Genomic DNA, 41935 nt, shown 5'->3' on the forward strand with positions numbered 1-41935 from the left:
CGACTGGTATGTTAATAAAGAAAATCCAGTGCCAAGACAGGTTATCACTAATCAGACCACCCAAAATTGGCCCTAAAATTGGCCCAACGACGGTAGTCATGGCCCATAGACCCATCGCCTGTGCATGCTTTTCTTGAGGGAAAATACGCATCAGCAAGGTTTGACTGAGTGGCATAAGTGGGCCACCGCATAGACCTTGGCCAATACGGAAAAACACCAGCATGCCTAATGAGTTTGCTAGGCCGCACAAAAAAGAAAAAATGGTAAAACCAATCAGGCCAAAAATAAAAACCCGAACAGTTCCAAAGCGACCTGCAAGCCAACCTGTTAAAGGTACACAAATCGCTTCTGCAACGGCGTACGACGTAACAACCCATGTGCCTTGTGTACTTGAAACGGCAAGGTTACCGGTAATATGCGGTACAGATACGTTAGCAATGGTCGTATCGAGCACGACCATAAAGTTCGACAAGGCAATAACAAACGCTGCCAGTATTAAACGGCCACCGCTTAGTTCGGCAAAAGGTGTTTGCGTTTTCATAAGCGTTTACTTCGCAGATAAGTCGACTTTTGCTTCCATCGACAAGCCAACACGCAGTGGGTGTTCAGCAAGTTCTTTTGGGTCAAGTGCAATACGAACCGGTAAGCGTTGAACCACTTTAATCCAGTTACCTGTTGCGTTTTGAGCCGGAATTAAGGCAAAGGCAGAGCCAGTACCACCAGAGAAGCCCATCACTTTGCCGTGATATTCAACGTCATCGCCATATAAATCTGAAGTAAGCGTGACCGCCTGACCCGGACGGACTTTTTTCAACTGACTTTCTTTAAAGTTCGCATCTACATATAAATCATTGAGCGGCACAATCATCATCATGCTGGTGCCCGGTGCAACGCGTTGACCGACTTGAATATTACGACGCGTAACCACACCATCGACTGGCGCACGAATCACGGTACGTTCCAAATCAAGCTGAGCTTGTTCAACATGTGCTTGTGCAACTTGTACATCAGGTGTTGAAGTCTCGCTTACACCCTGAATTAACGCTTCATTTGCAGCTAAGGTACTTTCAGCAGCTTTACGGCTCGAAGAAGCTTGCGCTAAACCAGCTTTAGCAAGTTCTAGTCCTGCTTTAGCTGTTTCGACTGCACTTTGTGCTTTAGTGAGCTCTTCTTTAGACACTGCACCAGAGGCAGCAAGCTGCGCACGGCGGTTCAGTTCTAAAGTTGCTTTGTCGTAGTCTGCCTGTGCTTGTGCAACTTGTGCTTTAGCACTGTTAATTTCATCAGCACGAACCACCACTTGAGAGTTTAAAGAACTACTGTTTGCCGCGGTTTGTTTGTATTGGCGTTTTGCTTTGGCAAGCTCTGCCTCGGCTTGTGCCAATGCAATTTTGGCATCACGATCATCAATACGAACCAGCACGTCACCACGATGTACCGTTTGGGTATCTTTTACGACAACCTGAGCGACCTGTCCGCTTACCATTGAAGTAATTTGCGCGGTTTCTGCACCGACATAGGCATTATCCGTACTCACGGAATTATTTAAAAATAATGCCCAGATTGCATACAAAATAGCGGCGATCAATAAAATCAGCGCAAAAAAACCAAGAAATTTTTTGCGCTTGTTTTGATTGTTTTCATCCGAGGCAGATGTTGTTGGCACTGTTTCTTGTACATTGCTTTGTGCATCAGTCATGGTATGTTCCTAAAGATGAGTTGGCTTTGCCATCAATCTCGCACTACACCTTGTTATAGAGTTTTTATTTTTCTATAAACAAGACATACCGCATTGTCAAAGGAGCTAATTTTAACGCTAAAACCTCATAATATGAGAATAAAAATTTATAACTCATGCGTTCGTTCTAATTAAATTAATGTTTATCTCAAAGTTTTTATGAAAATTTTAGCTTTTCAAACACTAAAAAAAGCGCACTTGGCGCTTTTAAATGATTCAATTCATTGCTTAATAGGCATATGAAGCAATGCCGGCAGCAATGGCTTTCTCTTCATCATTGACCATGGTCATACGCATGGTGCAGCCCTTACGACCTAAACGTAGTACTTCGGCACGTGCAATAAAATATTTACCACGCCCCGGTGCTAAATAATCTACACGCATGTCGACGGTTGCCAAACGCGACACTTGCTTGATGGTTTCAGTTAAAGTTTCGGGAGTTGAACGGCGGTATAGGTGTTCCATTGCTACAATTCCGCCAATACTATCGAGCAAAGTTGCAGCAACACCGCCATGTAAAATCTGAAATGCCAAATTGCCAATCAGGTTGGGTTGCATCTCGATATAGCCTTCAATGTGCCCGTCCACCACACGCATAATCATTCCACTATGCTTAAAAAAAGGAGAGCTATTAAACGCCTTACATAATTGGTTGAGAACCACAGTTAGGTCAGTTTTTGCACCTAAGTGGATGTTCCCAGTCCAATTTTTCTTTTCTTCACTCATATGTTGCCTAAATTTAAAAGCATGATAAACACCCATAATTTTGTACAAATCCAGCATTATGGGGCTACAATACAGCAGTCGGTTGACAGTAATGGAATATCCGCCAACCTATCCTAGTGTAATACCGAACATCGAGATTGTTATGACTTATACGTTCAATCGTCCTGCATTTCCAGCCACTCGCATGCGCCGTATCCGTAAAAATGACCAGTTGCGTGCGATGGTCAGCGAAACACAGCTCACTACCAATCACTTGATTTATCCAGTATTTGTATTACCGGGACAAAATCAGACCCAAGATATTCCAAGTATGCCAAACATTCAGCGTTTGTCGGCAGATTTGTTACTGAAAAAAGCTGAAAGACTTCTGGAATTGGGCGTATCAAAACTGGCTCTTTTTCCAGTTACCCCGCAAGAAGATAAAAGCCTGACCGCAGAAGCTGCATGGCGTGAAGATGGTTTAGTACAAACCACCTGCCGTCTGCTTAAAAAAGAATTACCAGAAATGGTGTTAATTACCGATGGTGCCCTCGACCCTTACACGACTCATGGTCAAGACGGCATTATTGATGAAACAGGCTATGTGCTGAATGATGAGACTGTAGAGTGCTTGATTAAACAAGCCTTAAGTCACGCAGAAGCAGGTGCCGAAGTGATTGCTCCAAGTGACATGATGGATGGCCGTATTGGCGCAATTCGTCAGGCTTTAGAAGCCAATGGCCATATCTACACCAACATCATGGCCTACTCTGCGAAATATGCATCAAGCTTCTATGGTCCATTCCGTGATGCTGTTGGCTCTGCATCCAACCTAAAAGGTGGTAATAAATATAACTACCAGATGGACTTTGCCAACCGTGCCGAAGCATTACATGAAATCGCGCTTGATATTCAAGAAGGCGCCGACATGGTGATTGTAAAACCGGGCATGCCATATCTGGATGTGGTACGTGAAGTGAAAGATACCTTTGGTGTTCCGACATTCATTTACCAAGTGAGTGGCGAATACGCAATGTTAGCTGGCGCAATTCAAAATGGTTGGTTATCAGATTCAGTCATTTTAGAATCACTGATGTGCTGCCGCCGCGCTGGTGCAGACGGAATCTGGACTTACTTTGCAGAAACCGCTGCTGAAAAACTCAAGGAAATGAACTAAGTTCGCAGAGAAAGGATAACACTGCATGCATATTGCAATCATTGGCGCGGGCATAAGTGGATTAATGTCTGCGCTGGAGTTGGTTGAACAAGGCTGTAAAGTCAGCATTTTTGATCAACAACAAGCGGGACAAGCAGCCTCTTGGGCTGGCGGAGGCATTCTCTCTCCGATGTACCCGTGGCGCTATGTGCATGCAGTGAACCAACTTGCTCAATTTGGCAAAGCCTCTTATCAAGCATGGAACCAAAAGCTCTACCCTGTTACAGGGATTGATTTTGAAATACATGACACAGGCATGCTGATTTTTGATGAAGAAGATTTTGACGTTGGACTTTCCTACGCCGAGCAGCATCAAGAGCCGATGCAACGCTGTGAATATTTACAGCGAGATGCGCTAGAACAAGTAAACCCGCATATTTCCGATCAGTTTCAAGAAGCCATTTATTTCCCTGAACTGTCTAATATTCGCAACCCACGCGTATTACAGTCCCTGATTAGCTATTTAAAACAACATCCAAATGTTGAGTTTTTTGAACACGCTGCTGTTAAAAAACTGATTCAAAATGGCGATATTATACAAGCGCTACAAACCGAAGACGGTCGCAAACATACAGCAGACCATTTTGTAATAACTTCGGGTGCTTGGAGCCATTACTGGAACTCACAATTACAACTCGAAATTCCAGTCGAACCTGTTCAAGGTCAAATGCTGTTATTTAAAACCCCTGCTCACTGGCTACCGACCATGTGTATGAATCGAGTCATGTATTTGATTCCACGTATGGACGGTCATATCGTGTGCGGGTCAAGCATGGCACATCGTGGTTTTGACAACTCTACCGACGAAACCACTCAGCACAATATTTTAGAAGCATGTTTAGAAATGGTGCCTGAACTGGCCGATTTCCCGATTGTACATCGCTGGGCAGGCCTCAGACCAAGTTCACCAAATGGCGTTCCATACATTGGCAAAATGCCTGAAATGGATAACCTCTGGGCAAACTTTGGTCACTTTAGAAATGGATTGTGTATGGGCGCAGGTTCTGCGCAATTGCTCCGTCAGCTTATGCTGGATCAACCGACATTAGTTGATGCCAAAGCATATTCCCCAGAGCGTTTGCAAAATAAAATCTTAGCCTGATGCCAATATATTCTCTAAAGCCATTTTTAATTGAGGATAAGTAAACTCAAATCCTTCTGCTTGCAAGGCAGCGGGTTTAACGTATTGCCCATTCAAAATCAATTGCGACTGTTCCCCTAACAAACAACGGAAAACCGTGCTCGGTGCTGACAACAGTGGTTTCTTATTGAGTACCGCAGCAGTTTGTTCAACAAATACCTTTTGAGTCACATTTTCTGGCGCCACGACATTGTGAATTTGAGCAGATTGAGGATGCTGAAATATAAACTCAATTGCGTTTAATACGTCTTCAATATGTACCCACACTACAGGCTGACGACCATGACCAATTTGACCCACTAAATTGAGTCGAATAGGAAATAACATTTTAGGCAAGATGCCGCCACCCTGCCCAAACACAACGCCTAAACGAATAATTTTAGTATTTTGCTGAGTATCTGCTAACGCTGCTCGTTCCCATTCTTGGCAAAGCTCGGACATAAAAATAGGCTGTGGCGGGCTTTGTTCAGTGCACACTTCTGCCCACTTTTCTTGATCATCTATTCCGTAATAACCAATCGCAGAACCAGACACAATTACTTCCGGAAAAATTTGAGATTGCTTGAGCCATGCATACAATTTTCGGGTCGTATTTACTCGGCTTTCAATGAGTTGTTTTTTACGTGACTCGGTCCAGCGTTTCTCGCCAATATTTGCGCCTGCCAAATTCACCACATAGTCAATTTGACGTGTCGAAATATCTTCAAACTTTTGCACCCATTGCAAGGCAGGATGGTCAGATTCCTTTCCAGCCTGCCGTGTCACCGCAATCACGTTATAATTTTTCTGTAAGAGGAACTTAATTAAATGCGTTCCGATAAAACCACTTGCACCTGTAATTAATACATTCTTATTCATATTTCCTCCTAAGCTGAGGATTCAAGTTTTATTTAATTGTATAAGACTCATTTATATTTAAACGTATGAGTTTTCATAGTGATCTATTGCACGTTAAACATTTTGTCAGCCATGCGCTGTGCTTGTTTACCATAAAACCAGTAGGTAATTAAATAAAGTGGAATAGCTAACATTAAAAGCATAATCACCATAATACTTAAGAACTGAGGTTGTTTGAGGTAAAGCATAAAGTTCTGCAAAATCTCAGGGTCTTTTCTGGCAAATAAAAACAGGCCAAATAAAACACCACACAAGTTATAGCCCCAAAAAATCAGACTAAAACCTAAAGTAAATTTCTTTTTTTCTTGTACAGTCGGTGCACGGCGTTCTTTCTTTAAAAATTTAAATAAGACAAAAATCATTGCGCCTAAATATGGAACGGCTGTTAAAATACCACCTACACTCGCTGGTAATAGTGCTGCAACCACACCTACAATTAAGGTAAGTACGATGCATAAACCAAAAAACCAGAGAAAGTAAGAACGTAATTTGGTCATATTTTTGCCTAATTTATGGGTTCAAAAAATAATTATAAATTTTTTTCGATTTTTTTTCATTTTTCTGTCAACCAATCCTGATCTCTTGACGTTATATAGGGTAATAAGGTCGCAGCAACCGAATACTTCCTTTGCACGGCATCCGCAAAATTGTTTCGGTGACCTTTCATTACGACTCTTTCCTTCCTTCGGATTAGGTTTTGTTAGCAGCCGAAACCCTTGATGAAGTTTTTGACCGACGATTCTCTCATCACTCGAATCGTCGGTTTTTATTTTCTAGCACTTTCATTTATTTTACGCTCAGCATACACAATAGTCCTTTCGTGGCTATAAAGGCTATGCGTATACTTTTTACACCATAAAAATATGATTTAAATAATATGAACACTATTGCCTATTTTGAAATCCAGTCTTCAAACCCTGCCCGCGATGCGCAGTTTTATCAAGCTGTGTTCGGCTGGCAATTTAAACTCGATGAAAACTTACCAATTGAATATTACCGCATAGAGACACCTTCAATTATTGGAGGGCTATTAAAGCGCCCTGCTCAAACACCTCCAATGGAATATGGCACCAATGCATTTACCTGTTCGGTTCAGGTCGAAAACTTCGATGAGGTAGCTGCAAAAATTTTAGCGCAAGGTGGTATTGTCGCAATGGATAAATTTGCTATTCCAGGCCGCGCTTGGCATGGCTATTTTGTCGATTTAGACCACAACGTTTTTGGTATTTTTCAAGTCGATGAAAACGCAGCTTAAAGATTTTATTTAACGACTCTATTTATTTTTTTAATGTATAGCCACCGCCTTTTTAACGGTGGCTATTTCATATAGTTTACTCAGCAAAGCTAAAGCTGGCTTCACATGTAATTGGGAAATTCACCGAATTGGCAATCATACATTCGTGATGTGCTTTTTCATGCAGTTTTGCAGCAAGCTCTTGATCGGCACCTTTTTCTAAAATAACTTCTGGTCTTAAAATAATTTGGGTAAAGTGACCACGTTTGACCGGATCTGTATCTTCCATAAAACCAAGTGCATGATCGAGATAACTCACAACGTGAATATGGTTGACTGCACAAAGGTGTAAATACCAAAGTTTATGACAAGCAGAAGCTGACGCGACCAATAAATCTTCAGGGTTCCACCTGGTCACATCGCCCAAATAAGCAGGGTCTGATGAACCTTGAATAGTGGTCTTTTGCGGATGCTGAATACTAAAATCGCGTTTATAAGAACGATAAGATGAAGTGCCTGTACCCGTATTGCCTTCCCACTGTATTTTTACTTCGTATTCGTGAATGGTCATTTTGTTCTCAAAGTTCATGGTTTGCCCTGATAGTAACAAAGCAGCGTTTAAAGTGAAAAATTTAATTCAAGTTTCACTATGGGCTTAAATAACGAGCACTTTAAAATGTCTTGATAAAATCTCCTGCCAATTTATGCTAACGTATCTGTGTTTATTTTGGCTTGATGTCTGTTTCTATGTCCGTACATTTTCTACATACTTCTGACTGGCATTTGGGACAGTTTTTTTATAATCATTCACGCCACTACGAACACCAACAATTTTTAAGCTGGTTACTCACTCAAATTCAAGAAAAACAGCCACACGCCCTACTCATCGCTGGCGATATTTTTGATGTTATTAACCCAGGATCTCAAGCACAAAAACAACTCTACCAATTTTTAGCAGATGCTCATCGGCTTGCGCCGCACATGCAAACACTCATGATTGCGGGTAACCATGACTCAGGCTATCGTATTGAACAGGTCGAACCACTTTTAGAAAAATACAATGCAAAAACCGTGGGCGTGGTTCGCTGGAATGAAGATAAAACTCTAGATCTCGATCGACTACTTTTGCCTATTTATAATCAAAATCAGGATATTGTGGCGTGGTGCCTTGCCCTGCCTTTTTTACGTTCGGCCGAAATTACGGGTTTTAACGAACATACCACCAATAGCAAAAACGCAATTGCCTATTTGCACCAGCAACTCATAGCAGAAGCCAAACGTCGCAAGACACCAGACCAAGCACTTATTTTGATGTCGCATGCGCATATGCAAGGTGGGGAAACATCCGACTCTGAACGCCCAATTATTATTGGTAATGAAGAGGCACTTTCAACAACTTTATTTGAAGATGCTGTCGACTATGTGGCTTTAGGGCATTTGCATAAACCACAAAAAGTAGGTCAGCCACACATTCGTTATAGTGGTTCGCCCATTCCACTTTCTTTTAGTGAAATTAATTATAAGCATCAAGTGGTTGAGGTCAAAGTTGATCCGACTCAAGATACAGACAGCCGTTTGCAATTTGACGCTGTAGAAATTCCACGTTGCATACAATTGCACCGCATTCGTGGTGAGCTAAACGAGGTGCTGCAACAACTCAAAGCCTTGCCTCACGGCGTGATTGAAAATATTGACCACCGTGAATATGTCGATATTGAATATTATAGTTTAACGCCGCCACAGCCGAATTTACGTCAGCAGTTTGAAGCAGCCCTACCACCTGACCGCTATCGTTTAGTACGTATTTCACGTCAATATGTAAATAAAGACACCACCGATTCAAATACTACTCAGCAAATCGCACTTGAACCACCAACACCAGAAAAACTCTTTCAAAATATCTGGGAAAAACAAGGTTACAACGCAGATGATGCCGTCTTAAAAGATTTTCTAAGCCTAGTACAAGAAGCACAAAAACATCTTGAAAATGATGCAACACCTTAAGGATATGTCATGAAAATTTTATCCATTCGAATAAAAAATCTGGCATCTCTTTCTGATGAACACTTTATTGATTTTGAAAGTGCACCTCTCGCCCATGCAGGTCTCATTGCGATTGTGGGAAAAACTGGTGCAGGTAAGTCGACCATTTTAGATGCCATGTGCCTGGCTTTGTTTAATCGGGTTCCACGTCTAAAAGACAGTGATGGTAAATTAAAAGATGTTGATGGTTCAGAGTTACTGACCAATTCACCTTTAACTGTCTTACGCCGTGGTACAGGACATGGGTTTGCTGAGCTTTGCTTTATTGCGCAAGATCAAAAGCGCTATTCGGCACGCTGGGAAATTAAGCGGGCACGTGAAAACCCAAATGGTAAATTACAAAGCGTACAACGGCATTTAAAATGCCTGACCGATGGCGTGGTACTTGCAGACAAAGCCAAAGCGGTTGATGAAAAAGTTAAACAAATTACCCAGCTTTCTTTTGAACAGTTTACTCGTGCTGTACTACTTGCTCAGTCAGAAGTGACCGCGTTTTTAAAAGCACGAGACAGCGAACGTGGAGAGTTACTCGAGTACCTGACCAACTCCAGCATTTTCGCCAAAATTGGTGAGCTGGCTTTTCGTAAAACCGCAGATATAGCAAAGCAGCGTAAACAGCTTGAAGAGTTCTTAGGCCACATTGAAATTTTGTCTGATGAAGATATTGCTGGATTTACCGAACAATACCAGCAAGCCGAACAAAATCATCAACAGTTAGAACAACAAAAAAATATCTTAGACAAACAACAACAATGGTTTGAGCGTAAAGCGAAACTTGAGCAAGAAGTTCAAGCTAAACAGCAACAGTTTCAAGCACAGCAAAATCATCATCAACAATTGGCTGGTGAGCGTGAGCAATTAAAACGACTCGAAGTTTTCTCTGAAATACGCCCACAAGTTTTTCAGAAATCTCAAATTTTACAAACATTGCAACAGCTTGAGCCGCAAATTCAGCAAGCGCAAACCAAGTTTAATGAGTTGGTGCAAATTTTTGAAAAAGGACAAAAACAATATCAACTTGCAGAACAAGAGCTCAAACAGACCCTCGATTTTGAGCAACAGCATCAACAAGCCTTAAATCAAGTTCGACAGTCCATTCAAGAACGCGCTTTTATTGCCGATGAATATAAAAAGTGCAAAGAAAAAAGAAGCGTACTCGAGCAGAAACTCAGTCCACTGCACCAACAGCAAAACACTGTGCAACAGCACATTGCACAGCTTGAGCAGAATCAAATTTATCTGCAACAACAGCTTACCCATACTCAGCAATATGCTGTATTGGACAAAGGCCTTTCAGCGCATCTGCATCAGCTCGGGCAATTTATTCAAAATTACCAAACAATTGAACAACAGCTTGGCAATCCTACCCTTGCCCGCCAAAAGCTATCGGAAGCTAAAAGTGAAGTTGAACAACTCGCAGCTTCACTAGGTACAGTTGAACAAATTGAGTTAAAACTTGAGCAACAGCGTAAAGATAAAGATCAGAAACTTGCTCAAATCACTCAGTTAGATCTGATTCAGCAAAAAATAAAAATTTATCATGAGCTATATGCTGAGCTTCAACAATTCAACGAAAAACATACTCAAGCCTCCGCGCAAGAAGAACAGCTTAAAACCGTTTGCCAGTTAGCTGAACAAGACTACCAAACAACAAAAGCTGAACGTGAAAAGTTACAGCACATCCTGCAACAGCAGCGTTTATTACACACCGAAAATATTGAGCAGTTACGTGCCAATCTTAAAGAAGGTGAAGCGTGTTTAGTCTGTGGAAGTACCCACCACCCTTACCGTATTGATGATAGTGCAGTTTCCAAAGCTTTATTCGATTTGCAGCAACAACAAGAGCAGCAAGCTGTTGCACTCGAGCAAACTAAATTTAATGCATGGCAAACCCAGCAACATGCACTTACCCAGTGTCGTGCCGAGCTTGAGCAAGTTCAGAAATATCTAGCCCAACTTCAAACAAAACAATCAAGCTTGCAACAAGAACTTGAGCAACAATTTAGCCTCAATCACTTACATATTGAGCTTAATCAAGCTCCTGAACAAATCTTGCTAATGCTGAACGAACTCAGACAAGCGGCACAAACTGCCATAAATTCATTTGACTCAGAAAACGTGCGTTTAGCCCAAGCCATTAAACAACACAATCAGCTTGTTCAAACGATTCAGCGTAATGAAAGTTTGCTTAATACAGCACAGCAATGGCAACAACAAGTTCAACATATTGTTGAGTGTTTATCTGAAGCCGAACAGCATGCATGGCAGCAAGCAAGTAGCCAAACAGCTAAGCAGACTTGGTCAATTTTAGACGTACGTGCTAAGCAACTTGAGCAACAAGAACAGCTTTCACAGCGTTTTGAACAGCAGCAACAGGAACTTAAAATGTTGACTGCTAACTTTGAACAAATGGCCAAGCAAATTGATGAGATCGATCAAAATCTCAAAGAGATTACGCTTAAAGGTCAGCAAAATAATGAAAAAGCGGTGTCGCTCATTCAGCAAATGACGGGCCTCTCTGATATTAAACCGCACGAATGGCTAATTGAGCATGACGTTAAACGTCAGCAACAACAAACCGCTTATCACGAGGCTAAACAGCGTTTCGAGCAAACCAGACAGCACTTTGAGCAGCAAAAACAAGCGCTCGATCAGCTCAAGCATCAACATCAACACACTGCGGGGCATCAGCAGCAGATTGATGGGCAAATTCAAAACTGGTTAAAAGCCCATGCTGATTTTCAGGCATCTGATCTTACGGCGCTCATGCAAATCAATTCCGCCCAAGAGCAAGACATTCGTAACCGTCTTAATCATGCCGAGCGTTTATTAAGTGAAGCCTCTTCTGCCCTTAAGACCATGCAAGAGCAATTGAGCGAGCACTTACAAACTCAGCCAGATATTGAATATGAAAAGCTTGTTAGCCTTATTCAAGACAATATTGCAGAGCTCAAAGCCCAGCTTGAAGTACGTGATCGGCTTAAACTTAAACTTGAAGTCCATCAGCAAAATCTGGCTAAGCAGCAACAATACGCTGAGCAAATTCAAAATATTCAGCAAGAAGAACATCGCTGGAGCAAAATTTCAGGCTTGATTGGTGATGCAAAAGGTAAAGAGTTCCGCGACTACGCTCAGCAATATCACCTAGATATTTTAGTGGAACATGCCAACCAGCAACTGGCAATGCTGTCTCAACGTTATACGTTAAAACGCCTAGATCAGTCTCTAAGTCTTGCGATTATTGACCATGACATGGATGGAGAAACCCGTTCTGTTGCATCTTTGTCTGGCGGTGAGTCGTTCTTAACTGCCCTTGCCTTGTCTTTAGCGATTGCCAATATGGCCTCGGGCTCAATGAAAATTGAATCGCTGTTTATTGATGAAGGCTTTGGTACTTTAGACGCCTCATCTTTGCACATGGTGATGAATGCTTTAGACCAATTGCAAAATCAGGGTCGTCAGGTCATTCTCATCTCACACATTCAAGAAATGCATGAGCGTATTCCTGTACAAATTCAGGTAAAACCACTCGGCGCAGGTGCAAGTACCATAGAAGTAGTAGGTTAAAACTAAAAAGCCCCGACATCCTGTCGGGGCTTTTTTAGATTCTGCGTTGGTATAACTCCTGTCGTACCTGTATGCATCCATTCATCACTGTTTATTGTTATTTTTAGAAACATCCTGTTTCCTGATGAGTTCATAGTACGAAAAAAACGTTGTCTGCCATAGCCGCAAAAGGCCGCAGTTTCTGTAAGATAAAGCTTACATCAGCCTTTTTGCGAATAGTCTCTAGCACCAAATAAGGCTGTTCCTACACGAACCATGGTTGAACCAGCAGCAATTGCAGCTTCTAAATCACTCGACATTCCCATACTTAAAGTATCCCAATCTTGTGGGTGGGCATGTTGGTCTTTCACAGCATCAAACAAGGCTTTAGCATCTGCAAATGCAGCAGTATTGTCAGGTGCTGGAATGACCATTAAGCCACGTAACTTGATTTTTGGTAATTGACTAATTTGAGCAACCAGCTCGGCAACGTCTTCTGGTGCACAACCATCTTTACTGTCTTGCCCATCAATATTGACTTGCAAACAAATATTAAGGGCTGATTGATCATCACCCCGTTGATTAGATAATCGCTCGGCAATAATTAAACGATCTACACCATGTACCCAATCAAATTTCTCGGCCACATGCTTCGTCTTGTTGCGTTGAACATGACCAATGAAATGCCATTCAATGTCTAAATCGTGCAAAGCTTCGATTTTTTCTAAAGCTTCTTGCAAATAGTTTTCGCCAAATGCTCTTTGCCCTGCTGCATACATTTCACGCAAACTTTCACTTGGATGTGTTTTCGATACGGCTAAAAGTTGTACGGTTTCAGGCACACGTTGAGCATGTTCACAAGCAGTTTGGATTTGCTGTAATACGTGCTGCCGCGCATCTTGCAGGTAATTCATTGACAAGGTTCTCATTTTCAAAAAACTTTTTTGCTTTTCACTTAAAGCGAGGTGTTGGTAAGCCTCGGTGAAAGCCGTATATTATTCTACAAAATAATGACATATTTTGATTTACTTGGGGAAATTATGGATATTACAGAGCTACTCGCCTTCTCTGTGAAAAATGGCGCGTCCGATTTACACCTATCTGCTGGCATGCCACCAATGATTCGCGTGGATGGCGAAGTCCGTCGCATTAACTTACCTGCTCTAGATCATAAAGATGTTCATCGTCTGGTCTACGACATCATGAATGATAAACAGCGTCGTGACTACGAAGAAAAACTCGAAACCGACTTTTCTTTTGAAGTACCCAACGTTGCTCGTTTCCGTGTTAACGCATTTAATCAAAACCGTGGTGCAGGTGCAGTGTTTCGTACCATTCCGTCCAAAGTACTCACCATGGAAGATTTAGGCTTAGGTCAAATCTTTAAAGATATTTGTGACTATCCACGCGGCATTGTACTGGTGACAGGCCCAACAGGTTCGGGTAAATCCACCACACTTGCAGCGATGATGGACTACATTAATGAAAACCGTTATGACCATATTTTAACGGTTGAAGACCCTATCGAATTTGTACATCAGTCAAAGAAATGCCTGATTAACCAACGTGAAGTGCATCGTGATACACACGGCTTTAATGAGGCACTACGTTCAGCACTGCGTGAAGACCCAGATATTATTTTGGTCGGTGAGATGCGTGACCTTGAGACTATTCGTTTAGCACTTACTGCTGCCGAAACAGGTCATTTGGTGTTTGGCACACTGCATACCACTTCTGCTGCGAAAACCATCGACCGTGTGATTGACGTATTCCCTGCCGAAGAAAAAGACATGGTTCGTGCCATGCTCTCTGAATCTTTACAGGCTGTTATTTCACAAACCCTGCTTAAAAAGAATGGCGGTGGCCGTGTCGCAGCTCATGAAATCATGATTGGTATTCCTGCTATTCGTAACTTAATTCGTGAAAATAAAGTCGCGCAAATGTACTCAGCTATTCAGACTGGCGCAAATCATGGCATGACCACCCTCGACCAAAGCTTAAAAAATTTGGTGTCTCGCGGTGTGATCAGCCCGCAAACGGCTCGTACTGCTGCTAAACAGCCTGAATCCTTTCTATAAAAATAATTAGAGAATAAATATGGATTTTAATGACCTGCTCAACCTGATGGTTGAAAAAAAATCATCCGACCTCTTTATTACAGATGGCGTTGCACCATCGATGAAGATTAACGGGCAAATTGTTCCCATTTCAAAAAATAGTCTTTCAGGCGAAATTATCGGGCAACTATTACACTCCATCATGAGTGAAAAACAACGCAAAGAATTTGCAGAGACTCGTGAATGTAACTTTGCGATTATGAACCGCGATAAAAGTGCGCGCTTTCGTGTAAGTGCTTTTCAGCAACGCGACATGCCAGGCATGGTACTACGTCGAATTGAAACCAAAATTCCTTCAATTGACGACTTACAATTACCGCCAGTGCTTAAAGATTTATCGATGACCAAACGTGGCATCATTATTTTTGTAGGGGCAACAGGTACAGGTAAATCGACATCATTGGCTTCAATGATTAGCTATCGTAACCATAACTCTAAAGGTCATATCATTACCATTGAAGACCCTATCGAGTTTATTCATGAACACGCTGGCTGCATCATTACCCAACGTGAAGTCGGGATCGATACAGACTCATTTGAAATTGCTTTAAAGAATACGTTGCGACAAGCACCCGATGTAATCTTGATTGGTGAGATTCGCTCTCGTGAAGTTATGGACTACGCGATTGGCTTCGCCGAAACAGGTCACCTTGTATTAGCCACAATGCATGCGAACAATGCCAACCAAGCACTTGACCGTATTATTCACTTCTTTGAAAGTGACCGTCATAGCCAGCTCTACATGGATTTATCACTTAACTTAAAGGCCATGATTGCACAGCAACTTATTCCGACTCCAGATGGTAATTCGCGCCGTGCAGCGATTGAGATTCTCATTAACTCACCATTAATTTCAGACTATATTCGTAAAGGCGAAATTCATGAAATTAAAGATTTAATGAAACGCTCACGTGAACTCGGTATGCAAACTTTTGACCAAGCACTGTTTGATCTTTATAAGTCAGGCCAAATTACCTACAAAGATGCATTAAAACATGCCGACTCACCAAACGATTTGCGTTTAACAATTAAGCTTGCCGAAGAAGGTCCAGATCAAATTGCAGGCACAAATCAGCATTTAACCTTCGACCGACAGTAATTTCTTCATAAAAAAAGGAAGGTTAAACGTAACCTTCCTTTTTTATTTGTTTTCTTTGTGTGAAAACGATTATTTCTTGCGCAGTACTTCCTGACATTCAGGTTCGTTACAGTAACCGTAGAGGTTTAATGAGTGACCCGTTAAGGTAAACCCATGTTGCTCAGCTACAGCATGCTGTTCTTTCTCGATAACATCATTAGTAAATTCAATAACTTTGTTGCAATTATGGCAAACCAAATGATCGTGATGATCTTCTTGCATAATTTCGAAAACAGAATGATTATTTTCGAAATGGTGGCGCTGAATGATACCTGCAGCTTCAAATTGTGTTAACACACGGTAAACTGTCGCAAGACCGACATCTTCCCCTTGTTCTAACAAAGTCTTGTAAATATCTTCAGCACTAAGATGATGTTGTTTTGAATTTTCTAATAATTCCAAAATCTTAATTCGAGGAAGGGTAACTTTAAGTCCAGCTTTGCGCAAATCTTGATTGGAAATAGGCATGAAAAAAGGTCTCTCAACAAATCTCAAGTTGGAATAGGCAATAGAATTTAGATGAAGTATGATCTATCCTTTGATCAAATGCATCATAATTTATTGGGATAGTGTAGCAAAATGCAAAAACTCGTGCTGACGTTATTAGTCACTTCACTCCTTGCTGGTTGTTCAATCTTTGGTGTATATAAGGTTGATATTCCTCAAGGGACTCCATTGACCAAAGCTCAAGCCTCTCAAGTACAAGTCGGCATGAATTTCCAGCAAGTGCGTTTTTTGCTTGGTAGTCCAACTGTGACTGATCCCCTCAATCCTCTACGTTGGGACTACATTTACAACTATATCCCGGGAACTTATGCTAAAAAAGCAAAAATCCCCGCAGCACATGGTCAGCATTTAAAAATTTACTTTGATGGCACTGGCACAGTAACTAAAATTGAAGGTTTAGAAACTATTCCAGAATCGCAACCAGGTTTACCTGCTTCTAAAGAAGCGATTTTAACTGCACCACCACTATAATCGTTTTTTCTAATAAAAATAAACCCCTCAAGTGAAATACTTTGAGGGGTTTTGTTTATGGGGCTTATTGCTTAAAGCGATTACTTTTAATATATCGCCCCACAGGGTTTTTCTCGGCGCGTTTACGACGTATATCTTTAGGGTTAATCGTTAAAGGTCGATAAATCTCAACTCGATCACCAGCTTGCAAAATCGCATGTGCTTCAACTTTTGCGCCAAAGATGCCAAGTTGTAATGGCTCAGGCAAACTGACCTGTGTCTGCAAGCCACTCGCCTCAACTGCTTGTAATGCAGTCATACCAGCTTCAAATGGAATAGCAACTAAAAACTGTTGCTCTGGGGCTGCATAAGCAACCCACACTTGCTGAGCTTTTTCCATCAGATAATTTGTCCAATCACCGCAATCATGGCAATGACAATTGAAAGCGGCAATACAATACGTACCGCAATGCGCCATAAGTTATAAAACAACTCATTGCTAAAATTCATAGATTTACGCAAATGGCTAATTTTCATAATCCAGCCAGCAAAAATGGCATAGATCAAGCAAATGAGTAATCCCCAAAGCATCAAAATCAGCGTAAAGATGTTATGAAGCTCAGGCACAGCCCAAACAGCAATCGCTACAACAATAATCACCCACTGTAAAATAGGCATAAGCTGACGCTGAGCAAGCTGCTCTCTAGCCAATTGCACAAATAACGCTGTTGTCATTACTGCGGTAAAGATCCAAGTAAAAACAGGAAGCTGTGCTTGTAAAGAAAAGAAACCAAAGGCGATCACAGCAATTAACTGAGCTAACCAAATTGGAAGAACTGTTTTCGTTGCACCTTCTTGCGACTGAACCGCACCTACACTATTTTGCCAATAAAGCCCTAAGCCCAATCCACTCGCAACAAGTGCAAGTACAGTCGCATTCCCCCATTCTTTAAACTCAACATTGGTCCAATGCCAAGGCTGTAAAGTCGTTCCCATCGTGTTAGCTAAAACAAGAGAAACAATTACACCAACCGTCATCAGTAAAATTAAAATTTGACGTGGAATAAAGGATAAAATGAGGGCCACAACAGCAAGGCCAGCAAAAACAAGTTGTCCTGAAACACTATTATTAAGTTGTGTATTCAGTAAATTACCAGCGGTACTTAATACATTACCTGCTAAAAATGGAATAAAAATAACTGCAAGCCAGCCAACCAAACGCCATTTTGGGGAACTATCTGCTTCACGAGTTAAACTTGATAAAGCATTTAAGGCTGTAGTCTTCGACCGTTTTGCTAAAGCAATTTCCAAATAACAAACTGGTAGTGCCAATAACAACATTGTGCCTAACCACAATAACCAGAAATCGAGTTGACGATCAATCTGGATTCCCATTGTGGGTGCCAATGTCGCCATAATGATGAAAGATAAGCAAAACGCCATCAGGGGCGATAACCATCGTGACATAGGTATGTCCTGCATTATGCATTCCTTGAAAAAGACTAGAGATATTTTGCCCGTGTCATGCTTGAAAATCAAAGTTTGCTCAATAAAAAAAGCAAACTACCGAATCGATAGTTTGCCGCGCTAACTGAAATTATGAGTTCTTTTTATTTCAGGTTATGAGAAAAACCGAGCAAACCAGTTTTTCCCTTTTTTCTTTTCTTTTTCTCTAATAATTCCCATCATATTTTCTTTTACTGCTCCTACATAATCGGCATCATCATGTTGAATATGGTTAATTAACCATTTAGCCAAAATTTCTTGTAATTCTGCTTCAATCGTGTGCCCCATTTCAAAACGTTCACGATATAACTCTATTTTTTTAATAAATAAATCATGTACACGTTTATGAGGTACACGATATTTATAATCAGCTTCCTCTTGCAAACTTTCTTCGAAAGTAAAATGTGATTGCGTATAATCGATAATATTGTCTAGAACATCTTTAATACGACGTCTATCCTCTTCATCTTTTACATCATCAATCTCATTAATATAATCAAGTATTCGTTTATGTTGCTCATCAATAACATCAATACCCGTATTATATTCTGAAGCCCATTTCATTTTCATACATCTCCCCAATGATGATTAATGATCGTTGCATAAACTCCATGATATATTTAAAGAATATAAATAAAAACAAACCTATTTTGTCGGCTTTAGCATATAAAAATTATATTCAACCCAAGTTATTGTTTTTAAAATATTTAATTAAAATTAACCAACTAAAATAATAAAGTATTTTTTAAACAAACTATTTAATTATTAAATGATAAAAATATATAAATACCCTTATTCATATATTTTAAATGTATTTTATATTAATACTGATCTGCACGCGTAATACGTTTAAGTTCAGGATTTTCCTGTTCGCGCTTTAATCTTTCTACAAAGGTAATCGCCTTTTTAATTGGTTGACCATGTTGAAATAAAATCATTTCACCAGGTTGGTACGCTGTCCAATTTTCATTATGTGTTAAAGGTTCAGTGGTTATTACTGCCACACGATCGTCAGGTGTTGTTACCTGGCTAAAATCAACTGCGACATCTAAGTCAATTAAATGAGCATGATTAAATGGATATTCGCGAACGAGCCAATGTAATTTAGTAATGGCATAACTAAATAATGCTTTGCCATTAGATAGGCAATAATTAAATGTGCCATATTCTGCAATTTGCGGAGAAATCTTTTCTAATACTTCAAAGATTTGTTCAAGACTTGGCTCTTCATAACCAAATACTTCAACGAGTTGATCGAGCAAATAACAAAATGCCCGCTCACTATCGGTATTACCTACTGGTGTGAAACGTCCACTTAACGGCGGATTAAAGTCATGTAAATCGCCATTATGAGCAAAAATCCAGTGTCTCCCCCACAACTCACGAATAAAGGGATGAGAGTTTTCTAAAGTGATTTTGCCTTGAGTAGCTTTGCGGATATGAGCGATCACGTTGCGTGATTTAATAGGATAATTACGAATAAGATCGGCAATTGGAGACTCAACTGCTGATTGGTTATCAACGAATAAACGGCACGCCTTATCTTCGAAAAATGCAATACCAAATCCATCACTATGGTCTGAGGTAATTCCTGCACGCTGTGAAAAACCACGGAAGGAAAAAGTGATATCCGTTGGTGTTGCACAATTCATTCCTAATAGCTGGCACATATCGCTTTTTAAACTACTTCTAATTACCCCATCTGCTCTATTGTGCATGAGAGTAAAAGTGCTTGCAAATCTCAATATGTGCTGGCTATTACAAAATAGGAAATATGATTAACGCTGCACCATTTTATTCATGACAAACGAGGTCGCGACTTTATTCACCTCAAGAAATACAAAATAATCCAAACAGTTAAACTCTTCATCAAAAAAAGCCTGTTTCGATAGTTTTGATTGCATGCTCAGATACATTTGGAATAGCTTTGGCATACGTTCATCTTGTGGGAAGCTAAACTCAGGATATTCAGGTTCATAGATTTTTTTCGAACGGATATCAATCGTTTTGCTTTCTGGTAACTGCTGAATCTGACGATGTGTGTAGTACGCTCTAGCCAAATTATCTTGCAAATGAATACTGACACAGCCCATTAAATATTTAGCGCGCATTGACCAGAGTACTTTCGGTGCAAGGTTTAACCATAACATTGATAATGCTTTACCATTACGAAAGCGAGGATGTACACAAGTACGGCCTATTTCTAACACATTTGGAAGATGGGATAATTGAGGAACAATATCAAACTCATGTGCACTATAACTCTGTGCTATTTCATGGCCTTGAAATAGTTTTAGACGCGTATACGCTACAATTTCTCCAGTCCACTTTTCACGCAAGACCGCATGTTCACAACCAAAATCGTAAATATCTTGGTCTAAGTTATCTTCAAACTTGATTCCGAATTGTTGACTAAATTGTTGTGCACGAAACCGTTGTACATCTTGTAATTCTTTTAAATTATCAACCCACTCAAAACGAAATTGCGTCTGATTTATTGCTTTATGACGATTTAAAGGTAAAGTCCAGGTTTGGCGATATTGATTAAATTTTTCCAGCATAATGAACGCTCCTAGTGACACCCCCTACACTAGTCAAAGCTCATGACAAAAAAATGACCAAATCAAAATGGTATAAAAAAGACCACCTAGGGTGATCTTTTTATTGAGAATAACGGATTTCTTAAGCTGTTTTAGTGCGGTTAGAAATCAGCGTTCCAACACCATGATCAGTGAAGATTTCAAGTAATGTTGCATGTGGCACGCGACCATCAACAATATGTGCACTCACAACGCCGCCTTTAACAGCATCAAGCGCACAGCCTACTTTAGGAATCATACCGCCATAGATCACACCTGTTTCAATGAGGCGATCAACTTCTTGTGTCGTAAGGCCAGTTAACAGATTTTTATTTTCATCAAGCACACCGCTAATATTAGTGAGCAAAATTAATTTTTCAGCGCCTAACGCTTCTGCAACCTTGCCTGCAACTAAATCAGCATTAATATTATAAGTATTGCCTTCTTCATCTACACCTAATGGCGCAATAACTGGAATAAAGTCACTTTGGGTGAACATTTCCAATACATCTGTTTTAACGCCTGTCACTTCACCAACCATACCCAAGTCGATATGTTTGATAGAACCATCTTCTTCTTGCTTTTCCATAAGCAATTTGCGGGCACGAAGTAAATTACCATCTTTACCCGTTAAACCAATCGCACGTCCACCGTGTTTATTAATCAGGTTAACGATTGATTTATTTACACTGCCGCCCAACACCATTTCAACCACTTCCATGGTTGCAGCATCAGTTACACGCATACCGTCAATACGGTCAGATTCACGGCCTAACTGCTTTAAGAATGAATCCACTTGCGGCCCACCACCGTGAACAACAATCGGATTTAATCCTACAGTTTTAAGTAAAACGATGTCTCGGGCAAATGAACTTTCAAGCTCCGGATCAGTCATTGCGTTGCCACCGTATTTCACCACCAGCGTTTTACCAGTAAAGCGTTGAATATACGGCAAAGCTTCAATCAAGATTTTTGCTTTGTCGACACCGATATGCTGATGTTGTGGCATTACGCCTCTCCTTACTTAGGCCTCTGAAAGTTCTTGTGCAATTTGCGGATAGTGTTCTTGCAACATATCTACAAATTTTTGCTGGATTTCCTTTAATCGTAAAGGATTATCCGCATCAAATCGTACTGTAAAGTATTCACCAGTATTTGATGCTCGAATAATGCCAAAACCATCATCAAAATCAAGACGTACGCCATCAATTTTACTAATACGTGCCCCTAAGCGATGACTTAAAATCTCAATATCTTGTAATACATACTTTGGATCAGACTGATAAGTACCAATATAGGTATCTTCTGTACAACATCTTTCTGGATATGGAGCAAATAATTCAGAAATTGTAGCGGCATCAGATTGGGTAAAATACTCCATTACTCGTAATGCAGCATATAAACCATCGTCGTAGCCAAAACCACGGCCATCATTAAACACATAATGACCTGCATATTCTCCACCAAAAATGGCACGTCCATTCGATTGAGATAAATAAGCCCTTAGGAAACTACTTCCCGTGCGGATCATTTTTGCTTTTCCGCCGAGTTTCTCGACGGTCTCTTGAACCATACGTGAACATTTCACATCAAAAACAATTTCTTGCTCTGGATGCTGCTCAAGGCACATTTGCGCAAAAAGCGACAATAAGCGGTCCGCTGTCAATATCTGTGCTTTTTCATCGACTAAAACAACACGGTCTCCATCGCCATCAAGAGCGATGCCGATATCCGCCTGCTGCTCGACCACGGCTTTACGCAAGCTAATTAAATGAGCTGCATGTGATGGATCTGGTGCGTGATCTGGAAACTCTCCATTTGGATTAGTGCGTAAAGCAATGACTTCACAACCCATTTTTTCTAAGATTAGTTTTGAACAATGCCCAGCTGAACCATGCAAACCATCTAAAACAACTTTTAAAGGATGTTTTAACTGAATATCTTTAAAAATGGCTTGTTGGTATTGCTGGCAAAATTCAGCTTTAAATTGCGGTAAGGTTAACTCAAGTACAGAAATTGAATGGCTTGGTACATAAGTTTGGGCTTCTTCACCCACCTGCTGAATCATTTCCGGAGACGGCGGTTCGCCTTTTAAAATCCACTTAATACCATTATCAGATTTTGGGTTATGGCTTGCTGTCACCATAATGCCATTGCCACCAAAATCTCGTGCAATGTAGTACATCATTGGTGATGAACAGCAACCAATATTGGTCACTTTTAAACCTTGTTCTATTAAAATTTCTTCAATTAAGTGTGCATAGGCTGGGCTTGTGAGCCGGGCATCATAGCCAATTACTAATTGAGTTTGTTTTGCTTGTTTGTATTGTTGTGCCAATCCGTAGGCAATTGAACGGACAACGTCCGTGGTTAAGAAAGAAAGTTTGCCTCTAATATCGTAAGCACGAAAAATACTTTTTGGAAATGAGTGTCTTACATTCATAGCGTATCTTCTATTTAAAGATCAATTCGATCTATCGCAAAAACATAGATTATTCAAAATTTTTGAAAGGTTTGTTTGCTAAAAAAGTTAAAAGAATATGAGTAAAGCGTGTTGTAATATAATCCTTTGTAACATTCAAGATGTAAAAAGAAACGCCTGTTCAACAGGCGTTTGATTTTCGTTAATATTTAAAAAAACTTATTGTTTACCTGTATGGCCAAAGCCACCAGCGCCACGTAAAGTTTCTTCAAACTCTTCTACTTGCTCAAATTCAGCTTGTACGACTGGCACTAAAACATATTGTGCCAAACGCTCACCTGGTTCTAAACGGAATGTGGTTTGACCACGGTTCCAAACTGAAACCATCAATTCACCTTGATAATCCGAATCAATCAAACCAACTAAGTTGCCAAGCACGATACCGTGTTTATGACCTAAACCTGAACGCGGTAAAATTAAACCAGCAAAATTTACATCATGAATATAAATTGCCATACCTGTTTTAACTAAAACAGTTTGTCCTGGTTCAATATCAATTGCTTCATCTAAACAGGCACGTAAATCTAAACCCGCTGAACCTGCTGTTGCATATGAAGGTAAAGGCCATTCTTTACCTAAACGCGGATCGAGCAATTTCACTTGAACTTTCATGGGATTTCCTAAAAATTAAAAAAATTAACGCTTTAATAAAGCTTTTAAATTTGCCAGATATTGTTGAGCCTGTTCTTTAGGGTCAACATTAGCCGCAATTTTCTTTTTACGCCCTAACCACTCAAGCTCATCTTGCGGAAGCTCATCAAGGAAACGGCTAGGCGTCATTTGTTTCATCTGTCCACCATTTTTACGCTGTTCCGCTAGAGTTAAAGTTAAACCTTGGCGTGCACGTGTAATTCCCACGTACATGAGACGGCGCTCTTCCTCAATGGTTTCTGCTGCAATCGAGTTTTTGTGAGGCAATAGTTCTTCTTCAAGTCCCATAATGTATACATATGGGAATTCCAGACCTTTTGCTGCATGCAAAGTAAGAAGGTTAACTTTATCTGTATCTTCTTCTTCCTGCTGCTGTTCTAACAGATCGAGCAAAACTAGTTTTCGGATGACACTTTCAATATTCTTTTCATCAACATCTTCAGCACGATTAATCAGATTTTGAATACTGGTAAATAAGTTCTCGATATTATCGAGTTTACTTTTCTCTTGTGCAGGTGTTGCTGACTGTTCTCGAACGTAATCCATATAACCCGCTTCATTCATCATTTGACGAACTTTAGGCACAGGCTCATCATCTTCTAAGAGTTCACGAGTAAATGTCGCGATAAAGTCAGCAAACTCATGAAGCTGTGTTTCTGCCTTTTTAGGAAGCACCATGCTTAAACGCTGGTCAGCAGAAGCACCGAGTAAAGACAAATTATTTTCTTGTGAAAACAAACCTAGTTTCTCTAGAGTAACAGGGCCAATCGCACGTTTAGGCGTATTAATAATTCGTAAGAAAGCACTGTCATCTTCTGGATTAATAATAAGACGTAAGTAACTCATCACGTCTTTAATTTCTGCACGGGCGAAGAACGATGTACCGCCAGAGAGTTTATACGGAATTTGCATTTGACGAAGCTGGGTTTCTAACACACGTGCCTGAAAGTTTCCGCGATATAACACAGCATAATCTTTCCAGTTCTTACCGTTCATCAGTTTATGAGTCAGTAGGTCTTTGACCACGCGCTCTGCTTCATCATCATCATTACGACATGTAATGATTCGGATGACTTCCCCATGCCCTTTATCACTCCATAATTTCTTGTCAAAAATATGTGGGTTATTTTGAATCACACAGTTCGCTGCTTTTAAAATACGGCTGGTCGAACGATAATTTTGTTCAAGTTTAATAATATGTAGATTTGGGAAATCCTGTTTAAGCAAAGCCATATTTTCGGGCTTAGCACCACGCCATGCGTAGATTGACTGGTCATCATCACCTACCGCGGTGAACTGCCCCATTACCCCAACTAAAAGTTTGACCAAAATATACTGCGCGGTGTTGGTATCTTGATATTCATCGACTAATAAATAACGGACACGGTTTTGCCACTTGTCACGTACTTCTGCATTTTCTTGCAATAAGCGTGTTGGCATAACAATCAAGTCATCAAAATCGACAGCATTGTAGGCACGTAAATTACGTTCATAAAGTTGATAAAGATGAGCAAACTGGACATCTTCTGGTGTTTCACAAGTCGAATGCGCTTGTTCAGGCAAAATCAGATCGTTTTTCCAATCTGAAATTTTCTTCATTGCCTTGGCAATTAATTCTTTACTCTCTGCACCCGATAAATTGTCGCGATGCATCAAATCCATCAAAATACGTTTACAGTCGTCTGCATCTAAAATCGAAAAATTAGCTTTTAAAGGTAAATTTTTAAGTTCTAAACGTAAAAGATTTAAACCAAAAGTATGGAAGGTAGAAACAGATAAACCTTTTGCTTCTTCACGCGACAAAAGCTTGGTCACACGTTCTTTCATTTCACGTGCAGCTTTGTTTGTGAAGGTCATCGCGGTTATACGATGCGCAGGAATACGGCAATGTTGCACCAAATAGGCAATTTTACGCGTAATTACCGATGTTTTACCTGAACCAGCGCCAGCAAGCACCAATAAAGGGCCCTGAGTATATTTCATGGCTTCTTCTTGCTTGTTGTTCAATTGACTGGCAGATGACATCGTGTATTACCTCTTGATTTTTCGAGCATGATTATAGTCATCTCTTTTTTAGAATCCCAATAGTAAATCTACGGATATGTATAAATGATGTCTAATAATGCAATTTATGCGCCGCAGAATGTCGTGATTATTTCTTGTACTGCACCCATAAAAAAACCACCCGAAGGTGGTTTTTGAAACAATAAACTAAATCTTATTGTTTAGCATAAATGCTGATTTCTACACGGCGGTTTTGTTCACGGCCAGATGCAGTTGAGTTATCTGCGATCGGGTTAGATGAACCATAACCTTGCGCGTCGATACGGCTAGCAGATACGCCTTGGCTAGCTAAATAACTACGTACTGATTGAGCGCGTGCTTGTGATAATGGAATGTTGATAGAGTCATTACCAGTGTTATCAGTATAACCAGTTACAAGAATTGCACTCTTGTTATCTTCAGCCAAAGTTTGAGCCACTTTGTTCAAAGTTGCGTAGAAGTTTGGCTTGATGTTTGATTTGTTTGTATCAAAAGTAATGCTACCAGGCATGATCAATTGAACAGAACCATCTGGGTTACGGCCAACGTCTACACCAGTACCCGCCATTTGTTGACGAAGTTTTTTCTCTTTCTGGTCAAGATATACACCACCACCAGCACCAAGAACTGCACCAATTGCCGCAGCACGGTTGTTTTGACGGCTAGAGTTTGCATTTGATTTAGAAATACCATAACCAGCTGCTGCACCAATTAAAGTACCTAATGCGGCTTTATCGTATTCAACGCCACCAAGATTATTACCAGTTGTTTGACAACCAGAAAGAACTACTGCTGCCCCTACCACTGTTGAAATAACTAATGCACGCATTGCATGCCTCCTCACTTTGTGTGTTTTGTTGTCTGAATGAATAATGAAACAAAAAGGAAGTATAAAACATTGATATTTTGTTAATAATAAACAGTTTAGTTATGTTTTTGTAATATTTTGATGCACTTTAAGATGCTAGCTCATCACAATTTCTTCATTGTTGTCTAAGATAACGTTGTATTTCATATTATGACAGTTATAGTTGAACAACTTTTCTATGGATTTGAGACATTCGGGGTCTTTTATATGTCAACTGCACCCAATAAACAATCTGCGCTAAAAAAAATTACACGTGGACTCACTGTAGGTACAGTCATTACAGGAAGTACTTTTTTTCATGGTCCTCCTGTTCTTGCATTAGGTCTGACCAAGCTTTTAAAAAAATCATCAAAAATAGATGAAACTAATATTCAAATTACAAATAGCTGGTTAGGGGTAAATAATTGGTTAATTGACCATGTTCTACCCAATCTAAAATGGGACATTACCATTGATGAAGGACTTGATCTGAATATGCAAGGTCGTTATCTCATGACCTGTAATCATCAAAGTTGGGTAGACACGACTGTAAATCAATATTTCGGTTTAACCCGTATGCCCCTTACCCGTTTCTTTACTAAATGGGAACTCATCTTTATTCCTTTTGTTGGGCAAGCATTTAAAATTTTAGGCTTCCCAATGATGAAGCGTCACACTAAAGAACAGATCGCTAAGAATCCTGAACTTAAAGACCGTGACATGATGGAAGCACGTAAAGCTTGTGAGCAGCTTTTAAGTCAGCCCTTCACTCTATTAAATTATTTGGAAGGTACTCGTTTTACTCAAGAAAAACATGACCAGCAAAAATCCCCTTATAAGCATTTGCTAAAACCCAAAGCAGGTGGCTTGGCGCTTGCATTAAACATCTTGGGTGACAAAATCGATGCCCTAGTTGATATGACCATCGTCTATCCTGATGGCGTACCGGGATATAGCGATTTCTGGCTTGGGGATGTTTCTAAAATTGCGGTTAACTTACGTAAAATTGAAATTCCAGACTGGGTACTTGGCGGCAACTATGAAGATGACGCGGCTTATCGTGAACGTTTCCAGCAATGGGTTCATGACATTTGGACCGAAAAAGATCAACTTATTGAGCAAATGAAATCTCAATATACCACTGCAAATATTTAAGAAAGCACCCGTTATTATGCAAAACAGTTCTGGGAAAAAAACGAAATACCATCATGTAGACCCAAACAGCCTTTCATTTAAGCTGTTTTTGGTCTACGACATCTTTATGGTGTTTATTATCATTTTTAACTTGTTCTGTCTTGCGACTAATTTCTTTTTAATGAGCAGTATTGGGGCATGGTTCTTCGAACATATTCACTTGCCCCAAGTACTCAGCTTTTATCGTACTTCACTACATCCGTGGGTGATTACATCAGAAGCTTGGTTTATTGGTTTTTTAATTATTGAGCTGCTTGTACGCTGGGCTATTGCGATCATCAACAAGCACCATAAGCGTTGGTTCTTTTTCCCGTTTATTCACTGGTATGAAATTTTAGCTATTATTCCTCAGCTCCGTTTTTTACGCTTATTCCGCGCTGGGATTATTGCTTATCGCTTACATGAGTTGGGCTATCCAGTTGTTCCTGAAAGCTGGCGAAAAACTGGGCTATTTTATTATCGCGTCGTAATGGAGGAATTATCTGACCGCGTTGTAATTACCGTGATTGATGGCATTAGATATGAACTTGAAACCAGTTCTAGCCATAAACAGATTATTCATGACTTGGTTAATCATCATCGTGAGCAATTTACTGTCGCTCTAACCGCATTATTACAAGAATCTTTAGCCACCGCTTTAAAAGAACAAAAGCCTGCCATTACAAAAGGTGTGGGCAAAATTGTAGATCAAGCCATTATTGATACGCCTGAGCTAACTCAATTATTACGCTTAATTCCTTTAGTCGGTGGCCGCATTGAACAGCAAATTCAAAGCATTGGTCAAAGATTAGGTGAAAATATTAGTGCAGGTTTAATTGAACCTTTAATTGAGGGATCTCAAGATGCTCCAAATCCTACTTATCAATTAATTTCTCAAAGAGTAAGTGAAATCAATATTAATAATCGTCAGCTTGAGCAATTGGTTGAATCTGTCGTGTTCGAGACACTGGAGTCTGTACGTAAACAAGTCAAGGTCAAACAATGGCAACAAACCCTTGCGGAGTATGATCGAATCAAAGAATAAGCATTTATTTAATTTTTTATGAATCACGCTAGAGAATTGGCACGAATTGTTCTAGCATTTGCCCTATTTACAATAAACTTAACGATATTACAGCTCGTTTAACGCCTTGAAGGAAGACTTATGGCTGATATACGGATTACCGGCAGAATGGTTAACTTTAGCAGGATAACCTTCGATACCAATGATCATGATGTGATCCGCCAGCAATTATCAAATATTTTAAATGAAGGTTCCTATCAAGGAACTTTAGTGATTATTGACAGTACAGTTGAGCAAGAGTTAATTGCATTGATTCAACTTCTGGTGAGCTTGGGTTTACAACCAATGGCGGTAATCGACGGTATTTTAGGAGATGAGGCTCGCGCTATTCAATTCCCTGTTTTACCGGCAGATCAACCCTTACAGCGCATTAAAGCGACAGCTGAACAAGTGGCTATTGTGGAAAAACCTGCTACAGCTCCTGCCTCGTCTTCAGCAGAAACAAAAAAACCACTAAACAAGATAGCGGTCGCTCATATTACCTCTTATCATGATGAAATTTTGCGTACAGGCCAATCCCTTGTACAAGATAACGGCGATATTATTTTAAAGGCTGGCATGAATAGTGGTTCCGAGGTGATCGCTTCAGGAAATATACATATTTATGGCACAGTTCGTGGTAGAGTCATTGCTGGTGCGGGCGGGCACGCAGCTGCACGCATTTTTTGCCAATCTTTAGAGGCTGAGCTCGTTTCCATTGCCGGAACGTATTGTGTCGCAGATGATATCCCTAAACATGTGGTAAAAAAACCAGTACATATTTATTTAAATGAAAAGCAAGAGCTTGAATTTGAAGCTCTAGAACTTTAATTTATTAAGCAAATCACCAAAAAACAGCCCTTTTAAGGGTGTATGACCATAATAGGAGTGGATTCGGTGGCCAAAATTGTTGTCGTAACATCAGGCAAAGGTGGTGTAGGTAAAACTACAACGAGCGCATCTTTTGCAACAGGTTTAGCCCTTCGTGGTCATAAAACTGTTGTGATTGATTTTGATGTAGGCTTACGTAACCTTGATTTGATTATGGGTTGTGAGCGTCGTGTTGTATATGATTTCGTTAATGTTATTAATAATGAAGCACGTCTGCAACAAGCCCTTATTCGCGATAAAGATATCGAAAACCTTTATATTTTACCGGCTTCACAAACACGTGATAAAGATGCGTTGAGCGACGAAGGTGTTGCTCGAGTTATTGATGAGTTATCTCAAGAGTTTGATTACATCATTTGTGACTCACCTGCTGGGATCGAGCGTGGCGCGATTTTAGCCATGTATCATGCAGATGAAGCAATCATTGTAACAAACCCTGAAATCTCTTCAGTACGTGACTCTGACCGTATTATTGGTATGTTAGATAGCAAAACCAAGAAAGTTGAACACAACGAAGGGCGTATACGTAAACATTTATGTATTACACGTTTTAACCCGGAACGTGCTGACCGTCAGGAAATGCTGACAATTGATGATATTTCTAAAGATATTTTACGCGTACCGACATTAGGTGTTATTCCAGAATGTCCAAGTGTATTACAAGCATCAAACGAAGGTAAGCCAGTTATTCTGTATTCAGAAACTAAAGCTGGTCAGGGGTATGATGATTTGGTTGCACGCTTCCTTGGCGAAGACCGTCCTTATCGACACATCACAGCTCAACCTAAAGGCTGGTTAGCACGACTATTTGGAGCGTAGATATGGCAGGATTCTGGAGTAAATTATTTAGCAGCGAAGAAAAACCATCAAGTGCTCAAACTGCCAAAGATCGTTTGAAAGTTATTGTTGCTTCTGAACAAGGTTTAGGCCGCCGTTTAAGCCAAGACAAAATTGATCAGATGAAAAAAGAAATCATGCAAGTGGTTAGTCGTTATGTTAGCGGTGTAGGTGAACAGCATATCCAAATGCAAGTTCGCTCTGAAGCTAATATCGAAATGTTAGAAATGAATATCAATTTACCTGAAGAACGATAATTCTATTTCTGACTATTCAATAAATCAGAATCAAGGCAAAATAACGCAAGTTATTTTGCCTTTTTTAAAATGAGGAGATTGTCATGGCATTATCACAGCCAGCAACTTTCAATGAAGAATGGTCCGATGAGCGTGTTTTTGCCTACCTCAACCAACTTCCTCCAAGTGGTGTGAATGCAGATTTTCATGTGCTCTACCATGCATTCAAACATATGCGCCCAACAGACTATGAGCGTCTTTTAACGCAATTTATTGCGGATGGGCGTGATATTAATGCCAAAGACCCTGAAGGCCAACGCATCCATGATGTAATTGCTAAGTTTCCGCGTCAATCAGCACCATTTTTAGAAGTTCTAGCAAAGTTTGCCTAGCTTTTCTATTTGAATAACACTGCATAATCTATCCTAGAAAAACTTAAGAGATAGATTATGTGGTTTATTCAATTACCTAAATTATTTACATTTATTACAAATAATCTTAAAGTCATCAATACCATTTAATTCTAAATATAAATTTATGAACCCAGAACATATTAATTTAAAACAAACACAATCCATCCAGTCAAATCATATAGAAAATTTAAAAATTATTAGTGTTAATAAGTTTATCTTTCTATCCTTAATTTCGTTTGGCTTATACCCAATTTGGTGGATGTTTAAAGCATGGCGATTTTTTCTAATCAAAGATAAGTTAAATATTATGCCTGCTGCTCGTGCAATTTTTTCTATATTCTTTTTATATTCACTATTTAATCACATAAAAAAATACGCAAAAGAACAAGGGTATACTAATGATTTCTCTTCAGGTTGGATGTATCTAGGATATCTCATTACATCTTTACTGGTTGGCTTACCTGATCCTTACTGGCTTATCTCGCTCTGCAGCATTATATTTTTAATCCCAGCCTTTAAAGCGTTGAACTATGCACAAAAACAACTAAATACGACAATTGAGCAAGAAAAATTCAATACACCTCAAATCATTTTAATTATTATAGGATCTATCATGTGGCTGCTGATTCTTTTCAGTTTTATTATATTATTCCTATATCAATGATCTAAAATTTAGCAATTAAAAAAGCCTCTAAAAGAGGCTTTTTTCTTATCTAGACTTATCGATTACCAATCAGGAAAATACCAAATACGGTAAAAATACCACCCGAAATACCATCAATCCATTTTGAAAAATTACGATAAGCTGCTCTAAAACTTGGTAACGAGAAAATAAAAGTCACAAAGCAGAACCATAAAATTGTCTCGACTGTTACAATAATAAAGAGTAGCCAGTGAACTTGATCAAGTTGAGGATTAGCTAAAAATAAAGAGAAAACACTACCAAAATAAATAACAGCTTTTGGATTTGATAAATTGGTTATCAAACCTTTAATAAAAAATAAGTAAGGTGCTTTTGGGAGCTCAACAGCAACATTGCCCTCTTGCTCATTTTTTGAAAAAGCCGAACGTAGCATCTGATAGCCCAACCAACATAGATATAAGCCACCAGCAATGAGCAATCCTTGCTTTAACCAAGCCATTTTCTCAAATATAAGATTTAATCCCATCAGTGCCAAGCACGCCCAAAACATAACACCCGCCGTTATACCAGCAACGACCAGCATAGCGTCTTTACGAGACCGGCTAATGGCAGTTTGAGATACAAGGAAAAAATCAGGCCCGGGAGTAATAAGTGCGCAAAAGTGAATAAAGGCTAAAGTAATCAGAGCTAATAGCATGTCTTTCTCCTAATTTAATTCATTGTTATTTATTTAGGGAAAATACATTAGCATTTTTTTACTAGACGATAAAATCTTTAAGTCATTTATAAATAGGTTCACTTTATTTAAGTTATAAAAAAGCCTCCGAAGAGGCTTAAATTGTATTGTCTTAAACTAGAATATCCCGCTTACCATTAGGACCCATTGAGCTCACAATGCCGTTCTCTTCCATTTGATCAATAATACGAGCAGCACGGTTATAACCAAGACTAAATTTGCGCTGTAGCGAAGATGTAGATGCTTTTCGAGTTTCTAATACGAATGACACACATTGATCATAAAGTGCATCTCGGTCAGAACCGCCTTCACCCTCTTCAAAGCCACGTGACGCTGGCTCTTCATCAAATGGTGTCAAGATTTCATCAATATAATCTGGTTCGCCACGCTCACGCCAAGCATCACAGATACGGTTTACTTCATCATCACTAATGAAAGCACCATGCACACGTTCCGGCTCAATTTTACCTGGTCCTAAGAACAGCATATCACCATGACCTAACAAGTCTTCTGCTCCACCAGCATCCAAAATAGTACGCGAGTCAATTTTACTATTTACACGTAGTGCTACACGCGTTGGAATATTGGCTTTAATCAAACCGGTAATAACATCAACAGATGGACGTTGAGTTGCAAGCAATAGGTGAATACCAGCAGCACGAGATTTTTGCGCCAAACGGGTAATCATTTCTTCTGCTTTTTTACCCACTTGCATAATCATGTCGGCGAACTCATCCGCAACAATGACAATAGATGGTAATGGCGTTAAACGAGGTGCACGTTCTTGTGTCGCTGAATCACTTGGCTTCCAAGTCGGATCAATTAAGTCTTCACCATTCGCAATCGCTTCTTCAACTTTACGGTTATAGTCACTTAATTTACGAATTTTTAAGAACGACATAAGTTTATAACGACGTTCCATTTCATTCACACACCAGTTTAACGCACTTACCGCATCTTTCATGTCAGTAACGACTGGAGTTAATAAATGTGGAATATCATTATAGTTTGCAAGTTCGAGCTGTTTTGGATCGATTAGAATTAAACGTAGTTGGTCAGGCGTATATTTAAGCAACATCGATAAAATCATCGAGTTTACTGCAACTGACTTACCAGAACCTGTCGTACCAGCAACCAACATATGCGGTGCTTTCGCCAAATCAGTGAGTACAGGGTTACCCGAAATATCTTTACCCATCGCCATACTAATTAATGCACTTGGGTCGCGATATGTTGGTGTTTCCAATAACTCAATCAAACGTACCATTTCACGGGCACTGTTTGGCACTTCAATACCAATATATGGTTTACCAGGAATGACTTCGACCACACGTACAGATGCCATCGACATTGAACGCGCCAAGTCACGCGAGATATTCGTGACCTTAGAAGCTTTAACACCGGGTGCCAAATCTAACTCAAAGCGAGTTACAACTGGTCCTGGTTGAGCCTCTACTACTTGAGCTTTTACGTTAAATTCTTGCAATTTAATTTCAAGCAATTCAGACAAACGTGAAAGTTGCTCTTCAGTAAAGTTGACTTTCTTATTTGGATCAACCTTATCGAGTAAATCAAGACCTGGTAAAGTTGGCAAATCCAAACGCTTTTTGGCAACTTGCATTGCACGAGACATTGGGCGGCCTGATGCATCTGTTAACGGCGCATCAAAATCGAAATCGTCTTCATCAAAATCAGAATTTTCCTGCGGTTTCCCAGCAGTCTCCTGCCAAGCCTCAATAAACTCTTCTTTTGAAAGTTTGTCGGCCTGTATAGTCGTTTGGATAGGAGCTTTTACAAATGCTGAAGATTGCGCATAACTACTTGCTCTTACAGGTTCAGCTGGAGCAATGTCTTCATCTATTAATAAATCATCAAAATCTTCAAAGACTTGTTCGTTTGCTAAATTTTTAGGTGATTGATTTAAATTTGAAATATTTGAAGATGTTTCGTTCGCAATATTAACAGATTGCGAAGTTGGTTCCGTCTCTATATGGTGATCTTGAACAAATGGTGTATGCACATCTGTTGCAGTTTTACTGTTTGGAACCGCGGCAAGCAACTCATCAAAAATCTCATCATCATTCCAATCAAGACCATGTAAGTCTTGTTTAGATGATGGTTGATTTTGATTTACTTGAGAAATTGTTTGCTGAAATTGCTCATGAGTAGGAACTTGTTCTATCTCTGTCGAATCATCAGCAGCTCTTAAAAGCGCATCAATTTCTTGCTTATGACTCGCATCATCACGCTGTAAAGCACGCCATACTTCGCCAGTCGCAACTAAACGTTGGCTATCTCGTTCAAGTTTATGGGCCTGTTCAAGCGTATGCTCAAAGTTCTGAGTATTTGCAACTGGTGTATCTGCAACAGGTTCAGGTCGGCTCTGCTCTTTCGCTAGCACATCTGCAAATAAGCGCTCAGCAACCGCATCATGTCGCGTTGTGGTAGATTGCGGTTGAGTTGATTCAGATTGAACTGATGCTTCTTTCTCATCTGAAGCATTCGCATTCGTCTCTGCATTATCAGCAACTTTAACCGCGGCTGCTTTGTTGGCAGGTTGAGTTGTTAAGTCATAATCCGATTCATTCGGAGATACGTTCTTATAAAATAAATCTTGTAAATAACTTGGTGTCGCTTTGAGCGTAACCCATGTTTTACTCCATTGCACCCCAAATGCAAGTGTAAACAAGACTACCCCGAAAACCAGCAAAAATAAGGTCGCACCGTAAATTGTTAACAATTGAGATAGGCTTTGACCTAACTCATAACCAATAATTCCCCCAGCTGCATTATCTAAAGTATCTGCCGGCACATTCCAATGTAAATAAAGTAAGCTAGATACAACTAGAATTAAGAAGAATTGTGCAGCATAACGAAATGGGCGGTTTAGGAAACTACGTGGCCACCAAACCTGAATTGCTTCAATGAAAAGGAAAATTGGAATAAGCAAACTTGCCCATCCTAAAAAACCAAACAGCAAATCTGCAATCCATGCGCCAGCAATACCACTTGCATTGGATACTTGCTGAGTATCACTGGAAATATGCATCCAGCCCGGGTCAAATGGTGTATATGTTACTGTTGCCAGAAACATATAAATACCAAAAGAAACCAAGAATAATGTCATCAATAAGCGCTGTGCATAAACACTTGACACCGCAGTCATATACTGTCCTGTAACCCATTTAATTATTGGTTTAGAGATGTGAAGAACTACATTTTAGATCTTCAACGAATGAACTTTATATTATGCACCTGTTCTTACAAAAAAGGTGCATGATTCTTTACAGTTGTTGTTAACATAAGGCACTTCTATATTGTTATATAACTTAATTCGATTGACCTGATCAATATTATCCACATTGATTTAACGCTATTGATCGGCAAATTCACGTATAATTTTCAAAATTCTCGAAATAAATAAGGATACCCTCAATGAGTGCTCGTCATTCTCGGTTAATTATTCTCGGTTCTGGCCCTGCGGGCTATAGTGCAGCAGTATATGCAGCGCGTGCAAACCTTAAACCTACTTTAATTGCAGGTTTACAACTAGGTGGGCAACTTACAACAACAACCGAAGTTGACAACTGGCCGGGCGATCCTGAAGGTTTAACAGGTCCTGCATTAATGGATCGTATGCAAGCACATGCTGAACGCTTTGGTACAGAACTCGTCTATGACCATATTAACGAAGTGGACTTAAGTGTACGTCCTTTTGTTTTAAAAGGTGATATGGAAGAGTACACATGTGACGCTTTAATTATTGCAACTGGCGCTACAGCTCAATATCTTGGTCTAGAGTCTGAACAAAACTTTATGGGTCAAGGTGTAAGCGCATGTGCAACATGTGATGGTTTCTTCTACAAAAACCAAAAAGTAATGGTTGTTGGTGGTGGTAACACCGCTGTTGAAGAAGCACTTTATTTATCAAATATTGCTTCACATGTAACGTTAGTACATCGCCGTGATACTTTACGTTCTGAAAAGATTTTGCAAGATCATTTATTTGCCAAAGAAAAAGAAGGCAAAATCAGCATTATCTGGAACCACGAAGTTGAAGAAGTATTGGGTGACAATACTGGCGTAACCAGTGTTCGCCTTAAATCAACTCAAGATGATTCTAAGCAAGACGTAGAGGTTCATGGTCTGTTCGTAGCAATTGGTCACAAGCCAAACACTGGAATGTTTGAAGGCCAGTTAAACCTACGTGATGGCTACATCCAAGTGCAAAGCGGTACCTCTGGTAATGCAACAGCGACTTCTGTAGCTGGTGTTTTTGCTGCTGGTGATGTCGCTGACAGCATTTATCGCCAAGCGATTACTTCTGCTGGGTCTGGCTGTATGGCGGCTCTAGATGCTGAAAAATATCTAGATAATCTTTAATTAATAGATTTCTAGAGTTTTAAAACAGCCGTTCTTATAACGGCTGTTTTTTTTAGAATAATGACTAGCTGACATATATTAATTTTTATAGCATAACCTTAAAGCTCATCTTATTTTATTTTTATGAATACACTTCCACTTTCCCAATTCATTTTTCCTGACCCGATTGAAGCCGATCCAGAGGGTCATGGTTTAATTTGTATTGGAGCGGACCTCTCCCCTTCTACCCTATATGAAGCATACACCCATGGTCTCTTTCCTTGGTTTAATGAAGATGAGCCTATTTGTTGGTGGAGCCCAGAACCTCGTTGTGTGATTTACCCCCAAAACTACAAGCCCAGCAAGTCATTACTAAGAAATATGAAAAAACATGGTTATGCAATTACGGTTAATCATGCCTTTGAACAAGTTATTCGCTCTTGCTCTTTGCCAAGAAGTTATGCAGACGAAACATGGATTAGTGAAGATATTATTCAAGGCTACTGTGAGATGTTTAATGCTGGTTATGGTTACAGTATTGAAGTATGGCAACAAGAGGAGCTTGTAGGAGGTTTATATGGTGTTACGATTGGTAAAGGATGTTTTGGTGAGTCAATGTTTAGCAACGAAACGGATGTTTCAAAAATGGCTTTTTATACATTAATGCTCATAGGACAAGAAAATCAGCTACCATGGATAGACTGCCAACTCGTAAACAGTCACTTAATTAGTCTGGGAGCCAGTACACTTTCTCGTCAAGACTACTTAAAATCGTTACAAGATGTAATTATTCACCCCTCTATCAATTGGAAAAAGTATCAAGAACGTGTATTTTCAAGTAAAACAATAGCATTAGATGCAAAATTAATGGAATGATAACAGGAGGGACCAATCATGAAATCATATCACCCGAAGTCCCTTTTAAATGATCTGCAGTATTATATTACTCCACCTCATGATTGCAGCTATCTAGAAAATAAATCAGCACGCATGGTGTTTTTAGATCCCATCCATCGAATTGATGTGGTCACTCTTTCAGAACTTTCTCGTTTAGGCTTTCGCCGTAGTGGTGACTTTGTTTATCGCCCTGAATGTCATTTATGTAGACAATGTCTGTCTTGTCGTGTTCCAGTTGCCGATTTTCAAATGAACAGCATGCAAAAAAAAGCATGGAAACGAAATCAAGATCTCACCATGACTGTTCTACCTACGCGGCAAGCAGCACAAATTCATTATGATTTATACGAACGCTATATTAATGAACGCCATGCAGATGGTGATATGTTTCCGCCGAGCTTAGACCAGTTTGAAAAGTTTTTAGTACATAGCTGCACAGATAGTTTTTTTCTTGAGCTTTGGAAAGACAATCGGCTCATTAGCGTTTCTACTTGTGATTTAATGGATGATGGACTATCAGCTGTCTATACATTTTTTGATCCCGATGAGCATCGCAGATCACTTGGTGTTTACTCTATTCTTAACCAAATTGAATATGTGAAATCGCTCGGTTTAGAGTACCTTTATTTAGGCTATTGGGTGCCTCATTCAGCTAAAATGAACTATAAATCGCAATATACACCTTTAGAACTTCTACTTGATGGACAATGGCGTCGTTTAAACCGATCATTGTCACCAGAGGAAATTCAACAGCTAGGTACTTCTCTTATGACAACGTTACCTTCTGAATGGAATAATTTAATCATTAAATAAAGATGCGAAATCATCTGTACAGGTTTTTACCATAATGACCGCATCTTCCCGCCCACCATCTTGGGTAGGATAATAATTGCGACGCAGATCAATTTGGTGAAAGCCTGTTTTTTCATATAAACCAATAGCGGCTTTATTACTTTCACGAACTTCTAAAAAGATTTGTACTGGCTGATTTTCCAATTTTTCAATTGATGCACTTAATAACTCATATCCTAAACCCTGCCCTTGCATTTTAGGATCAACTGCCATGAGTAACAAATTAGCTTCATCTAAAACAGGCTGTAAAATACAAAACCCAACCACTCTGTTTTGTGACTCAATCACTGTACATTGATAAGAATTCAAAGATTCAATAAATTGCTGTCTTGACCACGGATGGGTCTGAACTGATTTTTCAATTTGAACAACAATATCCACATCAGTGTTTTGCATAATACGAATCATGAGTTTCAACGCAATGAAGATTCTAAAGTAGTGCGTATTATAAAAACTTCCCAAGAAAAAACGAGCAAAAAAAAAAGGACAATTGAATTGTCCCTTTTTTCAGTATTTGTTAAAGACCTAATTTTTCACGCCAAGTTGCCAACAATGCTGTGGTATCAGAATCATTTGGATGAAATTTTGGTCTTAAAAAATCAAGTAACTCTGGAATTTGACGAGTCATAAAACCTTTACGACCATACATGAACTTAAGCATGTATTTCGTATCTTTCCAAGTTAATTTATCATCAGTCTTAAGTAACTTAGCAGTAAAATAAGACTGCGTTGCAAAGATTAATGCCATTGCAATAATCAAGGCTGTTGAACGCATAAAATAAGCTTTCGGACCTTGTCCGTACATACTTGTATACACATCAAATGCCACAGCTTTATGTTCATTTTCTTCAACTGCGTGCCACATCCACAAATGATACATGGTGTCATCTTGGAACATGGCCTGAATTTCAGGGTTTTGTAAAAGTTCAGCTGCAATGGTCGATGTGAAATGCTCTAGAGCACAGGTTCCAGTCAAATCAATCATTTCTTTGGTATAGCCAAAAGGTTTCATTAATTTGGTTACAACAGCTGTACCCATCTTAATGACTTTTCCTGTTTGCTTTTCCATATGGCGCACATCATAACCATAAGCCTGTGCTGAAGCATTAAATGCTAAATGCTCTTTGGAGTGCATCGCTTCTTGACCAATAAAAGCACTAATTTCTTTTTGAAGATCTGGATCAGCAAGCTTTGGATCATTTCGAACAGCACGCGTACTATTTACAAAGAACTGCTCACCTTCTGGAAAAAGGGCCGATAATGCTGTCATAAAATGTGTTAATGCTGCATCATAATTTGCCCAATAACGTGGGACCTGAGCAAATTCAAAATCCATACGACGCACAGGGAAACTAGCGCCAGCACGATTGGAAATATTTACCTTAGCATTCATCTCAGACTCCTTTTAAGTGAATAGCTAATTCACATATAACTTTATTTATTTTCTTAATATTTATAATCATACGTCTTTCGATGTACCAATTAAGTGCAGATGAGGACAGAGAAATATCAGATGAGGTCATTCATAGACACATAAAGGTGCAATATCTGCTCCATGATCTCTTTAAAATAGTTATAGAAAAATAAAAAGGGCCACTATCGGGCTCTTTATAAATCATGAATTAAATCTATAAACCTAATTTTGCTTTCCATGTTTTCAATAGCCCAACAGTATCTAGGTCATTTGGATGAAAGCCAGGTTTAAAGTAAGCTAACATTTCTTTAGCCATACCACTAATAATACCTTTAGATGGGCTATATCCGTATTTATAAATTACTGATAGTTCATCTAAATTCAACTTGTTGTCTTGCTTTAATAAACGAAGCACAAAGGATGACTGGATTAAAAAGATTAAAGTCATAGCAAATACCAAAGAACTGGTTCGTAACGCATAAGCTTTTATGCCTTTACCAAACACACCTTCGTACACATCATAAGCTACGGCTTTATGCTCATTTTCTTCAATCGCATGCCAATACCACATTGTTGACATTGTCTCATCTGTCATAAGCTCTTGAATGTGCTTATTGACCAATAATTGCGAAGCAATAGTAGCGGTAAAATGCTCAAGAGCCGTTGTAGCAGTCAAATCAACCATTTCTTTTGTCATACCGAAAGGTTTGACAATTTTTACAAAAGTTTTAATTGCTGTTTGAATTGCCGTATCGGTAAATTTCTCTAACGTTTCTACATCATGACCAAACTTTTGAGCAGAAGCGTTGAAGTTTACATGCTCTTGAGTATGCATTGCTTCTTGCCCTATGAAAGCACTAATCTCTTTTTGGAGCGCTTCATCATCTTTAATAGCTGGGTGATAACGTACTGCTCGTACACTATCTATAAAGAATTTCTCACCAGCCGGAAACAATGCTGACAATGCAGTCATAAAATGTGTGAGTCCAGCAGAACCATTCATCCAATATTCTGGTACATCATTAAAGTCAAAATTCATACGACGTACTGGAAAGCTTGCGCCTGCACGATTCGTAATATTCACTTTAGCATTCATACCCAAAACTCCTTAGTAAGTAACCCTGGTTACTCAAACTTTATTGTTCGTTTTCTTGATTCTTATCATACAAAGTTAATAAAAAGGATTAAGGCGAAATAAGGACATTGAAATATCAGTTAGGGCCAGCCTTTATAGTGATTGTTAGACAATTAAATATAAAAAAAGCGCTCTAAAAAGAGCGCTTTTTTTCACTGAAAGTGATTATGCAGTTACTTTCGCAACAACACCAGCACCTACAGTACGACCACCTTCACGGATCGCAAAACGTAGACCTGGGTCCATTGCGATTGGGTGGATTAATTCTACTGACATTTCAACGTTGTCGCCTGGCATAACCATTTCAACGCCGTCTTGTAATTGGATTGCACCAGTTACATCAGTTGTACGGAAGTAGAACTGTGGACGATAACCATTTAAGAATGGAGTGTGACGACCACCTTCTTCTTTAGAAAGTACGTATACTTCTGCGTCGAATTTAG

Annotated in this window: 41 protein-coding genes and 1 pseudogene (1 of these 42 only partly in view); 18 read left to right on the top strand and 24 right to left on the bottom strand. The window is 39.6% G+C overall.

The window, feature by feature from the left end; all coding sequences use genetic code 11:
- The 3 genes from HMPREF0013_RS11475 to HMPREF0013_RS11485 all read right to left on the bottom strand — a co-directional run.
- Positions 1–541, bottom strand: the 5' end (the start) of a protein-coding gene (locus HMPREF0013_RS11475; RefSeq protein ID WP_005803108.1) for a DHA2 family efflux MFS transporter permease subunit. The gene continues 983 nt to the left of window position 1, outside the view; the window shows 541 of its 1524 coding nt (coding positions 1–541); it begins with the start codon at positions 539–541; its stop codon lies beyond the left edge, outside the window.
- Between the two features lie 6 nt (positions 542–547).
- Positions 548–1699 (bottom strand): EmrA/EmrK family multidrug efflux transporter periplasmic adaptor subunit, encoded by a 1152-nt coding sequence (locus HMPREF0013_RS11480; protein ID WP_005803109.1) that lies wholly within the window; start codon positions 1697–1699, stop codon positions 548–550.
- A 267-nt stretch (positions 1700–1966) separates the two neighbouring features.
- Positions 1967–2464 carry a thioesterase family protein gene (locus HMPREF0013_RS11485; RefSeq protein WP_017481338.1) on the bottom strand — a complete coding sequence of 166 codons (498 nt, stop codon included), beginning with the start codon at positions 2462–2464 and terminating at the stop codon, positions 1967–1969.
- A gap of 142 nt (positions 2465–2606) precedes the next feature.
- Between HMPREF0013_RS11485 and hemB the strand changes: the two genes are divergently transcribed.
- On the top strand, positions 2607–3620 hold the full coding sequence (gene hemB / locus HMPREF0013_RS11490; RefSeq protein WP_004748084.1) for a porphobilinogen synthase: 1014 nt from the start codon (positions 2607–2609) through the stop codon (positions 3618–3620).
- Between the two features lie 25 nt (positions 3621–3645).
- Complete coding sequence (locus tag HMPREF0013_RS11495; RefSeq protein WP_005803113.1) at positions 3646–4761, top strand: NAD(P)/FAD-dependent oxidoreductase; 1116 nt, start codon at positions 3646–3648, stop codon at positions 4759–4761.
- Here HMPREF0013_RS11495 and HMPREF0013_RS11500 read toward each other — a convergent pair.
- Both HMPREF0013_RS11500 and HMPREF0013_RS11505 read right to left on the bottom strand, forming a co-directional pair.
- Positions 4753–5658: a TIGR01777 family oxidoreductase gene (locus HMPREF0013_RS11500; RefSeq protein WP_005803115.1), complete on the bottom strand. Its 906-nt coding sequence runs from the start codon at positions 5656–5658 to the stop codon at positions 4753–4755. The genes HMPREF0013_RS11495 and HMPREF0013_RS11500 overlap by 9 nt on opposite strands.
- A gap of 83 nt (positions 5659–5741) precedes the next feature.
- Entirely contained in the window at positions 5742–6194 is a 453-nt protein-coding gene (locus HMPREF0013_RS11505; protein WP_005803116.1) for an ABZJ_00895 family protein, read from the bottom strand.
- Between the two features lie 380 nt (positions 6195–6574).
- Between HMPREF0013_RS11505 and HMPREF0013_RS11510 the strand changes: the two genes are divergently transcribed.
- Positions 6575–6952: a VOC family protein gene (locus HMPREF0013_RS11510; protein ID WP_005803119.1), complete on the top strand. Its 378-nt coding sequence runs from the start codon at positions 6575–6577 to the stop codon at positions 6950–6952.
- 76 nt (positions 6953–7028) lie between these two features.
- Here the strand turns inward: HMPREF0013_RS11510 and HMPREF0013_RS11515 are convergent, their stop codons facing one another.
- Positions 7029–7502 (bottom strand): OsmC family protein, encoded by a 474-nt coding sequence (locus HMPREF0013_RS11515; protein WP_005803121.1) that lies wholly within the window; start codon positions 7500–7502, stop codon positions 7029–7031.
- A 164-nt stretch (positions 7503–7666) separates the two neighbouring features.
- On the opposite strand from HMPREF0013_RS11515, the gene HMPREF0013_RS11520 reads away from it, so the two are divergent.
- Together HMPREF0013_RS11520 and HMPREF0013_RS11525 are read left to right on the top strand one after the other, a co-directional pair.
- The gene (locus HMPREF0013_RS11520; protein ID WP_019767914.1) at positions 7667–8935 is read left to right on the top strand and encodes an exonuclease SbcCD subunit D; all 1269 of its coding nucleotides are present in this window, start codon (positions 7667–7669) and stop codon (positions 8933–8935) included.
- A gap of 9 nt (positions 8936–8944) precedes the next feature.
- Positions 8945–12541 (top strand): AAA family ATPase, encoded by a 3597-nt coding sequence (locus HMPREF0013_RS11525; protein ID WP_005803125.1) that lies wholly within the window; start codon positions 8945–8947, stop codon positions 12539–12541.
- Between the two features lie 200 nt (positions 12542–12741).
- On the opposite strand, the gene HMPREF0013_RS11530 is transcribed toward HMPREF0013_RS11525, so the two are convergent.
- The gene (locus tag HMPREF0013_RS11530) at positions 12742–13434 is read right to left on the bottom strand and encodes a YggS family pyridoxal phosphate-dependent enzyme (protein WP_005803127.1); all 693 of its coding nucleotides are present in this window, start codon (positions 13432–13434) and stop codon (positions 12742–12744) included.
- Between the two features lie 126 nt (positions 13435–13560).
- On the opposite strand from HMPREF0013_RS11530, the gene HMPREF0013_RS11535 reads away from it, so the two are divergent.
- Both HMPREF0013_RS11535 and HMPREF0013_RS11540 read left to right on the top strand, forming a co-directional pair.
- Entirely contained in the window at positions 13561–14598 is a 1038-nt protein-coding gene (locus HMPREF0013_RS11535) for a type IV pilus twitching motility protein PilT (RefSeq protein WP_002121749.1), read from the top strand.
- Positions 14599–14617: 19 nt separating this feature from the next.
- Positions 14618–15736, top strand: a complete 1119-nt coding sequence (locus HMPREF0013_RS11540; protein ID WP_005803129.1) for a PilT/PilU family type 4a pilus ATPase — start codon at positions 14618–14620, stop codon at positions 15734–15736.
- Positions 15737–15805: 69 nt separating this feature from the next.
- Here HMPREF0013_RS11540 and fur read toward each other — a convergent pair whose 3' ends face one another.
- The gene (fur, locus tag HMPREF0013_RS11545; RefSeq protein WP_002121758.1) at positions 15806–16243 is read right to left on the bottom strand and encodes a ferric iron uptake transcriptional regulator; all 438 of its coding nucleotides are present in this window, start codon (positions 16241–16243) and stop codon (positions 15806–15808) included.
- A 111-nt stretch (positions 16244–16354) separates the two neighbouring features.
- Between fur and HMPREF0013_RS11550 the strand changes: the two genes are divergently transcribed.
- A complete protein-coding gene (locus tag HMPREF0013_RS11550; RefSeq protein ID WP_002121740.1) occupies positions 16355–16753 on the top strand; it encodes an outer membrane protein assembly factor BamE in 399 nt (132 codons plus the stop codon).
- Positions 16754–16817: 64 nt separating this feature from the next.
- Here HMPREF0013_RS11550 and HMPREF0013_RS11555 read toward each other — a convergent pair whose 3' ends face one another.
- The 10 genes from HMPREF0013_RS11555 to HMPREF0013_RS11600 all read right to left on the bottom strand — a co-directional run bounded on the left by HMPREF0013_RS11555 (position 16818) and on the right by HMPREF0013_RS11600 (position 26822).
- A complete protein-coding gene (locus tag HMPREF0013_RS11555) occupies positions 16818–17132 on the bottom strand; it encodes an RnfH family protein (RefSeq protein WP_017481335.1) in 315 nt (104 codons plus the stop codon).
- The gene (locus HMPREF0013_RS11560) at positions 17132–18199 is read right to left on the bottom strand and encodes a membrane protein (RefSeq protein ID WP_031944146.1); all 1068 of its coding nucleotides are present in this window, start codon (positions 18197–18199) and stop codon (positions 17132–17134) included. Before HMPREF0013_RS11560 ends, HMPREF0013_RS11555 begins: the two co-directional genes overlap by 1 nt.
- A gap of 153 nt (positions 18200–18352) precedes the next feature.
- On the bottom strand, positions 18353–18808 hold the full coding sequence (locus tag HMPREF0013_RS11565; protein ID WP_002121698.1) for a bacteriohemerythrin: 456 nt from the start codon (positions 18806–18808) through the stop codon (positions 18353–18355).
- A 251-nt stretch (positions 18809–19059) separates the two neighbouring features.
- Positions 19060–19908, bottom strand: a complete 849-nt coding sequence (locus HMPREF0013_RS11570; protein ID WP_005803134.1) for a class II glutamine amidotransferase — start codon at positions 19906–19908, stop codon at positions 19060–19062.
- Positions 19909–20016: 108 nt separating this feature from the next.
- Positions 20017–20799 carry a GNAT family N-acetyltransferase gene (locus HMPREF0013_RS11575; RefSeq protein ID WP_002121744.1) on the bottom strand — a complete coding sequence of 261 codons (783 nt, stop codon included), beginning with the start codon at positions 20797–20799 and terminating at the stop codon, positions 20017–20019.
- A 121-nt stretch (positions 20800–20920) separates the two neighbouring features.
- Positions 20921–21826, bottom strand: coding sequence for an acetylglutamate kinase (gene argB, locus HMPREF0013_RS11580; RefSeq protein ID WP_002121716.1), 906 nt, complete (start codon positions 21824–21826; stop codon positions 20921–20923).
- Positions 21827–21841: 15 nt separating this feature from the next.
- The gene (locus HMPREF0013_RS11585) at positions 21842–23260 is read right to left on the bottom strand and encodes a phosphomannomutase/phosphoglucomutase (protein ID WP_005803137.1); all 1419 of its coding nucleotides are present in this window, start codon (positions 23258–23260) and stop codon (positions 21842–21844) included.
- 198 nt (positions 23261–23458) lie between these two features.
- Entirely contained in the window at positions 23459–23911 is a 453-nt protein-coding gene (gene dut, locus HMPREF0013_RS11590) for a dUTP diphosphatase (RefSeq protein ID WP_002121799.1), read from the bottom strand.
- 24 nt (positions 23912–23935) lie between these two features.
- Positions 23936–25975: a UvrD-helicase domain-containing protein gene (locus HMPREF0013_RS11595; RefSeq protein WP_005070868.1), complete on the bottom strand. Its 2040-nt coding sequence runs from the start codon at positions 25973–25975 to the stop codon at positions 23936–23938.
- A gap of 193 nt (positions 25976–26168) precedes the next feature.
- Positions 26169–26822: an OmpA family protein gene (locus HMPREF0013_RS11600; protein WP_005803139.1), complete on the bottom strand. Its 654-nt coding sequence runs from the start codon at positions 26820–26822 to the stop codon at positions 26169–26171.
- Positions 26823–27068: 246 nt separating this feature from the next.
- Here HMPREF0013_RS11600 and HMPREF0013_RS11605 point away from each other — a divergent pair, with 246 nt between their 5' ends.
- The 7 genes from HMPREF0013_RS11605 (at position 27069) to HMPREF0013_RS0105310 (ending at position 32117) form a co-directional block, all read left to right on the top strand.
- Complete coding sequence (locus tag HMPREF0013_RS11605; RefSeq protein WP_005803140.1) at positions 27069–27995, top strand: acyltransferase; 927 nt, start codon at positions 27069–27071, stop codon at positions 27993–27995.
- Between the two features lie 16 nt (positions 27996–28011).
- The gene (locus HMPREF0013_RS11610) at positions 28012–29058 is read left to right on the top strand and encodes a hypothetical protein (protein WP_005803142.1); all 1047 of its coding nucleotides are present in this window, start codon (positions 28012–28014) and stop codon (positions 29056–29058) included.
- Positions 29059–29178: 120 nt separating this feature from the next.
- Positions 29179–29907, top strand: coding sequence for a septum site-determining protein MinC (gene minC, locus HMPREF0013_RS11615; RefSeq protein ID WP_005075304.1), 729 nt, complete (start codon positions 29179–29181; stop codon positions 29905–29907).
- A gap of 66 nt (positions 29908–29973) precedes the next feature.
- Positions 29974–30786: a septum site-determining protein MinD gene (minD, locus tag HMPREF0013_RS11620; protein ID WP_002121719.1), complete on the top strand. Its 813-nt coding sequence runs from the start codon at positions 29974–29976 to the stop codon at positions 30784–30786.
- Positions 30787–30788: 2 nt separating this feature from the next.
- The gene (gene minE, locus HMPREF0013_RS11625; RefSeq protein ID WP_000896934.1) at positions 30789–31061 is read left to right on the top strand and encodes a cell division topological specificity factor MinE; all 273 of its coding nucleotides are present in this window, start codon (positions 30789–30791) and stop codon (positions 31059–31061) included.
- Positions 31062–31144: 83 nt separating this feature from the next.
- Positions 31145–31432 (top strand): PA4642 family protein, encoded by a 288-nt coding sequence (locus tag HMPREF0013_RS11630; RefSeq protein WP_002121755.1) that lies wholly within the window; start codon positions 31145–31147, stop codon positions 31430–31432.
- Between the two features lie 145 nt (positions 31433–31577).
- Positions 31578–32117 carry a hypothetical protein gene (locus HMPREF0013_RS0105310; protein WP_023187678.1) on the top strand — a complete coding sequence of 180 codons (540 nt, stop codon included), beginning with the start codon at positions 31578–31580 and terminating at the stop codon, positions 32115–32117.
- 55 nt (positions 32118–32172) lie between these two features.
- On the opposite strand, the gene rhtC is transcribed toward HMPREF0013_RS0105310, so the two are convergent.
- On the bottom strand, positions 32173–32793 hold the full coding sequence (gene rhtC, locus HMPREF0013_RS11635) for a threonine export protein RhtC (RefSeq protein ID WP_005803155.1): 621 nt from the start codon (positions 32791–32793) through the stop codon (positions 32173–32175).
- A gap of 151 nt (positions 32794–32944) precedes the next feature.
- A complete protein-coding gene (locus tag HMPREF0013_RS11640; RefSeq protein ID WP_005803157.1) occupies positions 32945–35998 on the bottom strand; it encodes a DNA translocase FtsK in 3054 nt (1017 codons plus the stop codon).
- Positions 35999–36267: 269 nt separating this feature from the next.
- On the opposite strand from HMPREF0013_RS11640, the gene trxB reads away from it, so the two are divergent.
- From trxB to HMPREF0013_RS11655, 3 genes are all read left to right on the top strand, one after another.
- Positions 36268–37215 carry a thioredoxin-disulfide reductase gene (gene trxB / locus HMPREF0013_RS11645; RefSeq protein ID WP_005803159.1) on the top strand — a complete coding sequence of 316 codons (948 nt, stop codon included), beginning with the start codon at positions 36268–36270 and terminating at the stop codon, positions 37213–37215.
- 123 nt (positions 37216–37338) lie between these two features.
- Positions 37339–38070 (top strand): leucyl/phenylalanyl-tRNA--protein transferase, encoded by a 732-nt coding sequence (gene aat / locus HMPREF0013_RS11650; RefSeq protein ID WP_005803161.1) that lies wholly within the window; start codon positions 37339–37341, stop codon positions 38068–38070.
- An 18-nt stretch (positions 38071–38088) separates the two neighbouring features.
- On the top strand, positions 38089–38904 hold the full coding sequence (locus HMPREF0013_RS11655; RefSeq protein ID WP_004703325.1) for an arginyltransferase: 816 nt from the start codon (positions 38089–38091) through the stop codon (positions 38902–38904).
- On the opposite strand, the gene rimI is transcribed toward HMPREF0013_RS11655, so the two are convergent.
- The 4 genes and pseudogenes from rimI to HMPREF0013_RS11675 all read right to left on the bottom strand — a co-directional run.
- Positions 38890–39351, bottom strand: coding sequence for a ribosomal protein S18-alanine N-acetyltransferase (gene rimI / locus HMPREF0013_RS11660; protein ID WP_005803163.1), 462 nt, complete (start codon positions 39349–39351; stop codon positions 38890–38892). The two genes, HMPREF0013_RS11655 and rimI, sit on opposite strands and share 15 nt — an antisense overlap.
- A 109-nt stretch (positions 39352–39460) precedes the next feature.
- On the bottom strand, positions 39461–40336 hold the full coding sequence (locus HMPREF0013_RS11665) for a metal-dependent hydrolase (protein ID WP_002121736.1): 876 nt from the start codon (positions 40334–40336) through the stop codon (positions 39461–39463).
- Between the two features lie 235 nt (positions 40337–40571).
- On the bottom strand, positions 40572–41453 hold the full coding sequence (locus tag HMPREF0013_RS11670; RefSeq protein ID WP_002121792.1) for a metal-dependent hydrolase: 882 nt from the start codon (positions 41451–41453) through the stop codon (positions 40572–40574).
- Between the two features lie 204 nt (positions 41454–41657).
- A pseudogene (locus tag HMPREF0013_RS11675) lies at positions 41658–41935 on the bottom strand (elongation factor Tu); the annotation flags it as partial.

The organism is Acinetobacter sp. SH024 (assembly GCF_000163635.1).
In the GTDB taxonomy this organism is placed as follows: Bacteria; Pseudomonadota; Gammaproteobacteria; order Pseudomonadales; family Moraxellaceae; genus Acinetobacter; species Acinetobacter pittii.

Bases quoted from the DNA above. Each gene is read 5' to 3' on its own strand.
- HMPREF0013_RS11480 (WP_005803109.1), bottom strand. From the start codon at position 1,699: ATGACTGATGCACAAAGCAATGTACAAGAAACAGTGCCAACAACATCT.
- HMPREF0013_RS11485 (WP_017481338.1), bottom strand. From the start codon at position 2,464: ATGAGTGAAGAAAAGAAAAATTGGACTGGGAACATCCACTTAGGTGCA.
- hemB (WP_004748084.1), top strand. From the start codon at position 2,607: ATGACTTATACGTTCAATCGTCCTGCATTTCCAGCCACTCGCATGCGC.
- HMPREF0013_RS11495 (WP_005803113.1), top strand. From the start codon at position 3,646: ATGCATATTGCAATCATTGGCGCGGGCATAAGTGGATTAATGTCTGCG.
- HMPREF0013_RS11500 (WP_005803115.1), bottom strand. From the start codon at position 5,658: ATGAATAAGAATGTATTAATTACAGGTGCAAGTGGTTTTATCGGAACG.
- HMPREF0013_RS11505 (WP_005803116.1), bottom strand. From the start codon at position 6,194: ATGACCAAATTACGTTCTTACTTTCTCTGGTTTTTTGGTTTATGCATC.
- HMPREF0013_RS11510 (WP_005803119.1), top strand. From the start codon at position 6,575: ATGAACACTATTGCCTATTTTGAAATCCAGTCTTCAAACCCTGCCCGC.
- HMPREF0013_RS11515 (WP_005803121.1), bottom strand. From the start codon at position 7,502: ATGACCATTCACGAATACGAAGTAAAAATACAGTGGGAAGGCAATACG.
- HMPREF0013_RS11520 (WP_019767914.1), top strand. From the start codon at position 7,667: ATGTCTGTTTCTATGTCCGTACATTTTCTACATACTTCTGACTGGCAT.
- HMPREF0013_RS11525 (WP_005803125.1), top strand. From the start codon at position 8,945: ATGAAAATTTTATCCATTCGAATAAAAAATCTGGCATCTCTTTCTGAT.
- HMPREF0013_RS11530 (WP_005803127.1), bottom strand. From the start codon at position 13,434: ATGAATTACCTGCAAGATGCGCGGCAGCACGTATTACAGCAAATCCAA.
- HMPREF0013_RS11535 (WP_002121749.1), top strand. From the start codon at position 13,561: ATGGATATTACAGAGCTACTCGCCTTCTCTGTGAAAAATGGCGCGTCC.
- HMPREF0013_RS11540 (WP_005803129.1), top strand. From the start codon at position 14,618: ATGGATTTTAATGACCTGCTCAACCTGATGGTTGAAAAAAAATCATCC.
- fur (WP_002121758.1), bottom strand. From the start codon at position 16,243: ATGCCTATTTCCAATCAAGATTTGCGCAAAGCTGGACTTAAAGTTACC.
- HMPREF0013_RS11550 (WP_002121740.1), top strand. From the start codon at position 16,355: ATGCAAAAACTCGTGCTGACGTTATTAGTCACTTCACTCCTTGCTGGT.
- HMPREF0013_RS11555 (WP_017481335.1), bottom strand. From the start codon at position 17,132: ATGGAAAAAGCTCAGCAAGTGTGGGTTGCTTATGCAGCCCCAGAGCAA.
- HMPREF0013_RS11560 (WP_031944146.1), bottom strand. From the start codon at position 18,199: ATGTCACGATGGTTATCGCCCCTGATGGCGTTTTGCTTATCTTTCATC.
- HMPREF0013_RS11565 (WP_002121698.1), bottom strand. From the start codon at position 18,808: ATGAAAATGAAATGGGCTTCAGAATATAATACGGGTATTGATGTTATT.
- HMPREF0013_RS11570 (WP_005803134.1), bottom strand. From the start codon at position 19,908: ATGTGCCAGCTATTAGGAATGAATTGTGCAACACCAACGGATATCACT.
- HMPREF0013_RS11575 (WP_002121744.1), bottom strand. From the start codon at position 20,799: ATGCTGGAAAAATTTAATCAATATCGCCAAACCTGGACTTTACCTTTA.
- argB (WP_002121716.1), bottom strand. From the start codon at position 21,826: ATGCCACAACATCAGCATATCGGTGTCGACAAAGCAAAAATCTTGATT.
- HMPREF0013_RS11585 (WP_005803137.1), bottom strand. From the start codon at position 23,260: ATGAATGTAAGACACTCATTTCCAAAAAGTATTTTTCGTGCTTACGAT.
- dut (WP_002121799.1), bottom strand. From the start codon at position 23,911: ATGAAAGTTCAAGTGAAATTGCTCGATCCGCGTTTAGGTAAAGAATGG.
- HMPREF0013_RS11595 (WP_005070868.1), bottom strand. From the start codon at position 25,975: ATGTCATCTGCCAGTCAATTGAACAACAAGCAAGAAGAAGCCATGAAA.
- HMPREF0013_RS11600 (WP_005803139.1), bottom strand. From the start codon at position 26,822: ATGCGTGCATTAGTTATTTCAACAGTGGTAGGGGCAGCAGTAGTTCTT.
- HMPREF0013_RS11605 (WP_005803140.1), top strand. From the start codon at position 27,069: ATGTCAACTGCACCCAATAAACAATCTGCGCTAAAAAAAATTACACGT.
- HMPREF0013_RS11610 (WP_005803142.1), top strand. From the start codon at position 28,012: ATGCAAAACAGTTCTGGGAAAAAAACGAAATACCATCATGTAGACCCA.
- minC (WP_005075304.1), top strand. From the start codon at position 29,179: ATGGCTGATATACGGATTACCGGCAGAATGGTTAACTTTAGCAGGATA.
- minE (WP_000896934.1), top strand. From the start codon at position 30,789: ATGGCAGGATTCTGGAGTAAATTATTTAGCAGCGAAGAAAAACCATCA.
- HMPREF0013_RS11630 (WP_002121755.1), top strand. From the start codon at position 31,145: ATGGCATTATCACAGCCAGCAACTTTCAATGAAGAATGGTCCGATGAG.
- HMPREF0013_RS0105310 (WP_023187678.1), top strand. From the start codon at position 31,578: ATGAACCCAGAACATATTAATTTAAAACAAACACAATCCATCCAGTCA.
- rhtC (WP_005803155.1), bottom strand. From the start codon at position 32,793: ATGCTATTAGCTCTGATTACTTTAGCCTTTATTCACTTTTGCGCACTT.
- HMPREF0013_RS11640 (WP_005803157.1), bottom strand. From the start codon at position 35,998: ATGACTGCGGTGTCAAGTGTTTATGCACAGCGCTTATTGATGACATTA.
- trxB (WP_005803159.1), top strand. From the start codon at position 36,268: ATGAGTGCTCGTCATTCTCGGTTAATTATTCTCGGTTCTGGCCCTGCG.
- aat (WP_005803161.1), top strand. From the start codon at position 37,339: ATGAATACACTTCCACTTTCCCAATTCATTTTTCCTGACCCGATTGAA.
- HMPREF0013_RS11655 (WP_004703325.1), top strand. From the start codon at position 38,089: ATGAAATCATATCACCCGAAGTCCCTTTTAAATGATCTGCAGTATTAT.
- rimI (WP_005803163.1), bottom strand. From the start codon at position 39,351: ATGATTCGTATTATGCAAAACACTGATGTGGATATTGTTGTTCAAATT.
- HMPREF0013_RS11665 (WP_002121736.1), bottom strand. From the start codon at position 40,336: ATGAATGCTAAGGTAAATATTTCCAATCGTGCTGGCGCTAGTTTCCCT.
- HMPREF0013_RS11670 (WP_002121792.1), bottom strand. From the start codon at position 41,453: ATGAATGCTAAAGTGAATATTACGAATCGTGCAGGCGCAAGCTTTCCA.